Below are 56685 nucleotides of genomic sequence, written 5' to 3' on the forward strand. Positions count from 1 at the left end.
CGACAGCACCGGCACCAAGATCGTCCTGAACGCCCAGGCGGACGTGGAATTCCAGAACTCCGGCAGCCAGACGGCGCTCGGCTTCACCGCCTCGGCCACCACCGCCTCGACCTACGGCACCGCCGCCAGCACCGTGGTGTCCAGCGACCTGTCGATCTCGGGCGTGACGCAGCGCGCCTCGCTGGCCAACCAGTACAACAACCTGCTCAACCAGATCACGCAGCTCGCCAGCGACGCCAGCTACAACGGCGTCAACCTCATTGCCGGCAAGGGCAATGACATGAACATCAAGTTCAACGACACCGGCAGCTCGAACCTGAACGTCGCCTCGGTCGACGCGACCTCCAGCGGCCTGGGCCTGTCGTCGATCACCAACTCGAACAGCTCGACCAGCCAGAACGGCCTCGGCAACTTCCTGCTGAACGCCGACGTCAACAAGACCCTGGCGGTCCTGACCACGGCCGGCGCGGCCCTGAACTCCGCGGCGAGCACGCTGGGCTCGAACCTGTCGGTGGTTCAGAACCGCCAGGATTTCTCCAAGCAGCTGATCAACGTGCTGCAGACGGGCTCGGCCAACCTGACCAACGCCGACCTGAACCAGGAGGCGGCCAACTCCCAGGCGCTGTCGACCCGCCAGTCGATGGGCATCTCGGCCCTGTCGCTGGCCAACTCCGCCCAGCAGGGCGTCCTCCAGCTCCTGCGGTAAGCGATACGCACCGCGTCGACCGAGCGGCCGGAGTCGAACTCCGGCCGTTCGCGTTCGCGGCGTCCCGAGGCCGCATCCGGCCGGAACGCGAGAGACCGGTCCCGGCGGCACGACCGCCCGCAGCCCGCCGCTGTCCCCCGGATTCCCGTGGAGGCAGCGCGCCGGTCATCGCGGGTCAGGAACCGGCGGACCCGCCCCCTTCCGGCATCGCAGGATCCGAACGCCCGGTGGCCAACGCCGGCACTGTCGGGACCAGAGGTCACACCCCCTTCTCGCATCCGCGTGCCGGTTGCGGTTGGACGCGGCGGCGGCTCCGGATAAGACCGGGCCATGAGCATCGAAGATCTTCGGGGGGAGGTCGAGCGGCTGCGTCGGCGCGAGCGCGCGCTGGTTGAGGAGAACGCGCGCCTGCGCGCGTCACAGGCCCCGGTCACCGCCCCGACAACCACTCTGGCCGGAGTCGGCACCGCCCGCTCCGATCTTCTGTTCACCGCCGCCGACAAGACTCGGATGGCGATGATCGTCACCGATCCGAACCTGCCCGACAATCCGATCGTCTTCGCCAACCGCGCCTTCCTGGAACTCTCCGGCTACTCGGCGGGGGAGCTGATCGGGCGCAATTGCCGCTTCCTCCAGGGGCCCGCGACGGATCCGGCCGATGTCGCCCGCATCCGCGATGCCATCGCCGCGCGGCGCGACGTGGTGGTCGAGCTGCTGAACTATCGGCGCGACGGCAGCACCTTCGTCAACGAACTCTACATCAGTCCCGTCTTCGGACCGCTCGGCGAGTTGCTGTTCTTCTTCGGCAGTCAGCTCGACCTCACGCGCTTCCGGCAGCGCGAGGCGCAGGCCGTCGAGCGGACCATCGCGCCGCGGCATGCCCGGGCGGACGACGGGGTGGGCTTCTGCATCGTCGAGCTGCGCTTCGACGGGGATGGCAGGGCCGCGGATTACCGCGTGGTGGAGACCAACGCCGCCTTCGAGGATCAGTCCGGCCTCGGCGCCGCGGCGGGACGCTGGATGAGCGCGCTCGAGCCGGACCACGCCCGACGCTGGTTCGACACCCTCGGTGACGTGGCGCGATCCGGGCACAGCGCCCGGTTCAAGGGAGCCCTGTCGCGAACGGGACCCATCCTCGACGTCCGCGCGATGCGGACCGGTAGCGGGACGCAGAACCGCGTCGCGATCCTTCTCGAGGATCCGGCGGCCCGGCAGGCGGACGAGGAGCGGCGCGAGGCACGGACGCGCGACCGGAAGATCGAGCACGACCTGGTCTGGCGGACGAGCCGCGACCTTCTCGTGGTCTGCGCCCTCGACGGAACCTGCCAGGCGGTCAACCCGGCCTGGACGGAGCTACTCGGGTGGCCGGCCAGCAGCTTGGTCGGCATCCGCATCGATACCCTGATCCATCCGGACGACGGCGAGACCGCGGCCAGCGCGTTCGAGACGCTGCGGACCGGCCACACGCTGTCGGACCTCGACGTCCGGTTCCGGACCGCCGACGGCGCGTATCGCTGGATCGCCTGGAACGCCATCGCGCGCGGGGACCGGTTCCACGCGACAGGGCGCGACGTCACGGAGCGCCGCGCCCTCGAGGAGCAGCTGCGTCAGTCGCAGAAGATGGAGGCGGTCGGGCAGCTCACCGGCGGCGTGGCGCACGACTTCAACAACCTGCTGACCGTCATCAAGTCGTCGACCGATCTGTTGAAGCGACCGGGCCTCAGCGAGGATCGGCGGGGCCGCTACGTCGACGCCATCGCCGACACGGTCGACCGCGCCGCCAGATTGACCAGCCAGTTGCTGGCCTTCGCGCGCCGGCAGGCACTCCGACCGTCTATCTTCGACGTGGTGCAGTCGGTGGCCGCCATCGCCGACATGGTCGGCACGCTGACCGGCGCGCGCATCCACGTCGCGACCGACACGGATGCCGGCACGGACGCGGACGGCCGCAGGCTGCGCTGCCACGTCGATGCCGACCCCAGCCAGTTCGACACGGCCCTCGTCAACCTCGTGGTGAACGCCCGCGATGCCATGCAGGGCGAGGGCCGCCTCGTGATCAAGGTGCGGCGCGCGGACCGGATCCCGGCGCTGCGGGCGCATCCGGCCGTGCCCGGCGATTTCGTGGCCGTGTCGGTCTCGGATACCGGCTCGGGCATCGAAGCGGACCTCCTCGAACGCATCTTCGAACCGTTCTTCACGACGAAGGGCGTCGGCCACGGCACCGGCCTCGGCCTCAGCCAGGTGTTCGGCTTCGCCAAGCAGTCGGGCGGTGACGTCGCGGTCGACAGCGTCGTCGGCGTCGGGACCACCTTCACGCTGTTCCTGCCGCGGTCCCAGCAGGCGGAGGTCCAGGAGGGCGTGCCGGACGAGCCGGAGCCGCTCGCCGAGGGTCACGGCACGCCCGTCCTCGTGGTGGAGGACAACGAGGAGGTCGGCGCCTTCGCCCGGCAAGCCCTCGTGGAACTCGGCTACAGGGCTGTCTGGGTGAAGGACGCGCAGGCGGCCATCGCCACGATCGAGGCGAACGGCCAGGAGATCGAGATCGTCTTCTCCGACGTGGTGATGCCGGGCATGAACGGTGTCGATCTGGCCCGGGAGATCAGGCGCCGTCGTCCCTACCTGCCCGTCGTCCTCACCTCCGGCTACAGCCACGTGCTGGCGTCGGAGGGCACCGACGGCTTCGAGCTCCTGCACAAGCCCTACTCGGTGGCCGACCTCAGCCGGGCCCTGCGCAGGGCGCTCCGGGAACGGTCGGCGCTGACCTTCGGCTGACGAGGCCGCATCCGACCGGACCGACGCGCGTTACGTCCCCGACCGCCCGAAGATTCGGACAGGACACCGCACCATGTCGTCGGATACGCCGCGTCCCGGAGACGACCCGCTGCCTCCCATCGACGATCCGCTGCCGGAGCCCGCACCGCCCGACGGGGACCCGCCGGCCGAGCCGCCGGCGCCGCGTCCTCCCGGTCCCATCGAAGCGGGGTGAGATCGGGCGCCGGACGGCCGCCCGTCCGCAAGCGGACGAGGACTGCATCGGGGCCGGAGGAGCTTCCGGCGGAACCGAAGTGTTCACCGGTTCGCGACGGGCCCCTGGCGATGCCGCGCCGCTTCTCAATGCAGCGGGTAGCGGCTCAGAAGGTCGGCCGTCCTCTGGACGGTCTTGTCGTAGAGGCAGGCGGGCAGCGCCGCGTTCGCGCCGCTCCCGTTGGCCCACTCGCTGTCGGTCAGGTCGCCGCAATCCGCGTCCCGGAAGGCGATCCAGGCACGCTGCGCCCGCTCGAGCCGCGTCTTCCAGAGTGCCCTCGCGTCGGGGTCCGGCGTGCGGTCGTCGTGATCGATCACCGACATCGCCTTCCTGTAGGCCGCGTTGAGCTTCGCGTCGGCCTCCTGCAGGGCGCGGGTCATGCACGCCGTCGTGCCCGGCGTGGAGGTCTCGGTCAGGCAGAGTTTCGCGGACGGCTGGTCGGCTCGGGCGGTCGTCGGCACGGCGAGGCTGGCGAGCAGCCCGGCAAGGACGGGGGCCGAGGCCTGCAGCAGGCGTGGGCGCTTGTGATTCATGGCTCTAAGATCCGGTTCGCGCGTCGCATCGACCCGGCTGCGGGGTCCTGCGCGCGGCGGGTGACGGCGAGTCGGAGCGGAATGCGGCTTGGGCCGCGACCTCAGCGTGCCTCGACGACCACGGCGGTGCCGTAGGCGACGACGCCCATCATCGACTGGTCGGTGTCCGCCGTATCGAAGCGCATCATGACGACGGCGTTGGCGCCGAGTTGCGCCGCGTTCTGCGCCATGCGGTCGATCGCCTGCGACCGCGCCTGCTCGATCAGCTGGCTGTACTCGCTGATCTCGCCGCCCATGATGCTGCGCAGTCCGGCGGTGAAATTGCCCACCGCACCGCGGCTGTGCACCACGGCGCCGAAGCATGGGCCGCGGACCTCGCGCACGTGGTAGTTCGGAATGTTCTCGGTCGTGACGATGATCATGGCAGCTCGCTCAGGCGGGTGGTCGGGAAAGACGGGAGGCAGTCAGGGCGAGCACGACAGGTCGCCGCCCGGACATTTGATCTGGGCTGCCAGGTCCTGGATCCGCTGGCGCGTCAGCGTGATCTTGCACGCGCCCAGAAGCATCGGGGCGATGCTTCCGTTGTTGTCGGGCGTCAGCGTGTTGAAGCCTGTCCGCAGGTTGCACTCGGAATCGCGGAAGGCGATCCAGGCGCGCTCGGCGGCGACCAGATTGCGTCGGCCGTTCTCGTCGAGCTTGCTGCGCAGGGTCGCGTAGCGGCGGTTCAGCTCCGCATCGGCCCGGTCGAATTCCTGGGCCGTGCAGGTGTTGGCGTCCATCTGGTTCGCGGAGGCGCCGCAATCGACCTCCGCCGCGTATCCGGCGGTCGGGACGAGGATCACGGCAGTGAGAAAGGCGTTGCGCAGCATGGCGGACTCGGTGCGGGAGAGGGCGGACGACACGGCGGCCGATGCGCAGATCACGGGTCGTCGGACGCCGACTGTGCGTCGCGGGCCCGGAAGCCGTAATAGCCGCGGTCGGCGTCGTAGAGGACGTCGAAGCCGTTCAGGACATGCAGCCCCGTGTTGACGAAAGGCTGCGGGCGCACCGTGTTGAGGACGATGCGTTCGGGAGCGAGCGGCGCGGCTCGGTCGCCGACATCGATCGCGTAGCCGGCCGCGTCGCCGAACTGGAAGCCGAGGCGCGTTCCCGGGCGGAGCATGGCGTGATCGCCCGCATCGGCCCGGAGGCTGTCGGCGACCTGGGACGGCGGCAGCGTCAGGAACATGCCGGTGACACCGGTATCGAGGAGCCCCCGGCCGCAGGCAGCGGGCTCACGGCCATCGACGGTGATGCAGACGGGAACGCCGAGCCAGTCGCCCGGCACGTGCGGGTGCGGGTCGAGCTTCACGAAGCGGTAGCGGCCGCGCGTGTTGGCGCGCGTCAAGCCGACATGCACGCCGCGTCGGGTCAGCACGTAGCCGCGGTGCACCGAACCGGGTCCCGGCGGCTCCGCGTTGAGGAGCGGATTGGTGTCCGGCGTGCTCTGCGTCTGGCTGTCGTCCTCGCGGCCGAAACCGATCCCCATCATCGCCACGTGGGCCGGCGCCACCTCGGGCGTGCAGCTGCGAGCGCGCGCGGTGCAGTCGATCCGGTCGACGGCGAGGACCCGGATGGGCTGCGTGACCACGCTCGCTCCATCGCGGCCGACGATGGAAACCGGGACGCGCACCCAGCGTCCGACCATGATCCGGCCGGAACTCGAGTAGGTCAGCCGTCCGGGCTCGCTCGGCAGGCTCTCGTTGTCTGGAATCCGAGCGGCTGAGACCACGATGCCGGTCGAACCGGTATCAACGAGCACCGGACGAGGCTCGCCGCCGAACGACAGGCCGAGGCGCGGGGACTTCGTGATGGCGTCGCCGGGTCGCGGCGCGTTGAGGAAGGGCAGGAAGATGCCGCGTCGGTCATCGCCGTAGCTCGGCCCATCGTCGGCCCGCGCCGACATCGCCGGGCCGAGCAAGGCCGCGCTCACGATCCCGACGCCGAGGAGAGCCGAGACCGATCGGGTGTGATGGTCCCCAGGACGGACGGTCAGGCAAGCTGAGCGCGGAGGATGCTGAAACACCTGGCACATGTCGGCCCCGGGAGATGTCGTTTCCGAGTCGACACCGCGCGCGATCCGCATCGGCGTCGAGAACAGCTCTGCAGTCCGCGCACGGTCGCGCAGGCGTGGTGGACCGGATCCGGGCGGTCGGCGGCGAGAGCCAGTCCACCCTCAGGCGGTCGGGAGCACGATCCGGTCTGCCACGCGCGTAGCCGACGCCTCGACGAGAGATTTCATGAATACCTCTCAGATGAAGAGAAGCCATTAACAGTATTCGCCGTCCATCGAGCAGGCTCTCACCGATCAGCGGACGCTGTATTGACCCCTCTCCGATCCCGGGTCAACGAATCGTGAGAAATAGTGTTACCGGTTCAGTAAGCCGGGGTGGCTTGCGGCTGATGATGAGCATTCGACGCCGTCGCGTCGCGTGTTCTGGACAGAACGCAGTGCCCGCGTCGCTCTCGATCGGAGCGCGCTGACGGTCCTGTGGGTCAAGGCTGATCGGGGTGACCCTGCCGTCGATGGCGACGGGCACCGCCGCCGTCGGGCGCTTACCGGACGACCGACGCCATCTCGGCCGCGCCTGTCGGAAGAAATTTTTCGCGTCACACCGCGCCGGCCGCACGAAACCGCGTCTGGCCGACCCATGCCCCTGTCGAGGCGGACGATCCACCGCCCGACCAGGGAGACCCGAGATGACCAAGACCAAGATCCTCGTCCTCGCCGCCAGCCTTCTCTGCGCCGCGGGTCCCGCCCTCGCCCAGGAAGCCGCGCCGCAGCACGGGAACCAGGAGTTCCTCGGCGTCGATCTCGACAACGGCGGCGTCTACTACAACGGCCGCAACTCCGGCCGTTACTGCGTCTACCGCACGGTCGAGGTCTACAATCGCTACACCGGCTACTTCGAGGCGCGGCGCGCCCGCCGCTGCGGCCGCGGTCTCTACCTGCCGTGAGGAGCGAGACCATGCTGACCGCCCTCTCGCCGCTCCACCTCGCCGCCCTCAGCCTGATCGTCGCGTATCTCGGCTGGGGCTGAGATGCCCGCTCCCCGCACCGGCACCTGTGCCCCCGATGTCATCCGCATCGTCGCGGAGCCCGCCTCGACCGGCCGCGCTCACACCGTGAGATTGTTTCCCGATCCTCCAGCGGATAACCCTGTCGCGCGTGCCGACCGGGCGCGCCCCGCTCCGAGGACGATGAAACCGGGCCGCGACCCGGACAGGAGAACGCGCTTGCCGAGAGCCAACCCGGTATCCGCGCTGCGGCGGGCCGCCCGCACCGCGCTCATCCTACTCGGGATGACCTGCCTCGCCCCGCTCGCGCCGGCCAGGGCTGCCCCGGATCCGGCAGCCTTCGCCGACAATGCCGATGCCGTGGCGGTGGTGATCGGGAACCGCAGCTACAAGCAGACCGTGCCTGTCGACTACGCGCACAACGATGCCGAGGCGATCCGCGCCTACCTGATCGAGCGCCTGGGCTACCGCCAGAGCAACGTCTTCCTCCTGAAGGACGCGACCCTCAACGAGTTCAACCAGGTCTTCGGCACCGAGCGGAATCCGCAATCCGGCCGCCTCTGGCGCAGCGTGCGCGAGGGCCGCTCGAACGTCTTCGTGTACTATTCCGGTCACGGCGTCCCGGATCTCGCCACCAAGCAGCCGTTCCTGCTGCCCGAGGACGGCAACCCGAACCAGGGCGAGAGCGGGTACGCGCTGGAGACCCTGTACCGCAACCTCGAGCTCGTGAAGCGCAAGATCGGCGCCGACCACCAGCTCGTCGTGATGGTCGATGCCTGCTTCACAGGCGAGACCGGCCGCAGAGGCGAGAGCCTGCTGGCGGTGTCCGCGCCCGGCTTCGCGCCCGCCCGGCCGAAGACGGAGGGCGGCATCGTCCGGCTGGTGGCGACATCGGGCGCGACACCGGCCAACTGGGACGAGGCGAACAAGCTCGGCCTGCTGACCAGCCGGTTCCTGATGGGCGTGTCGGGCCTCGCCGACGCGCGCGACCATCAGGGCGACGGCGACGGGCTCGTGCAGTGGACGGAGCTGAAGCGCTACCTCCGCCGCGAGGTGGAGGACGCGGCCCGCCGCGCGTCGGGCCGCGAGCAGGTACCCGAGATCGACGAGGCCCCGATCGTCCTCAAGGCCTCCCTGCCGGTGGCGGCCGTCGCGAAGGGGGTCGAGGCCATCCGGGACGAGGCGGCCTGGCGGCGGGCCGAAGCGCTCGGCACCCGGGAGGGCTTCGAGGCCTATATCGGCGCCTGCGGCGAGACCTGCCTGTACCGGCCTCAGGCCATGGACAGGCTCCTGGCCGGGCGGCGCCGGGACGCGGCGGCGATCGACCAGGAGAACTGGGCCAAGTTCGGGACCCAGCGGCAATATCAGGCCTATCTCGATTCCTGCGGCGAGGTCTGCGCCTATCGCAGCCTCGCCGAGGGCTATCTCGGCGGCAAGAACCCGAGCGCCGATCCGCGCGTCAAGCGCTGCGACGAGCTCGCCGCCGGCACGGACGATCCCGACCGTCCGAGCGGGGTCGCGGGCGTGAAGCTCGGCCGGATCGAGCCCGCCGCCGCCATCGAAGCCTGCCGCGGGGCCGCGGCCGCCTATCCGGACCTGCGCCGGCTCTCCTACCAGCTCGGCCGCGCCTACGACCGGGCCGACCGCTACAAGGAGGCCTTCGCCGCTTACGACCGCGCCGCCAAGGCCGGGAGCATCTCGGCGCTGAACAACCTCGCCGCCCTCTACGAGAACGGCCAGGGCGTGAAGCGCCAGCAGGCCGAGGCGTTCCGCCTCTACCGGCAGGCGGGCGAAGGCGGGAACGTCGTGGCGCTGGCCAATGCCGCCCGGATGCTGGAGTACGGCAACGGCATCCCGAAGGACGAGGCGCAGGCGGTCGCCCTGTATCGCCGCGCCGTGGCCGGGGGCGACGTCGCGTCGATCAGCAAGCTGGTGCCGCACTACGCGACGGGCGCCTACGGCTTCCCGAAGGACCTGCGGCAGGGCTTCGATCTCTTCCGGCAGGCGGCGGACCGGGGCGACCCGGTGGCCATGGCCACGATGGCGACGCTGATCGACAACGGCTTCGGGCGGTATTTCCCCGGCGTGCGCTCGGCCGACATGGTCCTGCGCGCGCTGAAGCACGGGGAACTCGGCGCCGCCTCCGTCTCGGCGACCGACACCGCCGCCCAGAAGCTCAAGCCCGAGACGATCCGCTCGGTGCAGCGCGCCATCAAGGACGCGGATTACTACACCGGTGCCCTGGACGGGCGGTTCAATCCGGTCTTCGTCCGCGCCCTCGATCAGTACGCCCGGGCGAACGAGACCGAATGAGGCGCCTCCTCCTCGCCGCGCTGCTGCTCGCCCCGGCGGCGGCGCGCGCCGACCCCGCGACGCAGGCGCTGGCACCGTTTCTCGACGCGGTGGCGGCCTGCGCCGGCCGGCCGGACCTGACGCTCGCGGTCGTCGGCGTCGAGCCCGGCCAGACGGCCCTGTCGCGCGAGCAATCCGAGGAGGTGCGCCTCGCCGTCGAGACGCGGCTCCAGGCGACCGGCCGGGTCAGGCTGGCGGCGGCGGCCGACGTCGTGCGGATCAAGGCCCTGCGCGAGGGCACGACGGGCCTCTCGGGCGCGGAGGCCGAGGCGCAGATCCGGTCCGCCTTCGCGGGGGACGCGGCCGTGTTCCTGGTCGAGCCCCGCCGGGCCGGCGAGACCGCCTCCCTCCGGCTCCAGGCCGTGACGCAGAGCGCCGCCTGCAAGGCGACGAGCGACCCTCTGGTCGTGCCGATCCACGTCGGCGCCGGCGTCGCCGACGTCGACGCGGTCATGGACGGTGCGGTGAAGGCGTTCGCGCAGGCCGCACCGAATGCCGGCGCCGTCGAGGTCTGCCCGTTCGTGGCGGAAGGCGGCCATTCCACCTGCGCCGGCGCCCTCACGGACCGCCTCGTCATCGCCCTCGACGCGGAGGCCCGCTCGGCCAACCGGGTGCTCCGCGGCGCGCGCCTCGACGTGCGCCGCCGGCCGCCCGGCACCGCCTGCGCCGGCACCGTCACCGCACGCGGCCGCTTCCGCACGGACCACGACCGGCAATCCTGGATGGAGGTCGAGTTCCAGCGCGACGGCGCTGTCCTGGCCCCGACGGGGCGACGCCGGATCGCGACGGAGGGGCTCGGCTGCGATCCCGTCCCGCGGCCGTTCCTGGACCACCTCGCCGCCACCGCGCGCACGGATGCCGGCCGCCTCTCGGTGGCGGCCGCCGCCACGCCGTTCGCGGCCGGTCAGCGCCTGGAGATGCGCATCGAGTCCCGCGTCGCGCAGAACCTGTACTGTTGGGTGGTCGCGGCCGACGAGACCGCCTTCGTCGCCCTGCCGGTGCGCGACAACCCGGCCTCGCAGCTGGCCCTCAAGCCGGGAGACTCGCGGCGCTATCCGCGGGGCTACGGCCTCGACGAGATCGTCGCGGGGGAGCCCTTCGAGAACCTGTTCGCCTGCTTCGGCGTGCCGGGCGGCCTGCCGCCGGAGCTCGCCGCGCGGTGGCTGGCGGCGGCGCCGGGCGCCGACGGCGAGGCGCGTCTCCTGCAGCCCCCGGACGTGCTGGACCTCCTCGACCGGATCCGGGCGACGCCCGGGGTCACGGAGGCCGCCGCGCGCGTCGTGGTGCGCTGAGCCGGAGCGCGACGGGATCAGAAGCGCGTCTGGGCCGCCCAGAGCAGACGGGTGGCGCCCGGATGGCCGCCGGAGGTCGACGGATGGCCGGTCGCGAGGTAACCATAAGGCGAATCGAACGATCACAAGGGGTTGCGTGGCAGCCCGCGACCGGGAGGCGCATGACGGGCGGATACGATGAGCGCTGCGCGGCCGACCTCGCCAACGTCGGCGACGGCCGCGATCTCTCCCGCGCCGACCGTGCCTGGCTCGCCCGCGTGGTCACGGGTGCCGTGCGCCCGAACCGCGACAAGCCCCTGTGGGACCTCACCCACGCCCTCGCCGCGCTGGCCGAGGCGGCCGGGGCCCGCGACGGGCGCGATCTCATCACCCTCGCCCTGGACCCGGGCCTCGCGCGACCGGCCGCCCTCGCGGCCCGCTTCGGCGGCGGCCCGGCCGTCGACGACCGCGGCCCCGTGCTCGGCACCGCCTGGTCCACCGGCTGGGCCGGGCTCGCCAAGCTCCTCGCGCTGGCCGAGTTCGTGCTCACCGCCGAGGATCTGGCACAGTTCGCGACCGTCGCGGGCTGGCTCGACGAACTCGCCGCCGCGCCCGACGCGGAAAGCGCGGCGATCCTGGCCAAGCGGCTGGCCCGGCATCTCGCCGCCTACCGGAACGCCCATCTGCCGCTGGCGCCGCTGGAGCGGCGCTTCCGGGCGCTCCTGACCTTCCTGGGCGGCCGCCGGTCCGTCGCGGACGACGACATCCTCGATTTCTGGCGCGCCGAGATGGCGACGGGCGAGCGGCCGGGCTTCCGCATCGTCGCGGAGCATTTCGTGACCTTCGAGGCGGCCGGCCGCCTCCTCGAAGGCCTCGACGCCCTCGCGGCCCCCGCCGCCCTCGACGCCCACGCGGGCTGGGAGGAGCGGCTGGACGCGGCCCTGGGCGATCTCGCGGCCGCCGAACCCGCCGCGGCGCTGGCGACCCTGCTGGCGGACTGGCCGGAGGGCCCGAAGATCCTCACCGGCGCCGAGCGCGAGGACCTGGCCGACTTCCTGCGCCTCGAGCCCTACCACCGGACCCGCCCGCTGACGACGCTCCGCGCCGTGAGCTTCGGCCGGGTCCAGTCGGGCATCGCCAACCGCCTGCGCCGCGGCGGCGGCGGCGCCGCCATCGCCGAGCGGGCGACCTGCCTGGAGGCCGAGAGCTACGCCGAACTCCGGACGCGCGCGGGACTGCTCGCGGCCCATCTCGGCCGGATGCTGCGCATCGCGGCGGCCCTCCGGATCGCCGATCGCGACGCGCTGCCGGAGGCGGTGCGGGCGGCGCTGGAGGCCGCCGAGGCCGACCTGCGCCGCGTCCGCCGCGCCGGCTTCGATGATCGGGCCGGTCTCTCGGCCGGGTTCGCGGCCGCCGAACCGGCGCTGCTGCGCCTCGCCGAGGCGGCGGCCGACCTGGAGCGGTCGCTCGACGGACTCGCCCGGCACCGGCCGCTGGACGCGCTGTTCCCGGCGGATCGGGACATCTTCGCGGTCGCGTTCGCGGCGGCCTATGCCGGGGAGGCCGCGGCGTGAGCGACGCGGCACGGCTCCTCGCCGAGATCCACGCGGCCCGCGCCCTCGTGCGCGATGCGGCGACGACCGCCCGGCCGGACCACGCGGGGCTCTGGGCCCACGCGACCCGTGCGCCCGACGGCCCGGTCGACCTCGCGACGGTGCGGGCGATCCGCGGCGACCCGGCCACGGCCCGGCGCTACCGGACGATGCTCGGCGCCCTGGCGCTCGCCCACGCGCCACTCGCCGCGGCCGCCTCGGACGGCACGATTCTCCGGCGCCGGGTCGGCGCCTACGCGCTGGAGATCCTCGAGGCCGCGGACGGCGCACCGCCGCTCCTCGTCCTGCGCGGCGAGTCGGGGCAGATGCCGCGGGTGATCGAGGCGTGGCTCGGCGACGAGACGGTCCGGCTCGACCTCGGTCCGGCGATCGAGGGCGCGGCGGTGCTCGCCCTCGACCCGGCCGTGCCGGACGCGGCCCTCATGGGCCGGATGCTCCGCGACCCGGCCTGCGCGGTGTTCCTGCTTTGACGAGCCGTCGGACGAGCCGGCAGGCCGGTCTCGGCCCGTCCGGGAGACCGGCCCGCGCATGACGCGTCCGGCCATCCTCGTCGTGGTGCCCACGACCCGCGGACCGCTGGTGCTGCGCGGGCTCAGGCCGCGCCCCGGCCTTCCGGCCCCGGCCGCCTTCGCGGACGGCGATTATCGCCCGCTGCCGTGGTCGGCCGATTACGCCCGGCTCTGCGGGGCCGCCGGTCCGCTCGCCCATTGGACGGGCCGGACGCCGGAGCCCCACGAGCTGCGGCTGTCGGGCTCCTTCGATGCCGGACGCTCCTGGGAGGTTCCGGTCTGCCTGGCGCACGGCCTCGCCGAGGGCGGCCACCCGCTCGCCGCGGCACCGGAAGAAGCCGACCTCATCCTCTGGGCGACCGGCGCGGTCGATCTCGACCTCGCGGTGCTGCCCGGCGACTACGCGCTCCTCGACAAGATCGAGCGCTCCGCCGCGACGATCGCCGAGGCTACGGACGCCGCGCTGGCGGTCCTCCTGCCGGACGGGCCGGAGCGCGCGCAGGCCGAGGCCGTCTTCCGCGGCATGGGCCGGAACGTGCGGATCCTGCCGTCGCACAGCGTGCCGGGAGCCCTAGCCGCATTGACCGCGCCGCGGCCTCCGGAGAGGGCCGAGACGCCGCCGGCGCGTCGATGGTGGCGTCTCGCATTGCCGGCCGGCGCCGTCGCGGCGGCCGGCCTCGCCGGTGTGCTCGCTCTCGGGGCCACGCGGCCCGATCCCGTCAGTGAGCCGCGCCCCGACGCGCCGGCCGGTCCCGCCAGCCCTCCCCCCAGCATCGAAGCCCGGATCGCGTCGCCGATCCACGTCTCCGAGCTGCGCGCCCCGGCGGGCTCCTCCTGCCGTCGCGTCGCCTTCGGAGCCGATCCGCCCGAGCGGCGCCCGGTACCGGCGGAGTCGGGCGATCACCTGGCCGCGAGCCGCCTCACGCCGGACCTGTGCGGGCTCGCCATCGGAGCGGAGCCGGGCCTGCGCGTGCAGGTCGGGCCGGAACTGCGCGACGCCGCCCTCCCGGCCGTCCGGCTGGCGGACGGCGCGCTCGGCTATTTCCTGCGCGAGGGCGCGCGGCAGAACCTCGTCTACACGGTCCAGGCCGTTCCGGAGGCCGGAACCGGCGCGGTTGCCGGCCGCCTGGTCCACACCCTGGCGCGCTGATGAGAATCCGGCGTGTTGCGAATGCTGTCGATCGACCCCGCGAGCGCTGGCCCGATCCGCGGACCGAGAGGAGGGAGAGAATGATCGCGATGCGCCGGAGAGGCCCACTCCTTCTGGGAACGGCCTGCGCGCTGATCGTGCTCGGCCGCGGCGATGCCGCGCGGGCGCAGAGCGTCGGCTTCGATCCCGCCGATTACGGCCGGGCGCAGCTGCCCCTGCGCCAGACGACCGGCGACGCGGCCGCCTATGTCGACCAGAACAAGGGCGCCTTCGAGCCCGTGAGCGAGCTCGACCCGAAGGACGGCCTCGCGGCCCTCGCCCGACCGATCGGCCGCGTCGACATCGTGCTCCAGAACGGCCGCACCGGGCAGCAGGTCGGTGCCTCCTGCACGGGGACGCTCCTGACCGGCGACTACGTGCTGACCAACCACCATTGCCTGCCGCAATCGGGCGACCTGCGCCCGGTCAAGGCATCGATCCTGATGGATTACCTGACCCTCGACGGGAAAGGCTCCCGCCGGTTCGAGATTGACCCGAAACCCGTCGAGTTCGACGCCCGCCTCGACTTCGCCCTCGCCCGCGTGGCGGGCAATCCGACCGCGACCTACGGCGCCGCGCGGCTCTCGGGCGAGCCGGTGACGGCCAACCGATCGATGCTGGTCATCCACCATCCCCTCGGACGACCGAAGGTGATGAGCCGCTTCCGCTGCTTCGCCGTGAAGGACCAGGCCGAAGGCCCGGACCTGCGCCACCGCTGCGACACGCTCGGCGGCTCGTCCGGGTCGCTCATGTTCGACGCCTCCGTGGCCGGCATCGCGCTCCACAAGGAGGGCGGCCTCGATCCGAAGGATCCGACGAGCTTCAACAGCGCGACCCGCCTCTCGGCGATCCTGGGCCGGAGCCCGACCCTGGCGCGGATCGCGGCGGCCCAGGGGCGCCCGGTCGCCGCCGCGGATCCGGGGACCAAGCCGGTCGGGCCCGGCCCGGCACCCCAACCCAGGCCGGCGACCGACGGCCCCCTCGATCCGGCCGGGATGAACGCCATCCTGCGGGGACGCTGAGCGCCGTCGCGAAGATCGCGAGGCCGGGCGACGAAAATCGCTCTGGGCCACCCATGGACGGGGTGAGAGGGGCCGAAGCAAGGCCCGGGACACTGGAAGGGGAAGCGATGCGGACCCACGATCTGCCGCGCGCCGCGCGGGCGCGCCTCGGCCGCTCCGGACTGTTGCTCGCCGTCGGCCTCGCCCTCGCGCTGGCCGCGCCCGCCCGGGCGAACTCGCTCACCGAGGTGCCGGGTGCCCGGGCAGCGCAGCCGGACGAAGCGGCTCCGCCGCGGGACCCGGCCGCGGACCGGGCGGAGGCCGAGGAGGCGCGGGCCGCGAACCCAGGGGCGACCGCGATCATCCGGTCGCTCGCGCCGTTCGCCGACGGCCATCCGGGAGCGCCCGCGCGGCCGCTGGCGGTCAGCCCCGACGACGGCGGCCCGGCGGTCCGCGTCGTTCCCGCCCGGTCGATCGATCTCACCGTGTTCTTCGCCTACGACAGCGCGCGCCTGACCCCCGAAGCGCGTATCCAGCTCGAACCGCTCGGTGAGGCCCTGCGCGCCGAGCCGCTCGCGGGCCACGGCTTCCTGATCGCCGGCCACACCGACGCCGCCGGCGGCCGCGCCTACAACCGCCGCCTCTCCCTGGCCCGGGCCCGGGCCGTGAAGGCGCATCTCGTCGAGACCTACGGCATCGCGCCGGAGCGCCTGCGCGTCCACGGCTGGGGACCCGCGCGGCCGAAGGATCCCGACGCACCCCTGTCACGGGTGAACCGCAGGGTGGAGGTCAGCCTGATCGCGCCGGCCCGCAGCGGTGCCCTGCGCTTCGTCCTGCCGGTCGCGGATCGCACTTGCACCGACTTGGCCGATCCGCGCCTGCGGATGGACCTCGACCTCGACGATTTCCGCGCGGCGCCGACCCCGCGTCCCTGCACCGAATGACGCCAACTCGCCTCACCGACGGTCCGAAGACGGAGAGACCCGCGATGTCCTGGAGGATCCCGATGCCCCTCGTCCGCACCACCGCGTTCCGCGCCGCCTGCCTCGCCGTCCTGGCCCTCGGGTCCGCCTACGCGGCACCGGCACGGGCGCAGACCAAGCCCAACGTCGTCGTGATGGGCGAGGACGCCGACGAGGACGCGGTGCCCCGCGGCAACCGCATCTTCCAGCGCGTGATCCACGAACTGTCCGAGACGATGAACCTGCGCGGCTACAACGTCTACGACGAGACCGCCGTCGCCATGGGCTTCACCCAGGCCAACCGGGTGCGCCGGCGGGATGCCGAGCTGATCGAGGTCGCCCGCGCGGTCCAGAATCCGCCCCTCGACGTGGTGGCGGTGTTCCAGATCTACGCGTCGGCGTCGAAATCCGCCTACTCGGATATCGTCCGGCCGGAGATCCGTATCCCCGGCCGCCTCCTCAACGTCCGCACCGGGCAGTCGCTCGGGTCGTTCGAGGTGGCCGGGCTCCAGTTGCCGCCCCTGCCCCAGGGGTGCGACCGCGAGTGCCTGCTCGAGCGGGTCGGCGCCGAGGCGAAGACAGTGGCCGCAGACCTCGCGGCCGCGCTCACCGCGAAGCTCGACGGCGTCATCGCGCCCCGCCGCGGTGCCGATGCCGGCGCCGCGCCCCCCGACGCCGCTCCGGTCGGCGGCGCCGTGGCGGCGGCGCCCGGCGGCGAGGGCTGCGGGGGTTTGCCCAGCGCCTACGTCGTCCGTCTGAGCGGCTTCTCGGCCCAGGAGGTCCAGGCGGCCGAGGAGTACATGGCGGCCTTCCGCTGCTACGAGCACCACCGTCCGGTGCGCGCGAGCGGGGCCAGCACCGAGTACTGGTACGAGACCCGCTCGGATTCCGCCCGGCTCGGCCGGAACCTCCGCCTGATGCTGGAGCACATGAGCGCGCCGGGTCAGGTCCAGTTCTCAGGCAACACCTTCGTCATCAGCCGCGTGGCGACGCGGTAGCCGAACCTTCGCCTTCCCCGCCTCGTCGTCCCACCGTTCCCTGAAGGTTGACCATGTCGGTTCGCGAGCGCCTGCGCGGCGCCCTCTCCCATCTTGTCCCGCAACGCCCGGCGCGGCGCGTCATCCTGGCCGGACTGGTCTTAGCGCCCCTGGCGATCGCGGCCCGCGAGGCCCGGGCCGACCCGCTCTTTCCGGGCGCCGGCGCCCTCGGCCTGACGCCGCCGGCCGGGATGAGCGTGAGCCGGCGCTTCGCCGGTTTCGAGCATCCGGCCGGCGCGTCGATCATCCTGGTGGAGATGCCGCCGGAGGCCTGGGACCAGATCAATGGTCGGTTCACCCCCGAGGCGCTGGCCGCCACGGGCTTCCGGGTGAAGGGCGGGGCCGAGCCCCTGCCGGTCGCGGGCGGTGAGGGCTTCGTCCTTCGCGGCACCCAGCCGGCCAACGGCCTCACTTACGCGAAATGGGTCGCCGTCGTGCGCGGCGCCCCCGGGACCGGGCTCGTCACCGTGCAGGTCCCCGAGAAGGCGGCCCGGCAGGTGCCCGCCGCTTCCGTCGAGGCGGCCCTCCGCACGATCGCGTTCCGGGCGAAGGCGAGCCTAACCGATCAGGTCGCGGCGCTGCCCTACACGGTCGGCGACATGGCGGGCTACCGGCCGACCGCGGTCTTCGCGGGCAACAGCCTCCTCCTCACCGAGGGACCCAAGGACGTCGATCCCGAGCGCGAGCAGCCGGTGATCGTCGTCGCGCCCTCGCTCGGTCAGGCGCCGGTCCCGGCGGGCGCGGAGGTCGCGGTCGCCCGCCGGCTGTTCGCGGCGCAGAAGGACTTCGCCGACGTGAACGTCACGGACGAGGCGCGGTCCAGTCGCGGCGAGGCGGTCGTCGTGCGGCTGCGCGGCACCGGGACCGACACCAAGAGCGGCCGTGCCCTCGGCGTGACGCAGACGATGGTCTTCGACGGCCAGCGCTACCTGCGGGTGCTGGGCTTCGCCGATGCCGGTCGCCCCGACGCCCTGGACAGGGCCGACCGTGTCGCCGCCTCGGTGGCGATGCGCTGACCGACCTCTGCACCCACAACGAGAGCCTTCCCGATGCGCCCGCCGCTTCTCGCCCCGCTGCTCCTGGTCTCCGCCCTCGCCCTGCTCGCTGGCCCGGCGCGCGCGGAGGAGAACGAATGCCGGCGGTCCCCCTCGCTCGCGTCCGGCGCGCCCCCAACCTTCGGGCGCATCAGCGCGCCGGGGCGCACGGCCTTCGTCAAGGACGGGCTCGCCCGCGCTGGCTGCCCGGACCCGAGCGCCGCCTGCCGCGAGCGCGCCTACCTGGTGAGCGCCGATCCCGTCATCCTCGGCGAGCGACGCGGCGCCTATGTCTGCGCCCATTATCGGGGCGCGGGCGACGATATGGGCCGGACCGGCTGGCTCCCGGGCGAGGCCGTCGCCGTCGAGCCGCCCGGTGCCGTCGCGCCTGCGGACTGGCTCGGCACCTGGACCCGTGCGGAGGCGCGCATCCGCATCACCCAGGCCGACAAGCCGGGGCTGCTGACCTTCGGGGGCGACGCCACCTGGGGCGCCGGGGATCCGGAGCGGGCGCGCCGCGGCGGCGTCCATATCGGCGAATTCGCCGGCACGGTCGCCCCGCAGGGCGCCGCGGCGAGCTTCGCCGTCGGCGAGAACGGGGCGCTGCCGGTCGAGGCCGGTGACGCTTCCGACTGCAAGGTCTGGCTGCGGCGGGTCGGCCCCTGGCTGGTCGTCGACGACAACCTCGCCTGCGGAGGCGTCAACGTCACCTTCCGCGGCCTCTACCGCCGCCAGCCATGAGCGGCGCGGCGCGACGCGGCCGCCCCGGCTCCGCTTAGGGGTTGTGACCGATGGCCATCCCCACGATTGCGCGGCCGAGCCCGTCCCGGCGACGCCTGCGCGTGATCCTCATCCTGCTGCTCATCACGTGGCTGCCGGTCGTACCCTTCGCGCTCGGCCTCGCGCTGACGAACCTGACCGGCTGCACCGTCAACGAGGCGGGGACGCACCCCTGCCCGGTGGCCGGACACGATATCGGCGGCCTGCTCTACACGCTGACGATGACGGGCTGGCTGCTGATCCCGTTCCTGCCCTTCATGGCCCTGACACTGCTGCTCACCGTCGTGCAGGGCCTGCTGATGATCCTTCGAGCGTGGTTGCGGCGATGATGCGGTTCACCTTCCGGCGCGCGGCCGCACTGCTCGGCCTCGGCGTGGCAGCCGTCCCGCTGTCGAGCCTGTCGATCCCGGTGCCGGCGACCCCGGCACGGGCGCAGGCGACCGAGGTGGAGGGACCGGCCCTCCCCTACGCCTCGACGCCCGACCTGCGGGCCGCCACGGTCGCGCGGGCGGTGCGCGACCAGCGCGCCACGAACCCGATCGCCGCGGCCGAGACGGCGCGAGAGCTGGCCCGGCACGATTACGACAGCGTCTTCCGCGGCTTCCTCGACGGGACGCCGCTGCGGCCGGACGATGCGGGCGACGTGCTCACCGCCTTCATCGCCCTGCAATGGATGGTCGCCAACGACGCGACGGTCGAGCCGAGCGCGGCGGCCCTGCGGGCGATCCGGACTAGGTTCGTGGCGCCGATGGCGGAACGGCCGCCCCTGTCCCAGCCGGCCACGCGGGCGGCCTTCGCCGAGCAGGTCAAGCTGCGCGCTGTTCTCCACCATGCCGGCTGGCAGGCGGCCAAGCGGCTCGGCGTGCTGCCGCGTTTCCTGGCGGGCCTGTCCAACGAGTTCATCCCGGTCGCCACGCTGCGGAATCTGGCGCTGACCGAGGACGGGCTGGTGCCGAAGGGCCGGGCCGGACGCGCGGCCCCGAAGCCGCCTCCGGTCGCGGAGAGCCCGCCCGTGCCGGACGCGCGGCCGGCTCCCTCCCCGGCTCCGTCCCCGTCCGCCCTGGACGCGGCCGGTCCCCCGCGCCACGCCGCCAATTGGGATCAGGTCGAGGGCGTGTACTTCCGTTCGACCACCGGATTCGGCGTCGGCGGTCTCATGACGATCGATTTCGAGCCGCTGATCTTCCTGCGCGACGGAACCTACTACGAGATCGCCGACACCGCGCTCGAAGACGTGGACCTCGCCGCCGAGCGGGCCGCACGGCCCAAGCGATTCGGGCGGTGGAGTGCCAAGGGCGCCGGCTTCGTCCTGACGGACGCGCGCGGCCGCGCGAACGATTACGCCCTCGGCGACGGCAGCTTCTTCCGGGCCTTCCCGGCCGCCGCCAATGAGCGGGTGGCGCGGGCGTACCGGCGGCTGTCGGGCGGCGGCAACACCGCCCTGGGCGGCGATGTCGCGATCGCCGTCGAGAGCCGCTACGACTTCCACGCGGACGGGAGTTACGGCCGCGGCGGCTCGGTCGGCGCGACGAATTCGGGGGCGAGCACCGGCGTCGGCACGGCGATCGCCCGTCGGCGCGCGCCGGAGGGCGGGCACTACGCCCTCGATCGCCACACGCTGACGTTGACCGCGGCGGATGGCCGGACCCGGCGCCTGTTCTTCGCCTACGGCTCGCAGAAGGATCCCCCCGAGATCGACCGCGAGATGGTCTTCGTGGGCGACGACGTCTTCAGCCCGGCGGACTGATCGGGATGCCGAGGGCGGCCCCTCGATCGGCGCGGATCTCAGGACGCGGGGCATCGGCGGATTCCGGGCCGAGCAGACCGCCGCCGAACCGCGCCCAGTCCTCCAGCGAGCGTCCGGGGGCGGCCTGCGGGCCCTGCTTGACCGGTCGCGGCGTCTGCGGCGCGCCGAGGCGCCCGTAGCGCCGGTACCAGGATCGCGCCCTCTGCACCGGCCGTCCCAACGCCTTCCGCATGCCGTCCCCCTGTGCAGCGCGCGCGAATGTCCACGGCCAAGCTAATCCAGGCCGGTCGCCCGGGCATGTCGGGCCGACCCTGACACGATTGCCGATCTCTCCGACTGCTGATCGGCGCCGGGCAACACAGATGAGCCTGCGGGACAGCGACCGGCGGTCTCCCGCCGTCCGCGCGTTTCGGGGAATGCGCGGTGGCCCCCGATGGCGGCCGGCATCGCCGTCCCGACAGACCGCGCCGCGCGGTCGGATCCGGCATCAGGTCCGATCCGTGCGGACGTCCTTCACCGTCTCTGGAGCTCAGCCCATGAAACGTCTCGCGATCGCCCTCACGGCGCTGTCGAGCCTCGTCCTGTTCGCCCCGTCGAGCGAGGCGCGACCCCACGGCCGCGGCTTCCATCATGGGCCCCACCATCTGGGCCACGGCGTCTGGAGGGGGCGGCGCCACGGTCTCCACCGGTACCGCCATCACCGTCTCCACCGGCACTACCAGCGGCACCGGGGCTACCGCGGATATCGCGGCGTCCACTTCCGCCCCGCCGGCTACGGCTTCCGGCCCCACGCGTATCGCTCGGGTGGCTGGGGCGCCTATCGCGGGGTCGGCTTCGTGACCGGCGCAGGCCTTGGCCTCGCGGCCGGTGCACGGCCCGGTCTCTACGGCGCGGCCTACGGGCGGCCCTACGGGTACGGCTACGCGCCGGTCGGCTACGGCTGCGCCTACTAGGCGGCGCATCCGGACCGGGAGGCCGGGCCGTCACGGCCTCCCGGTCGACTTTCCACGCCACGCCCACGTCGGCGTGGCACTCGTGATCCTCGCGTCCGACGACGCGAGGATCTCGTGTCCCTCCGCGCATCATTCGGACGGATCGAGGCGATCCCCGAAAGATCCGGTGCCGCTTTCGTGCAATGGTCAATCGATCATCGCACGCACGGCCTGTCGGGATATTCCCGACAGGCGTCGGTGTGAGCGGTATCCCGGCTCGAAACAGCTTGCTTGGCCGTTCGAACTCGGCGCTTCTGACCCGGCGGGACAGGCTCCCGAGCGGCCGGAGAGATCAGCGCCCATGCTCATGGACATCGTCAAACAGGGCGCCCGCGCGCGCGCCGTCGGTCGGCCCCGCGACGCCTGCCCCTATCCCGGCGAGTCGCGCGAGCGCCGGGCCTGGTACGAGGGCTACGACGGCTCCTCGTGGGCGGTCGCGACGCGGATGCCCCACCCCGCCCGGATGCTGCCCGGATCGGCCCTTTCCGACGCCGGTGCCGCGTCCGACCCCGCCTCCCCGGCCTGACGGCGGCCCGACTTTCCCGTAGGAGAGCTGTGAGCTTACGGGCCGATGCGGGGACACGGGAGGCGGGCGACGGTGCGCGCGGGACGGCGAGACAGGGGCGTCGGGCCGTCCGAGCGATGGGCGACGGGTCCGGACCGGCGCGCAGCGCGTCCGCGCACGGCCGCATGAATGCTCGCGCCCGCGACACCGCGATCCGGAAGCCCGAGCTCCAGCTGAGCCGCGGCAGCCGCCGCACCTTCGTCGCCCTCGCCCTCGCGGCCGCGATCCCGGTCCTGCTGCTCAGCGGCTGGGTCGCGACGCTGATGGCGCAGCAGCAGCGCGACCTCGCCCGTAGCGCCGCCGTCGCCAGCGCGACCCGGGTGGCCGAGCGCGTCGCCTCGGACATCGCCGCCCAGATCGCGGTCCTCGAGGCCGAGGCCGCCTCCGCGACCCTCGACAGGCCCGACCTCGCGGCCTTCTACGCCGAGGCCGTGCGCCTCAGGCAGGCGCACCCGCTCTGGGAGACGGTGGAGCTCGCGCGACCGGACGGCGCCCAGATCGTGAATCTTCTCCGGTCCCTCGAGGAAGAACTCGGACCGACCTCGGACCGGACGAGCTTCGACGCGGTGGTGCGCACGCGGCATCCGGTGATCGGCGGCATCGGCCCGGCCGGCTCGATCTCGGGCAAGCGCCTCGTCGCTCTGCGCGTGCCGGTCATACGGGACGGCACGCTGCGCTACGTCCTCTCGATCCGGCTCGCCACGAACGCGGTGAGCTCGATCCTGCGCGACGCCGGCGCCCCCGAGGGCTGGGTCGGCACCATCGTGGACGCGGAGGGCAACACGATCGCCCGGACCCGGGCCGAGGTGGAGGAGCTCGGCCACCCGGCGAACCCGGCGCTCCAGGCGGCGATCCGGAACGCCCCGAACGGCTTCTACACCGGACCGACGCTGGAAGGCGCCGATGTCGAGGTGGTCTACCGGACCCTGCAGCATACCGGCGGCTGGTCGGTGCATTTCGGGATGCCGGTCGCGACGCTCAACGCGCCGGTCTCGCGGTCCTACGCCGTCCTGGGTGGCGGCAGCTTCGTCAGCATCGGGCTCGCCCTGGCGCTGGTCGGTCTCGTCGGCCGCGACATGGCGCAGCGCCGAGCGGGCGAGCAGGCCCGGTTCTCCCTCGCGCTCCGCTCCAGCGAGGAACAGGGCGCCGTCGCCGCCGAGGCCGCGGAACTCGGCACGCTGCGCTGGGACACCGTCGCGCACCGGGTCACCGGCTCGCCCCGCGCGGCCGATCTCCTCGGTTGGACGGCCGCCGCCGAGGGGCGCGACAGCGCCGTGGACGCCGACACGGTCCTGCAGGCGGTCGATCCCGAGGATCGCGGGCGCCTGAGCGAGGCCCTGCGCCGGAGCCTCGCCGAGGGCACGCCGCTCGACGTCGAGTTCCGCGTGACCCAGGAGAGTCGGGAGCCGCGCTGGGTGCGGGTCGCCGGCCGCGTGCCGCAGCTCCACGAGCATACCCCGGCCGGGCTGATCTACGGCGTGGTGTCGGACATCGAGCCGCGCAAGCGCGCGGAGGCCGAGCGCTTCGCGCTGCTGCGCCGCCTCGGCGAGGCCCAGGAGAACGAGCAGCGCCGGATCGCCCGGGAACTCCACGACCAGGTCGGCCAGACGGTGACCGGACTCTCGCTGGGCCTCAAGAGCATGGAGCGGCTCCTGGCACGCGGGGCCACGGCGGAGGCCGGCCGGCAGGTGGAGTGGCTGCAATCGCTCGCCGGGGAGATCGGCCGCGACATCCACCGGGCCGCCGTCGACCTCCGGCCCACCGCCCTCGACGATCTCGGGCTGCGCGAGGCCCTGGCCACCCTGCTGCGCGACTGGAGCCAGCGGCACGGGATCCGCGCCGACCTGGAATTCCTGAGCGAGGCGACCCGGCTGCCGGCCGCGATCGAGACGGCCGTCTACCGGATCGTGCAGGAGGCCCTGACCAACGTCCTCAAGCACGCCCGGGCCGCGAGCGTCAGCGTCTCGGTGGAGAAGCGCGCGGGCGAGATGCGGGTCGTCATCGAGGATGACGGCACCGGCTTCAACGCCGACGAGCAGCGTGAGCGCGCCGGCGGCGAGGCGCCGGCCAAGCTGCGGCTCGGCCTGTCGGGCATCCGCGAGCGGCTGTCGCTCCTGAGCGGGACGCTCACGCTGGAATCGTCCCCGGGCATCGGTACGACGCTGTTCGTCACCATCCCGATTCCGGAACATCCCGAGACCTGAGGAGAAGCGCATGACGGACCGCATCCGCGTCGCCCTGGCCGACGACCATCCCATCGTCCTCGCGGGGATCCGGACGCTCCTGAACGCCGACCCGGAGATCGAGCTGGTCGGCGAGGCCACCAGCGGCAGCGAGGCGCTGCCGATGATCCACGCCGCCGACCCGGACGTCGCCGTCGTCGACGTCTCGATGCCGGGCCTCAACGGCCTGGAGCTGACCGAGCGCGTCGCCGGGTCGTGCCCGCGGACGCGGGTGCTGGTGCTGACGGTTCACGAGGACGCGGCCTACGTTCAGCCGCTGCTCAAGGCGGGCGCCCGGGGCTACCTCCTCAAGCGCTCGGCCGCGGAGGACCTGCTCCGCGCGGTCCGCGCCGTCGCGGCGGGCGGGATCTACCTCGACCCCTCGGTGGCGAGCCACGCCATGGCGCATCCCGGGGCCCCGACGCAGGGCGCGGAGTCCGAGCCGTCGGCCGAAGCGCTGAGCCCGCGCGAGACCGACGTGCTCCGGCTGATCGCGCAGGGCTTCAGCAACAAGGAGATCGCGCGGCGCTTCGATCTCAGCGTGAAGTCCATCGAGACCTACAAGGCGCGGGCCGCCGAGAAGCTGGGCCTGCGCACGCGCGCGGAGATCATCCGCTACGCCGCCGCGCACGGATGGCTCGACGCCCTGGCGCTGCGCTAGGCGCGAGCGAGCGGGGGCAGCCAGTCCCGGGCGACGGCCGGGTCCGCCGATTTTTCGCCGGTCAGGGATCAAATCCTGCCGCGGATCGTCTGTCTGGCGGACCGGTCAGGGACGAGGGGGGACGGGTGAGCGTCGGATTGATCGCCCTGTTGGACGATGTCGCCTTCATGGTGAGGGCCGCGGCGGCCTCGCTCGACGACGTGGCCGGCCAGGCGGCGCGCGCCGGCACCAAGGCCGCCGGCGTCGTCATCGACGACGCGGCCGTGACGCCGCGCTACGTCGTCGGCTTCGCCGCGGAGCGCGAATTGCCGATCGTCGGCAGGATCGCCCTCGGATCGCTGCGCAACAAGATCCTTTTCCTGCTGCCGGGTGCCCTGGCGCTGAGCGCCTTCGCCCCCTGGGCGATCACGCCGCTCCTCATGCTGGGCGGCGCGTACCTGTGCTTCGAGGGCGCCGAGAAGGTCTACGAAGCCGTTCTCGCCCATCATGGCCACGGCGACGAGGCGGACCAGGAGGGTGGAGCCGGCGGCGATCAGGCCCGGGAAGACCGGCGCGTGGCGAGCGCCATCAAGACGGACTTCATCCTGTCGGCCGAGATCATGGCCATCACGCTGGCGGCGCTGCCGGAGGGCAGCTTCTGGATGCGGGCGGCGGTGCTGGCCATCGTCGCGGTCGGCATCACCGCGGGCGTCTACGGCGTGGTCGCGCTGATCGTGAAGGCCGACGATGCCGGTCTGGCCCTCGCCCGCAGCACCGCGGGCCAACCGCTCGGAAGCCTGATCCGCGGGCTCGGCCGCGGCGTCGTGAAGGGCATGCCGATCCTGCTCAAGATCCTGGCCGTCATCGGGACGGCGGCGATGATCTGGGTCGGCGGCGGGATCCTCATGCACGGTCTGGAAACCTACGGGTTCTCGGCCCCGGCGCACGCCGCCCACGCGATGGCGGAGGCCGCGGCGGCGCGCGTGCCGTTCGCCGCGGGCCTCGTCGAGTGGCTCGTCACCGCGACCGTGTCGGGCCTCATCGGGCTGGTCGTCGGCGGGGCGCTGATCCCGCTGACGAACGTCGTGCTGGCGCCGGCGTGGCGCGCCCTGTCAGGCCTGTGGCAGCGGCGCGGCTGACGGGATCCCGTGATCGGCCGGGGCGGAGCCCGGCACAGCTACTGGCGCCGGGACCGGCGCTGCGGCGCCGTGATGCTTCAGGGGCCTGTTGCCGCTCAGGCGACGCAGCAGCACGTAGAAGACCGGGGTCAGGAACAGGCCGAAGGCGGTCACGCCGATCATGCCCGAGAACACCGCGACGCCCATCGCGCGGCGCATCTCCGATCCGGTGCCGGTCGCTGTCACCAGCGGCAGCACGCCCATGATGAAGGCCATCGACGTCATCAGGATCGGCCGCAGCCGGAGGCGGCTCGCCTCGATCGCCGCCTGGAGCGGGGTCCGACCGGCGAATTCGAGCTCACGGGCGAATTCGACGATCAGGATGGCGTTCTTGGCCGAGAGCCCGACGAGCACGATCAGGCCGATCTGCGTGAAGACGTTGTTGTCGCCGGCCGACAGCCACACGCCGAACATCGCGGCGAGCAGCCCCATCGGCACGATCAGCAGGATCGCCAGCGGCAGGGCGAGGCTCTCGTACTGCGCGGCGAGCACGAGGAAGACCAGGAGCAGCGCGAGGGGAAAGACCCAGATCCCGGAATTGCCCGCGATGAATTCCTGGTACGTGAGGTCCGTCCACTCGAAGGCGAAGCCCCGCGGCAGCGTCTCCGCCGCGATCCGCGTGGCCGCCGCCTGGGCCTGCCCCGACGAGTAGCCAGGCGCCGCGCCGGCGTTGATGTCGGCCGACAGGAAGCCGTTGTAGCGCATGGCCCGCTCCGGTCCGGCGGTCTGGCGGACGCGCAGCAGGGCGGAGAGTGGGACCATCTCGCCGGAACCGGCCCGGACCTTCAGCAGACCGACATCGTCCGACCGCGCCCGGAACGGGGCGTCGGCCTGGACGCGCACCGAGTAGGTGCGGCCGAACTTGTTGAAGTCGTTGACGTAGAGCGAGCCGAGATAGATCTGCAGCGTGTCGAAGACGTCCGTCACCGGGATGTTGAGCTGACGGGCCTTCGTCCGGTCGATGTCCGCGAAGAGCTGCGGCACGTTCATCTGGAAGCTCGAGAACAGCCCGACGAGTTCCGGCGCCTGGGCGGCCTTCGCCATGAACGCCTTCGTGGCGTCGTTCAGCGCCTCGTAGCCGAGGCCGGCGCGATCCTCGATCTGCAGCTTGAAGCCGCCGATCGTCCCCAGCCCGTTCACCGGCGGCGGCGGGAACATCGCGATGAAGGCCTCGGGGATCGCGGCGTACTTCTTGTTCAGCGACTGCGCGATCGCCGCCCCGTTGAGGGACGGGTCCCTCCGCTCGTCGAACGGCTTGAGCGTCGAGAACACGATCCCCGAGTTGGAGCTGTTGGTGAAGCCGTTGATCGAGAGGCCCGGGAAGGCGACGGCGCTCTCGACGCCGGGCTCCTTGAGGGCGATCTCGCTCATGCGGCGGATGACCTCTTCCGTCCGGTCGAGGGTCGCGCCGTCGGGCAGCTGCGCGAAGCCCACGAGGTACTGCTTGTCCTGGCCCGGCACGAAGCCGCCCGGGATCTGGCGGAACAGGCCGACCGTCAGCCCGACGAGCAGGACGTAGAGGGTCATCATCGCGGCCTTGCGCGACACCGCGAAGCCGACACCGCGGCCGTAGCCGTTCGAGGCCCGCCCGAAGGCGCGGTTGAAGCGGCGGAAGAACCAGCCGAGCAGCCGGTCGAGGATGCGGGTGAGACGATCCTTCGGCGCGTGGTGATCCTTCAGCAGCAGCGCCGAGAGGGCCGGCGAGAGGGTCAGCGAGTTGATCGCCGAGATCACCGTCGAGATCGCGATGGTGAGGGCGAACTGCTTGTAGAACTGGCCCGTCAGGCCGCTGATGAAGGCCAGGGGCACGAAGACCGCGACCAGCACGAGGGCGATGGCGATGATCGGGCCCGAGACCTCGCGCATGGCCTGGTAGCTGGCGTCCCGCGGGGACAGGCCGCTCTCGATGTTCCGCTCGACGTTCTCGACGACCACGATCGCGTCGTCGACGACGATGCCGATGGCCAGCACGAGGCCGAACAGGCTCAGCGCGTTGATCGAGAATCCGAAGACGTGCATCACCGCGAAGGTGCCGACGATCGAGACCGGCACGGCGAGCAGCGGGATGATCGAGGCCCGCCACGTCTGCAGGAACAGGATCACCACGAGCACGACGAGGGCGATGGCCTCCAGCAGCGTGTGGATCACGGCCTCGATGGAGGCGCGCACGAACTGCGTCGGGTCGTAGACGATCTGGTAGTCGACGCCCTCCGGCATGGTCCGCTTGATCTCCGCCATGGTGCGGCGGACCTCGTCGGAGATCTGGATCGCGTTCGAGCCCGGCGACTGCGAGATCGGGATCGCCACCGCCGACTTGTTGTCGAGGAGCGAGCGCAGGGCGTAGTCGGAAGCGCCGAGCTCGATGCGCGCGACGTCGCGCAGGCGCGTGATCGCGCCGTCGGCGCCGGTCTTGACCACGATGTCGCCGAACTGCTCCTCGCTGCTCAGACGCCCCTCGGCGTTGAGCGAGAGCTGCAGGTCGAGACCCGGAACGGCCGGCGACGCACCGATCACGCCGGCCGCGGCCTCGACGTTCTGGGCCTGGATCTCGCGCACGACGTCGCCCGCGGACAGGCCGTGCTCGGCCACCTTCTGCGGGTCGAGCCAGATCCGCATCGCGTAGTCGCCGGAGCCGAAGAGCTGGACCTGGCCGACGCCGTCGAGCCGCGCCAGGCGGTCCTTGATGTTCAGCACCGCGTAGTTGCGCAGGTAGGTCATGTCGTAGCGCCCGTTGGGCGAGACGAGATGCACGACCATCGTCAGGTCGGGGGAGCTCTTCACCGTGACGATGCCGAGCTGGCGCACCACCGCCGGCAGCCGCGGCTCGGCCTGCGAGACGCGGTTCTGGACGAGCTGCTGCGCCTTGTCGGGGTCGGTGCCCAGCCGGAAGGTGACGGTCAGCGTCATGATGCCGTCGGTCGTGGCCTGGCTCGACATGTAGAGCATGCCCTCGACGCCGTTGATCTGCTCCTCGATCGGCGTCGCCACGGTCTCGACGATGACCTTGGGGTTGGCGCCCGGGAAGGTCGCGCGGACGACGACGGAGGGCGGCACCACGTCCGGATACTCGGAGATCGGCATCGCGAAGAGCGACAGCAGACCGCCGATGAAGATGAGCATCGAGAGCACGCCCGCGAAGATCGGGCGGTCGATGAAGAACTTGGAGAGATTCATGCCGCCCTCCGAGGGCGTGAGGCAGGGGCGTCCGGGCGGCCGCGTGCGGCCGCCGTCTCGAAGGCGTCGGGGATCTGGATCGGGCGGACGGGCGCGGCGCGCCGGCCGTCAGCGCTGCGCCAGCTTGCGCGGCCCGGAGGCGGCGTCCTGCGGGCGCGCGCCCATCGCCACCGGTTCGGGGCGCAGGAGGGTCCCGGGACGGACGCGCTGCAGGCCGTTGACCACGATGCGCTCGCCGCCCGACAGGCCGGAAGTCACGACGCGCAGACCGTCGACCGCCCGGCCGAGGGTGACGGCGCGGAACTCGGCCCGGTTGTCCGACCCCACGAGGAGCACGAACTTCTTGTCCTGATCGGTGCCGACGGCCCGCTCGTCGACGAGGACGAGGCGTTCCGGCGCGGCCTGGCCGAGGCGCATCCGGGCGAACTGGCCCGGGATCAGGCGGCCGTCGCCGTTGGAGAAGGTCGCGCGCACCCGGACCGTGCCGCTGCGCGCGTCGACCTTGTTGTCGATGAACTGGAGATGCCCAGCCGCGCGGGCGCCGTCGGCGGTCGCCATCTCCACGGGGATGCGGTCGAGCTTGCCGCGCCGGCCGCCCGGCTCGGCGACCGAGGCCAGCGCCTTCAGGACCACGCCCTCGTCGGCATCGAAGCTGGCGTAGACCGGATCGACCGAGACGAGCGTGGTCAGTACGGCGGCCCCGGCGCCCGTGGCCACGAGGTTGCCCGGCGTGATCTCGCGGCGGCCGACGCGGCCGCCGACGGCCGCCCGGACCTGCGTGTAGCCGAGGTTCAGGCGCGCCGCCTCCAGGGCCGCCTTCGCCGCGTCGAGGCTCGCCTTGGCCTCCTTGAACGCGTTGGCGCGGACGTCGAGGTCGCGCGCCGTGACGATGCGCTGGTCCGACAGCTTCTGCCCGCGCTCGAGGTCGCTCGCCGTCATGCCGACCCGCGCCTCGGCGCCCGCGACCTGGGCTTCCAACCGCTGGACCTCGGCCGCGTAGGGCGCGGGATCGATGGTCACCAGCAGGTCGCCGGCCTTGACCACCTCGCCTTCCGCGAAGTGCGTGGCCAGGATCGCGCCGCCCACCCGGGCACGGACGTCGATGCGGTCGACGGCCTCCAGACGACCCGAGAACTCGTCCCAGAGGATGACGTCGCGCGGCTCGACGGTCGCGACCGAGGCCGGCATCGCCACCTCGGTCGGCGGCGTCGCGGCGACGGCCACGGTTCCCCGGACCAGGGCGCCGGGTATGAAGGTGTAGGAGACGCCCGCGAGAAGGGCGACCGCGAGGCTTCCGGCCGCGAGGCGCCGGGCACGGAGAGGATTGCGCGAGGGATGACGCTGAGGTTCCACGAGCGACTCCAACATCTGTATAGGTCGCTACACATGTCGGCATGGACGCGGGGCGTCAAGTGACTTATCTACCACTCGATATAAAAGTTGGAGTCCGCAGGCAATGGTGATGGGGCGCCCCCGGTCCTTCGACACGGACAAGGCCCTCGACGAGGCGATGGAGGTGTTCTGGCGCCACGGCTACGACGGCGCGAGCCTCGCGATGCTCACGAAGGCGATGGGCATCAAGCCGCCGAGTCTCTACGCGGCCTTCGGCAGCAAGGAGGGGCTGCTCAAGGCCGCCCTCGACCGGTACGCGCAGCGGCGCTCCGAGCACATGCGCTTCGTCCTGGCGGGCGAGACCGCGCGCGACGTGGCCGAGCGCTTCCTGAGCAGCATCGCCGAGAGCCACACGGATCCGGCGAACCCGCCCGGCTGCCTCCTCGTTCAGGGCGGTCTCGCCTGCGGCGCGGGCTCGGAGAACATCCCGTTCGAGCTGGCGTCCCGGCGGGCGCAGGGCGAGATGGAGCTCCGCGAGCGCTTCATCCGGGCCCGACAGGACGGTGACCTGCCGGCGGATTCCGACCCGGTCGCGCTGGCGCGATTCCTGTCCACCGTCGCCTCCGGCATGGGCGTGCTGGCCTCCTCGGGCGCCGACCGGGAGGCGCTGCGGGAGGTCGCCCGGGTCTCGCTGCGGGCCTTCGCGAGGGAACACGACGCCTGAGCCGGGCTGACCGGGCGCGATCCCGCGCCTCGGTCTACCCGGACGCCGTTCGCCACCCCGCGACCGGCGGTTCGCCGAGGTCCAGAAACGACAAAGGCCGCAGAGCTGCGGCCTTGTAAGTCGATCGTATGGTTGGGAAAACTGGAGCGGGCGAAGGGATTCGAACCCTCGACCCCAACCTTGGCAAGGTTGTGCTCTACCCCTGAGCTACACCCGCTCACTGTGCCGCGCCGCCCGGACTTTCGTGCCGGCGGCCCCCGGCGCGGCTCTCTAAACACCATTCCGCCGGGCGACGCAAGCGCCCTTTTCGCGAACCGTCACGATTTACCAGTTCGGCTCCGGCGGGAGGCCGTCGCGGATCTCCCGGAGCCGGGCGCGGGTCCCGCGCGTGGTCCCCTCGGGGAGCGCGTCCATCGGGAAGAACGCGCACTCGGCGACCTCCCGGTCCGGCGCCTTCGGGCGCAGGACCGTGAAGGCCGGCAGAATGAACAGGGCCACGTGGTCGCGGGGCGCGGCGACCACGTTCCGATAGAGGCCGTGGAGGCGCGGCTCTCCCTCGGCGACGATCTCCGCCTCCTCGCGGAACTCCCGCACGATCGCGTCGCGCGCGGTCTCGCCGCGCTCGACGCCGCCGCCGGGGAGGTGCCAGCCACTCACGTAGGTGTGGCGCACCAGGGCGACGCGCCCGGCCCCGTCGAGGGCGACGCCGCGCACGCCGAGGGTCATGCCCCGGGACGCGAGCGCCCCGAGGTGGAACAGGCGCCGCAGCAGCGGCCGATCGAGGAGCATGCGGCCGCGCGGCTCAGGCGACGTCGAGGGTGATGGCGCCGAGACCGTCGATCGCCGCGACCATGCGCTGGCCGCGCTGGACCGGGCCGACGCCGGAGGGCGTGCCGGTGAAGATCAGGTCGCCGGGCTGCAGGGCGAAGTAGCCCGACAGGTAGGCGATCTGCTCGGCGACGGACCAGATCATGTCGCCGAGGTCGCCCTTCTGGCGGACCTCGCCGTCGACCGACAGGGTGATGGCGCCCTTGGCCGGGTGGCCGATGGCGGAGACCGGGTGGAGCGCGCCGATCGGCCCCGACCCGTCGGCCGCCTTGGCGGTGTCCCAGGGCCGCGACATCTTCTTGGCCTCGTCCTGGACGTCGCGCCGGGTCATGTCGAGGCCGATGGCGTAGCCGTAGACGTGCTCCAGGGCGGTCTCGGCCGGGATGTCGCTGCCGCCGCTCGCGAGGGCCGCGACCATCTCCACCTCGAAATGGTAGTTGGCGGTCTTCGGCGGGTAGGCGTGGGCCGTCGGCTCCGGCCCGACGATCTGCAGGGCGTCGGCAGGCTTCATGAAGAAGAACGGCGGCTCGCGGTCCGGGTCCGCGCCCATCTCGCGGGCGTGAGCGGCGTAGTTGCGCCCGACGCAGTAGACGCGGCGGACGGGATAGAAGTCGCTGCTGCCGACGATGGGGAGCGCGATGCGGGGCGGGTTCTGGATGACGGAGAGCATCTCTGCCTCTGCGGTGGATCGTCCGGGTGGCCCGGCGCGACGACGCCCGGGCCCTACATCATCGTTGTAAGGTCCGCATCGGCGCGCGCCATACCGGCGCTTGCCTCCGGCCTGCTCCGGCCTACAGAATCCGCGCGATGACGCCGACAGCCGCCCTCGACACCCTGCTGACCGCGCTCCGGGACGGGCTCGGCGCGCGGCACGTGCTGACGGATCCCGACGCCCTCGCGCCCTACCTGACGGAGAGCCGCCGCCTGTTCACCGGGTCGGCCCTGGCCGTGCTGCGGCCGGGGAGCACCGAGGAGGTCGCCTTCGCGGTCCGCGCCTGCACGCAGGCCGGGATCGCCGTCGTGCCGCTCGGGGGCAATACCGGCCTCACCGGCGCCGGCGTGCCGCAGGGCGGCGTCGTCCTGTCCCTGGAACGCATGAACCGCCTGCGCGCGGTCGACCCGGTGGACGCCACCATCACGGTCGAGGCCGGGATGATCCTGCAGGAGGTGCAGGAGGCGGCCGAGGCCGCCGGCATGCTGTTCCCGCTCTCCTACGCGTCGCGCGGCTCCGCCCGGATCGGCGGCGGCGTCAGCACCAATGCCGGCGGGATCGCGGTCCTCGCCTACGGCAACGCCCGCGACCTCGTCCTCGGGCTGGAGGTCGTGCTCGCCGACGGGCGCGTCTGGAACGGGCTGAGGGCCCTGCGCAAGGACAATGCCGGCTACGACCTGAAGCAGCTCTTCATCGGCTCGGAGGGCACGCTTGGCATCGTCACGGCGGCGGTGCTGAAGCTGTTCCCGCGGCCGCGCTCGACGAGCGTCGCCTTCGTCGGCCTCGACTCGGCGAAGGCGGCTCTGGACCTGTTCGTCTTCCTGCGGACGCGCATGGACCGCGACCTCACGGCGTTCGAGTACCTGCCGCCCTTCGCCCTGGAGATCGTGCTGCGCCACGTCCCGGGGACGGTGCGGCCGCTGGACGGCGCGCACGGCGCCTACGCGCTGATCGAGGTCGCGTCCGCGCGACCGGACGCCGACACGGGGGCCGAACTGGAATCGGCCCTCGGGCAGGCCCTGGAAGACGAGCTGATCGCCGACGCCACCATCGCGACCAGCGGGGCCCAGAACGCCGCGCTCTGGCGCCTGCGCGAGGGCGTTCCCGAAGCGCAGACCCGCGAGGGCGCCTCGATCAAGCACGACGTGTCGGTGCCGCTCTCCCGCCTGCCCGAGTTCCTGGAGCGGGCGGGGGCGGCCTGCCTCGCCGAGATGCCGGGCCTGAGGCCCTGCGGCTTCGGCCATTTCGGCGACGGCAACATCCATTTCAACCTGTCACAGCCGCCCGGCATGGAGCCCGCGGCGTTTCTGTCCGCCTGGGGCCGGTTCAACCGGATCGTTCACGACCTCGTGCACGACCTGGGCGGCTCCATCGCGGCCGAGCACGGCGTCGGCCTCATCAAGCGCGAGGAACTCGCGCGCTACGGCGACCCGGTCGGGCTCGACCTCATGCGGCGCCTGAAGGCCGCGCTCGATCCGGACGACCTGCTCAATCCCGGCAAGGTGCTCGTCCCGACCGATCGCGGCCCGCCGCCGGCCTGAGCAAATTTGTGCATCGCGCCATAATTCGGCGCGGAGACGGGTGCAGGACAGCCACGCCGCGCCGCGAACCGCCGGGGCGGCCCGTCGCGTTAAGCCGCTGCTAACGCTTCGGACACACGCTCAATACAGACGGCGGAGACGGATCCGTCGGCGCCAGGCATGGCAATTGCTCTGAGGCCTCCCTATCTCGCACGTGCGAGATCGAACGACGAACCGTCACCGACAGGCTGTTTTCACATCCATCTGGAGACCGACGGAATGCCCACCTCCCAGGCCCGCGTTCAGACCACCGAGGCGAGCCGCTACCTGCAGCAGCTCTGCCGGCACTGGAGCCACAAGTTCAAGGTCGAGGCGACCCCCGTTCACGGCACCGTGCCCTTCGGCGAGGACCGCGTCTGCACCTTCGATGCCGAGCCCGACGCGCTGGTGATGCGCATCGACAGCTCCGACCCGGTCAACCTCACCCGGCTGGAGAACGTCGTGTCCGACCATCTCGCCCGCTTCGCCTTCCGCGAGAGCCTCGGCGACATCCGCTGGTCGCGCGCCGCCTGAGGGCGCGCGCAGCGCGATCACGGGCGACCCGTCCGGCTCCCGGCCCGGGCGGGTTCTGAGATCCCGATCGAAGCGCGGCAGTGGCGCACCACTTGCACGCGAACCCAGCTTGCGGCCAGATCGGACGCCGCCGTGACCGGGATCGATTCATGAAGCGACGCACCCTGCTGACCGGCGCAGGAGCCCTGATGGCCGGGGCTCTTGCCCGGCCGGCCCTGGTCCGGGCGGCCTCCGCGACGACCCTGCGGTTCGTCCCCTACGCGGACCTCGCGCTCCTCGACCCGATCATCACCACCAATTACGTCACGCGCACCCACGCGCTGATGGTGTTCGACACGCTCTACAGCCTCGACACCGCCTACCGCGCTCAGCCGCAGATGGTGGCGGGCCACGAGGTCGCGTCCGACGGCCTCACGTGGCGCCTGACCCTGCGGGACGGCCTGCGCTTCCACGACGGGACGCCCGTCCTCGGCCGCGACGTGGTGGCGAGCCTGAAGCGCTGGGCGCAGCGCGATGCCTACGGCGGGGCCCTGTTCGCGACGGTGGACGAACTCTCGGCGCCCTCCGACACGGTGGTGCAGTTCCGCCTGAAGCGGCCCTTCCCGCTCCTGCCGGACGCGCTGGCCAAGCCGACCTCCTACGTCCCGGTGATCATGCCGGAGCGCCTGAGCGCGACGCCCGCGACGCAGCCGGTGCCGGAGATCGTCGGCAGCGGCCCGTTCCGCTTCGTCCCCGAGGAGCGGGTCCCGGGCTCGCTTAACGTCTACCGCCGGTTCGAGGCGTATCGACCGCGCCCCGACGGCACGCCGAGCTTCACGGCGGGTCCGCGGATCGCGCATTTCGACCGCGTCGAGTGGCGCACGATCCCCGACGGCGCGACCGCGGCCGGCGCCCTTCGCTCGGGCGAGATCGACTGGTGGGAGCAGCCCCTCGTCGATCTCGTGCCGGACCTGAACCGCCAGCCCGCCGTGCGGGTGGATCTGGTGGAGACCGCCGGGCTGATCGGCCAGATCCGCCTCAACCACACCCTGCCGCCCTTCGACAATCCCGCGATCAGCCGGGCGCTGCTCTCGGCCGTCGACCAGACCGAGATGATGGACGCCGTCGCCGGCAGCGACCCGGCGATCCGGCGCGGGCCCGTCGGCATCTTCACGGCCGGCGGGCCGATGGCGTCCTCGGCCGGCATGGAAGCGCTGACCGCCCCCCGCGACCTCGCCGCCGCGAAGCGGGCGCTGGCGGCGGCGGGCTACAAGGGCGAGCGCGTCGTGCTGCTCTCCGGGACCGACGTGCCGCGGATCAACGCGATCTGCGAGGTGATGGCCGATGCCTGCCGCAAGATCGGGATGAACCTCGACGTCGTCGCCACCGACTGGGGGACGGTCAACCAGCGGATCCTGAACGCCAAGCCCCTGGACCAGGGTGGCTGGTCGATGTTCGGCATCTTCTCCGGCGGGCTCGACCACCTCTCGCCGGCCTACCATCTGGCCGCCCGCGGGAACGGCCGGGCCGGCGTGCCGAGCTGGCTGACCGACGCGCCCCTGGAGGAGCTGCGCGGCGCGTGGTTCGACGCGCCGGACCTCGGCGCCCAGAAGGCGCTGGCGGCGCGGATCCAGGCGCGGGCGCTGGAGGTCGGCGCCTACCTGCCCTGCGGCCAGTATTTCCAGCCGACCGGCTACCGGCGGGACCTCGAAGGCATGCTGACCGGGCTGCCGCTGTTCTGGAACCTGCGCCGGTCGGCCTGACCGGGCAGTTCCGGGCTCACCCGACGCTCATCAGGCTGGCATTGCCGCCGGCCGCCGCGGTGTTGATCGTGGTGGTGACCTCCTCCACCAGGCCGGCCGGATCGTAGAGGTCGCCGGCCGCCAGCGCCTCCGGGCAGCGGGCCTGGATCGGCAGGATCGCGCCCTCGCGGGCCGCGACGGCCCTGTTCAGGGCCAGCAGGTCGTCGGCGTCGCCCGCGAACAGGATTCCGGCGATCGCGCCCGCGCGCCCGAGATCCGGCGCCCAGGCAACCCGCGCCGCGCACGCTTCCGGCAGACCGTCCAGGACCGGATCGCGCCCGTCCGGCCCGATGACGACGGCCGCGTTGCCCGTGCCGAGGATCGCGCCGATCTGAAGCAGCAGCGCCGTCTCGGTGGCCGCGACGGCCGCGACACGCCCACGGGGACGCAGCGCGTACAGGTTGTGCTCACCGACGGGACCGGCCAGCGCGATCGCGGCGCGGCCGGGATAGCGGACGGCTTCGAGCCTGTCCGCGAGGTCGTGCCGGTGCCGCGAGCGCAGCCACGCCGTGTAGGGACGCAGCGCCGAATCGTCGGTGGGCAGCCCGTCGCGGGCGGCGGCGGGCGATCGCCGCAGCAGGCGGCCGAGGGCCAACGGGCCGCCGGCCTTCGGGCCCGTCCCCGACAGCCCGGTGCCGCCGAAGGGCTGCACGCCGACCACCGCGCCGATGATGTTGCGGTTCACGTAGCGGTTGCCGGCCCGCACGCGGTCGAGGACGCGGTCGATGGTCTCGTCGATGCGGCTGTGCAGCCCGAAGGTGAGCCCGTAGCCGGTCGCGTCGATCGCCGCCAGGAGCGCGTCGAGGCCGTCGCGGCGGTAGCGCAGCACGTGGAGCACGGGACCGAACACCTCCTGCTCGACATCGGCGACGGCCCCGATCTCGATCAGGGTCGGCGGCACGAAGGTTCCGGCGCCGGCATCGGACGGAAGGGGGAGCTGCTCCACCGGGAAGCCCCGCGCGCGCATCCGCGCCACGTGTCCGACGATCCGGTCGGCGGCCTCGGCGGTGATGACCGGCCCGACATCGACGGGCAGGCGCCGCGGGTCGCCCACCCGCAGCTCGCTCAGGGCGACCTTCAGCATGTGCAGCGTCCGGTCGGCGATCTCCTCCTGCAGGCACAGGATGCGGAGCGCCGAGCAGCGCTGCCCGGCGGAATCGAAGGCCGAGGCGATGACATCGGCCACCACCTGCTCGGCGAGCGCGGAGGAATCGACCACGAGGGCGTTCTGGCCGCCGGTCTCGGCCACGAACGGCACCGGCTCGCCGAAACGGTTCAGCCGCTCCGCCAGAGCCCGCTGGATGCCCTTGGCCACCGCCGTCGATCCGGTGAACATCACGCCCTGCACGCGCGGATCCTCGACCAGGGCGGCGCCGACCCGGCCGTCGCCCGGCAGGAGGTGCAGCGCCTCGACGGGAATCCCGGCCGCGTGCAGCGCGCGGACGGCAGCGGCCGCGATCAGCGGGGTCTCCTCGGCGGGTTTCGCCAGGACCGTGTTGCCCGCCGCCAGGGCGGCCGCGACCTGACCGACGAAGATCGCCAGCGGGAAATTCCACGGCGCGATGCAGGCGACCGGACCGAGCGGCGCGTGCGTCTCCCCGAGGGTCCGCTCGGCCTCGGCGGCAGCGTAGCGGAGGAAGTCGACAGCCTCGCGGATCTCCGCGACGGCGCTCGCGCAGGTCTTGCCCGCCTCCCGCACGACGAGCCCGATCAGCGGCGGCATCTGCGCCTCGAGGGCGTCGGCGGCCCGCCGCAGGCAGGCACCGCGCGCCGTCGCCGGCGTCGCCGCCCAGCCGGCCGCGCCCGCCTGCGCGCGCGCCACGGCAACCGCCACGGTCTCCACCGTCGCCGCCTGGTAGAATCCGACGACGTCGCGGCGGTCGGCGGGATTGCGGACGGGTTCGTCGGCCGCCGAATCGTCCGCGCCCGAGGGTGCCGCCCGCCACGCGGTGCGGCCGCTCTCCGCCAACCCGTCCGAAAGCCGGGCGAGCTCCGCCTCGTCGGCGAGGTCGAGCCCGGCCGCGTTGGCGCGGGCCGGGCCGTAGAGCGCCCGGGGGGCCGCGATCCGCGGGTGCGGCGCGCCGGGATCCGGCGCGGCCTCGACGGCGGCGACGGGGTCGGCGATCAGGTCCGCGACCGGCACGGCCGCGTCGGCGACGCGGTTGACGAAGGACGTGTTGGCCCCGTTCTCCAGGAGGCGCCGCACCAGGTAGGCGAGCAGGGTCTCGTGCGTGCCCACGGGCGCGTAGATGCGGCAGGGCCGCTGCAGGACGGCGTCGGCCATCACGGCCTCGTAGAGCGGCTCGCCCATGCCGTGCAGGCACTGGAACTCGTACTGACCGAGCCGGAAATCCGGTCCCGCCATCGCGACGATGCTCGCCAGTGTCTGGGCGTTGTGGGTGGCGAATTGCGGAAAGACCGCGTCGGGCGCCGCGAGCAGCCGGCGCGCGCAGGCGAGGTACGAGACGTCGGTGTGGACCTTCCGGGTGAAGACCGGGAAGTCCGCCAGACCGTCGACCTGCGCCCGCTTGATCTCGCTGTCCCAGTAGGCGCCCTTCACGAGCCGCACCATCAGCCGCCGGCGGCACCGCCGCGCGAGGTCGATCAGCACGTCGATGACGAACGGACAGCGCTTGCCGTAGGCCTGGACCACGAAGCCGAGCCCGTCCCAGCCGGCGAGATCCGGGTCGGCGGCGAGCCGCTCCAGGATGTCGAGCGACAGGTCGAGGCGGTCTGCCTCCTCGGCGTCGACGTTGAGGCCGATGCCGTGCCCCCGCGCGAGGCGGGCGAGGTCCCGCACGCGGGGATAGAGTTCGGCCAGGACCCGGTCGCGCTGCGCGCGGGCGTAGCGGGGATGGAGCGCCGACAGCTTGATCGAGATTCCGGGGCCGCGGAACACGCCGCGCCCGGCAGAGGCCGCGCCGATCGCCGCGATCGCGTCCGCGTAGGCGCGCCGGTAGCGCTCGGCGTCCTCGGCGGTCACGGCGGCCTCGCCGAGCATGTCGTACGAGTAGGTGAAGCCCTTCGCCTCGAGCCGCGCCGCGTGCCGCAGGGCCTCGGCGATGGTCCGCCCCGCCACGAACTGCTCGCCCATCATCCGCATGGCGAGATCGACGCCGGTCCGGATCACGGGCTCGCCGCCGCGGGCGATCAGCCGGGTGAGCGCGGCCGACAGGCCGGTTTCGTCCCGGGTCGCCGCCAGCTTGCCGGTCACGAGCAGGCCCCAGGTCGCCGCGTTGACGAAGGGCGACGGGCTGTGCCCGAGATGGGCGGCCCAGTCGCCGCCGGCGATCTTGTCGCGGATCAGCGCGTCCCGCGTCGCCGCGTCGGGGATGCGCAGCAGCGCCTCGGCGAGGCACATCAGCGCCACGCCCTCCTGGCTGGACAGCGCGTACTCGTGGATCAGCCCCTCGACGCCGCCGCGGATGCCCTGGCGCCGCAGGGACTCGACGAGGCGCCGCGCGTCCTCGGCGACGCGCCGAGCCGCCTCGGGCGGCAGGCGCGCTTCTTCGAGGAGCGGGAGCACGCAGTCCCGCTCGGGCCGCCGGCAGGCCGCGACCACCGCCCGCCGCAGGGGCGACAGGTCCGCCAGGCCGGCCGCGAACGCGCCGAAAGGCTCGCTCGCCGCCGTGGCCGCCTCGTCGACAACGCCGGATCCGGACATGGGCCGCCCCTCGGACACGGCGCGCTGGCATCGCGCCGTCGCGGACTCACGCTACACCGTCGGGGGCCCGCGTCGAGGCCGAAGAAGCTGTGGCCGATCGCGTCACTTCGCGGCCAGCGCGTGGGCGGATTCCAGCGCGACGGCCAGGAGCGGCTGCGCGCCCTCCCGGCGCAGCGTCGCCACGGGAATCACCACCGGGTCGGCACAGGCCTGGACGACGTGGGCGAGGTCGAACTGCACCGCGAGGCCACCGGCCTTGGCGTCGAGCCACGCCATCATGGCCGGCGGCTGCCCGTCATAGGTCTCGGCGACGGCCTCGCGGCACTCCTTGTCGGCGTCGTCCGCCTTCGGATCGCCCGTCTTCGGGCGATAGCCCGCGAGGTAGAGGGCGTGCAGCCTCTTCGACGCGAGCGTCACCATCTTGGTCCCGCCCGGGCCTTCCGCCAAGGCGAGCTTGCCGGTCAGGGAGTTGGGCAGCAGGGTCGTCCAATCGACCGGGGCGCCGGTGGTGAGATCGTAGACGATCGACATCGTGCCGCTGTTCGGGTGCGCGCCGCCGCAGAACCCGCTGTCGAAGATGACGAAGCTCAGGAAGCGCGGGCCGCGCATCGGGGCCTGGACGGTGCGCTCCCAGGAGCTGTTCTTCCCGCCCTGATCCTTGCACGCCTGCTCGGCCTTCAGGGCCCGCGCGTCGAGGCGCTTCAGCGCCGCGTTGATCCGACGCTCGGCCTCGTCGGCCGGCGCGGCGATCTGCGGCATGGCGGCGATGCCGGGGCTCGCGTCGGACGGCGCCTTCAGGACCACCGGCCCGTCGGCGGCCCGGGCGGGCGCGGCCAGGCCCAGGAGGACGGCGCCAAGGCAGCCGATCCTGCGGCTGGCGCGGCGCGCGCGCGGCGGGAGGTTACGCTCGTACATCGTGCCTCGGCTCCTGTTCGGGCGGGGACGGAGGGTGTCAGATCCCCGCCGCGGGACGATCGGATCGGCGCAGCCCTAGCATCCGGGGCGGCGACGCGGCGCGCGCTTTGACACCGGCGGAAGCGGTGTCAGAACGCCGAGATGACCGCGATCCTGATCTACGGCGCCACCGGATATACCGGGCAGCTCCTGGCCGCGCACGCCGTCGGGCAGGGGTTGCGCCCGATCCTGGCCGGGCGCGATCCCGAGAAGCTGCGGCCGCTGGCGGCCCGGCTGAACCTCGAGATGCGGGCCGCGCGGCTCGACGATGCCGCGGGCCTGCGGTCCGCCCTCGTTGGCGTGGCGGCGGTGATCCACGCGGCTGGCCCGTTCTCGCGGACGGCGCTGCCGATGGCCGAGGCCTGCCTCGCCGCCGGCCCGCACTACGTCGACATCACCGGCGAGATCGCCGTGCTGGAGGCCCTCGCGGCCAAGGATGCCGAGGCGAAGGCGGCCGGCATCGTCCTCCTGCCGGCGGCGGGCTTCGACGTGGTGCCGAGCGACTGCCTCGCCGCCCACGTGGCCGGCCGCGTTCCCGGCGCGACGCATCTGCGCATCTCCATCGGCGGATTCGGGGGCTTCAGCCGGGGCACGGCCCGCACCATGGTGGAGGGCATCGCCTGGGGCACGCGGGTGCGCCGGAACGGGCGCATCGTCGAATTGCCGAGCCCGCCGCGCGCCACCGCGGATTTCGGAACGGGACCGCGCCGGACCGTGGGGCTCGGCTGGGGCGACGTGTCGAGCGCGTGGTACTCGACCGGCGTCCCGAACATCGACGTCTACTTCGAGGCCTTCCCCGCTATGGCTGCGGCGGCCGGCCTGCCCGCCGGCATCCGGCGGATCATCGCGGGCGGCACCGCCCAGCGCCTGATCAATCGCGGCATCGACCGGCTGCCGGAGGGCCCTTCGGCCGCCGCGCGCGAGAAGGCCCGCAGCACCTTCCTGGCGGAGGCCTGGGACGGCGCCGGCCGCCGCGCGGCGAGCCGGATGGAGACGCCCGAGGGCTACACGCTCACCGTCTGGACCGCCTTGGAGGCGGCCCGCCGCGTCGCTGCCGGCACCGTCGCGCCCGGCTTCCACACGCCGGTCACGGCCTTCGGCCCCGACTTCATCCTGAGCTTCCCGCACGTGGTCCGGACCGACCTCTGAGACCAGGCCTGCACGGCGGTCGGAATGGCCGTCTCTGCGTGCGCAGCGAAGCAATCCAGGGCTGCGCCACACTCACCGAAGTTTCGCCTCCCCGGATCGCCGCGCTGCGCTCGCGATGACGGCGGAGCGCGCGCCCCGCTCCCTCACACGGTCGCGCCGATCTGCCAGGGGGCGAATTCCGACGCGCCGAAATCGAACTGCTCGCTCTTCGTCCGCTCGCCGCCGGCGACGCGCAGGATGAGGTCGAAGATCCGGTGGCCGGCCTGCTCCACGCTCTCCGCGCCGTCGAGGATCGTGCCGCAATTGACGTCCATATCCTCCTCGAGTCGACGGTACATGGCCGAGTTGGTGGCGATCTTGATCGAGGGCGACGGCTTGCAGCCGAACACGCTACCGCGGCCGGTGGTGAAGCAGACGAGGTTCGCGCCGCCCGCGACCTGCCCGGTCGCCGAGACCGGGTCGTAGCCGGGCGTGTCCATGAAGACGAAGCCCTTGGCGGTGACGGGGTCGGCGTAGCGCAGCACGTCGACCAAGTTGGTGCTGCCGGCCTTCGCCATGGCGCCGAGGGACTTCTCCAGGATCGTGGTCAGGCCGCCGGCCTTGTTGCCCGGCGACGGGTTGGCGTCGATCTCCGAGCCCTCCTTGCGGGTGTACTCCTCCCACCAGTGCATCAGGTCGACGAGCTTCTGGCCGACCTCCGGGCTGATAGCGCGGCGGGTGAACAGGTGCTCGGCGCCGTAGGTCTCGGTGGTCTCCGACAGGATCACCGTGCCGCCGTTCCGCACCACGAGGTCGCTGGCGATCCCCAGCGCCGGGTTGGCCGACACGCCGGAATACCCGTCCGAGCCGCCGCACTGCAGGGCGACGATCAGCTCGCTCGCCGGCACCGGCTCGCGGTGGACCACGTTCGCCTCGGCCAGGATGCCGGTCACGAACTCGATTCCGGCCTCGACGGTCTTCCGGGTGCCGCCGAGGCTCTGGATGTTCATGCTGCGGATCCGGTCGCCGAGCCCCTGCTCCTCCAAGAAGGCGCCGATCTGGTTCACCTCGCAGCCGAGCCCGATCATGACGATATGAGAGAAGTTGACGTGCCGCGCGTAGCCCGCGAGCGTCCGCCGCAGGAGCCGGAGCGGCTCGCCCATCGCCATGCCGCAGCCGGTCTTGTGGGTCAGCGCCACGACACCGTCGACGTTGGGATAGGGGGCGAGCGGGTCGAGGCCGAGGATCGGGTGCCGCCGGAACGCGTCGGCGATCAGGTCGGCGACGTGCGCGCTGCAATTCACCGAGGTGAGGATGCCGACGTAGTTGCGCGTCGCCACGCGACCGTCGGGGCGGCGGATGCCCTGGAAGGTCGCGGGCGGCGTCACCAGCTGGGTTGGCCTCGCATCGACCCCGAACGCGTAGTCCCGGGCGAACTCGCCCATCCCGAGATTGTGGACGTGGACGTGGCGGCCGGCCGCGATGTCCGCCTTGGCGAAGCCGATGATCTGCCCGTACTTGGTCACCGGCTCGCCGCTCCGGTGGGCCCGGACCGTGACCTTGTGGCCGGCCGGGATCCGCTCCGCCGCCGCGACGCCGTCGGCGACCGGCGTTCCCGGCTCGATGGCGCCGCGGGCCACGGCCACGCCGTCGGCGGGGCGGAGGGTGATCACGGGATACGTGGACATCGGTCTCTCCTCGGATGCCGTCGCGCCGGTCGCCGTCACCGCGCCGTCACCGCGCCGCTTCGGGGGGCCGGGGCGCGAGCGTCGCGGACCGGCAGCGGCGCAATCTCGCCGACCACGAACAGGTAGATGAAGGCGCCCAACAGGCAGAACCCGCCGGCCACGATCAGGGGGATCACGAACGAGCCCTGGGTGACCGTCAGCATGACGCCGGTGAAGGTCGTCGTCACGATCCCGGCGACGTTCGACGCGAAGTTCTGGATGCCGCCAATCGAGGCCACGTGGGCCGGGGTCGGCGCCACGTCGCCGGGCAGCGCCCAGATCGAGGCCGCCGTGAAGGCGAGGCTGCCGTAGGCGACCGCGAAGCACAGCAGCGCCACGTAGATGTTCGGGGCGATGATCGACAGGGTGATCACCGACGACATCAGCATGCCACCGACGAGGCAGGTCTTGCGGGCCGCGGTGAGGCTCCAGCCGCGGCGGTAGAGCGCGTCCGACGCGAAGCCGCCGAGCCAGCCCGCGGGGATCGACGCCAGGGCCGGCAGGCTGCCGAGCGTGCCGAGCTCCGCCAGCGAGAAGCCCCGCGCCTTGACCAGGTAGGTCGGGAACCACGTGATGAAGAAGTAGATCACGAAGTTCAGGCAGAAGAACCCGGCCATCATGCCCCAGACCGTGCGGTAGCGGAACAGCGACAGCCACGGCACCTGGTTCTGGGCGTCCGCCGCGTCGACGGTCTTCGGCCGCTCCTGCGCGGCCCGCAGTCGGGCAAGCTCCTCCGGCGACACCTTCGGGTGGTTCTCGGGCTCGCGGTAGAGCCACATCCAGAACACCGCCCAGACGAAGCCCAGCACGCCGGTGACGACGAAGGATTCCCGCCAGCCCAGCGTCGCGATGACCCAGGAGACCAGCGGGATCGCCAGGGCCGAGCCCACCCGGGAGCCGCTGTCGAAGATGCTGCTGGCGAAGCTGCGCTCGCTGCGCGGGAACCACGAGGCCGCGACCTTGGCGAAGGACGGGTAGGCCCCGGCCTCGCCGATGCCGAGCAGCATGCGCAGGCCGAGCAGGGACAGGAACCCCCGTCCCACCGCGGTCAGCGCCGTGCAGGCCGACCACCAGACCACCGCGACCACGAGGGAGAGCCGCGCGCCGACCCGGTCGGCCACGTAGCCGAAGGGCAGCTGCATGATCGCGTAGGTCCAGAAGAAGCCGGACAGGATCAGGCCCATGTCGGTGGCGTCGAGCCCGAGTTCCTTGGTCATGGAGGGCGCGGCGACCGCGAGGTTGGCGCGGTCGATGTAGTTGATGGCGTTGGCGGCCATGCAGAGGCCGATCATGAGCCAGCGCAAGCGAGGCATCGTGGGCTCCTCCCGTCTTCCGGGTATGGCGTCCCCGGTCCGTGCGGCGCCCCCGTTGAGGCCGGGGGTCGCCGCCGAGCGTGGTGTCGTGCCGGATCGTTCCCGGCTCAGGTGCGATAGGCGTTGCCGTCGAGGCCGTGCGGCCGGCCGGCGGCGAGCAGGGTCTCCCAGACGGGCTCGGGCAGCGGCACGCCCTCAGCGAGGCGCTCGGCGCGCATCCGCCGCTCCGGCTCGCCGGGCAGCAGGACCTCGGCGCCCGGCATCGGCTTGGCGCTCTTGAAGAAGTCGAGATAGGCCCGCGTCTCGGCCGCGAGGGCGTCCTCGGTGCCGAGGGCCGAGGGCGTGACGTAGATCGACAGCATGCCGTTGCAGATCCGCCGCTGCCCGGGCCCGGCCGTGCCGGAGCCGGTGAGCGCGCCGGCCAATAGCTCGCACATCAGCGCGAGGCCGGAGCCCTTGTGCTCGCCGAAGGCCCGGATCGCACCCGCCCCGCGCTGGTTGTCGCGCTCGACGCCCTCCAGCGGGCCGAACAGGGTCGCCGGGTCGGCGCTGAGGCGGCCGTCGGGCTCGATCAGCGCGCCCTCGGGCAGCGGCTTGCCGCCCCTCGAGGCGACGAGCACCTTGCCCTCGGCGACCAGCGACGTGGCGAAGTCGAGGATGATCGGGTCGCCTCCTGGAACCGGGAAGCCGGCCGCGAAGGGCGCCGTCGAGAAGCGGCGCTCCACGGAGCCGAACGGCGCCACGAGGAGGCTGCCTGCCACGTTGACGAAATGGACCGAGACGAGCCCCGCCGCCGCCGCCCGCTCGGCCCACTCGCCGATCCGGCCGATATGCCCGGCATGCCGCAGGGCGATGATCGCGACGCCGTACGCCCGCGCCTTGGCGATCCCGAGATCGACGGCGACGGGGCCGGCCGTCTGCCCGAACCCGTAATGGGCGTCGACGAGGGCGAAGTTCGGCGCGTCGGTCACGATCTCGGGCGTGCGGCCGGCCTCGACCTCGCCGGCGCGCAGCCACTCGACGTAGCGGGTGACGCGGACGACGCCGTGGCTGTCGTGGCCGGTGAGGTTCGCCGCCACGAGGAAGCGGCCGATGCGCTCGGCCTCCGGCTCGGCGCAGCCCTCGCGCACGAAGATGTCCCGCACGTAGGCGGTCAGCCTGTCGGCCGGAATCCGCATCCCGTCTCTCCCTCGCCGCGCCTCACCGAGCGCGTGCGGGATGAACCTAGCGCCCTCGCACGTGCAGGGCGAGCACCGGCGGGTGACGGCGGCCGCCACCTGTCGTCCCCGCCGGACCGGTCACGGGTCGGACGGGACGGGCCCGGGCGGGTCGCCGTAGGGGAAGAAGTCGGCGGCCCGCATCTGCGCGTAGGCGAGGTGATCGAGGCGCACCGTGCCGAGGAACGGCTCCGGCGGCTCCACCAGCAGGATCGTGCGGGCGTAGCCGCTGTCGTCGAAGCCGCGCCGGAAATGCACCCGCGACTTGATCGCCACGACGTCGAAATCCGCCGGGCCCAGGCCGAGCCGCCACAGCTCGTCGGGCTCGACGATCTGCGCGAGCTGCGGGCTCAGCACGAGGACGTTGCCGGCCCCGAACGCGACGCAGATCCAGGTGCCTCCGCCGCCGCTGCCGGCGACGCCGGGCTCCGGCGCGGCGACGACGCGCAGCACCGTCCCGGTGATGCGCACCGGGTCGCCCGCGGACGGGTCGCCGCCACCGCCGACCGGCGCGTCGAACGGGTCGCCGGCCGCGAGGGACCCCGCCGCGATGCCGGGCGACGCCACGGTGGCGACGAGAGTGCGGGCGAGGCCCTGCCGGAGGATCTCGCGCAGCAGCCAGGTCGCCCGGCCCGACCGGTCGCTGTGGTCGGCGAGGACGACCGGGGCGGCCCCCTTCGCCACCGCCGCCCGGGCGAGGCGCACGCCGTCGGCGATCGTGTGGATCCGCGTCGTCTCGAGCAGCGCGCGCCGCTGCCGCCACGCGAAATACGCGACGTCCCGCGCCACCCGCTCGGCGAGGGCCGGGTCGTCGTCGGTGATCGCCTGCACGGTCATCCCGCCGTCCGGGGCGTCGCCCCACGGGAAGCCGAAGAAGATGTTGACGTACACGTCCGGCTCGCGCGCCTCCCAGACGAGGGCCCGCTGTACGAGGTCGGACCACGGTGCGGCGCCGGTCCACTGGACGACGGTCGGCGAGAGGATCGGCACCTTGAGGGTCCGGTGCACCGGCCGGAAGTCGCCGCGCACGGCGCGCACCAGCATCCGGGCGGCCCGCTGCCCCTGCAGGTGGCCGTCGTAATGCGGGAAGTACTTCACCGCGAAAGCCATGTTGGCGTGGTCGAGGAAGGCGGCGTCCTCGTTGCCGTGCAGGTCGAAGGTCCCGACCAGGATCGCCCCCTCGCCCACCGCGGCGCGCACCTGCCGGGCGATGTCGGCCTCCGGCCTGGGGACGCCGCGCACCGCCATCGCGCCGTGCAGGGCGAGATAGACCCCGTCGAACGGGCCCTGCGCCCGCAGCTCCGCCACCATCTGCTCGAGGAAATGCGCGTAGGCGTCGGCGGTGATCCAGCCCGAGGCGGTGCCGGTGCGCGGCCAGAGCGGCGAGGTGATCCCCACGAGCTCGACGCCGTCGTACTCCCGCGCCACCTGCACGAAGCCGCCCATGTAGCCTTTGGGATCGGTGGCGAGCAGCGCGGCCCCGGCGGCCGGTGAGCCGGGATAGATGAAGTCGTCCCGGGTCGTGTCGTTCGGCAGGAACGTGACGGTCTCGTGCGTGAACTGGAGGACGGCAAGGCGCATCGATGGTCGGTCCTCTGGGATCCGGGTGACGGTCAGGAGATCTCGCGCACGAGCTTCGCGATGAGCGAGCGGCCGAAGGCCGCGAAGCTCTCGGCGGTCATCACGAAGGCGCCTTCCCCGCCGATCACGACGCTCCGGTAATACGCGGCCAGGCCGCCCGCCGGATTGGTATGCTCTCTCAGGAAGGCCGGCATCCCCTCGGGTTCGGTGAGGATGACGATGCCGTTGACCGTGATGCCGGCCGCGACGGCGGCGTCCCGGGCCTCGGCGATGGGCCGCCCGGCATTGCCGGTGCCGTCGCCGGAGATGTCGATCACCCGGCGCTCGGCGCGGAACGGCGCGCGGGCCAGAAGGTCGGCGGCGAAACCGATCGCCGAGCCGATGGCGGTGCGGCCGTAGAACGGCCGCGGCACGGCGCCCAGACGCGCCGCGAAGGCGGCCGCGTCCTGCGCCGAGGCGATCACCATCCAGTCGACCGCGACCTGCTGCTCGCCGGGTCCGGCCCAGTCGAACAGGGCGACGCCGATGCGCCCGGTCGGGCCGTCGCCGATGGCGCGCAGCACCCGCGGGTCGCCGAAGGCCTCGGCGTAGCCGCGGCGCTCGAGGTCGAACCGGGCCTCGCTGATGCTGAGCGACACGTCCACCGCGAGGACGAGGAGGAGGTCGACGCCCGTATCCGCCGCGCGGGCGGGGCGTCCGGCCAGCGACAGGGCGGCGAACATCCCGGACAGGAACGGACGTCGCCGCATGGCCGACCCTCGATCTGGGGCGCCCGCGCGGGACGGCGGGCGGCTCACCCATGCAACGAGCCTGCCGACCGCCGGTTCGCGCGCTCCGGCCGCGCCGCGCGAAGGTTCCGCCCCCGCGGCGCGGACCCGCGCCGCTTTCGGCCGCATCACGGGCCGGGGCGGCCGCCCTACCTGCCGCGGATCGGGGCGCCGCCGGCGCCGCCCACCCAGAGACAGTCGTCATGCAGCGTGTTCGCCGAATCGGTCGTGCCATCGAGAACGGGATCGTCGGAGCCGTGACCGGGACGGTCGCAGGCGTCAGCCGGATGATCGACGGGCTGATCGGGCTGGTGGGTCGCCTGTCCGAGCGCCTCGACGCCAAGTTGGCGTCGCTCGCCGACGCGTCCCGGGCGCGCCACCGGCGCGAGGGCCGACGGCAGATCGACCCGATCTCGCTGGAGTAGCAGCGCGCGACCCCGCGCCTAGAGCCCCGGTCCCTTGGCGGCCCCGAAGATGCGGCCCGGCTTTCCGTCGGCCGCGCCCTGGAGCAGGACGACCCAGCTGTCCGCGTCGGCGACGCGGGCCTGGGTGTCGGGCACCTCGAAGCGGGTCGGCTGGCCCGTCCAGGGACCGAGCCGCTGCATGCCGCGGACGACGTTGACGTAGGTCGCCGTCCGGCCGCCGTTCTCCCCGGACTGGATCGCGATGGCGCGGCTGCGGAGCACGGGCACCAGCCAGACGTCGCCGCGGATCTCGGTCTTGGCCTCCGGGGCCGCCCCGACCTCCACCAGGATCCGGTCGCCGTTGGTCTCCCCGCGCACCGGCACCGGCAGCCCGCCGTGCTGGCAGGCATCGCGGATCAGGCGCTCCAGGGCCGGCCGGTCGGACCCGACGGCGAAGCCGTTGCCGTCGACCACGACCTGGGGCGTGAACACCTGTCGGGCCCCGCGGCCCCGCGCGTAGGCGCGCTGGCGCTCGGTCAGCGGCCGCAGCGCGAGCGTGTCCTTCCAGCCGAGATAGTCCCAGTAGGTCACCGGCAGGGTCAGGGCGATGACGCCGGGCTTGTGGGCGAGGTCGCGCAGCACAGGGTCGGCGGAGCGGCAGGCACCGCAGCCCTGGCTGGTGAAGAGCTCGACCACGGCGCGGACGGGCTCGGCCCGCGCCGGCATCGCGGCCAGCGTCGCGCAGGCAAGCAGCGCGGCGCGCAGCGCGCGGCGGTCGCGGGTCGGGGCGCGGTGCCGGGGCGTCATCGATCCATCAGACCGTCTGCGAGGCCGAAGGTGAAATCACGTTGGCTTGAGAGATCTCTACTGTCGGTTGAAGTGGCGCCGGCGCCACTCTCGGCTTGGGCAGCATGTCGGGCCGCCAGCGGCGATGCATCCACAGCCACTGGCCGGGATTCTCCCGCACCCAGCCCTCGACCACGGCCGTCATCGCCTGCATGGCGCCGGCGACGTCGATGGTCCCGTCGGCCGCCCTGGGCAGGTCCAGGGGCGGCGTCAGCTCGAGGCGGAAGCGGCCCTCCGGCAGGCGCACGACGCGCACGCCGTGCACCGGGCAGTCGTAGTGGCGGGCGAGCTTGGCCAAGAGGGGGTTGGCGAGGCACGGCCGGCCGAGGAACTCCACCACGACGCCGCGGGTGAAGTGCTGGTCGATCAGCTGACCCAGGTGGCCGCCGGTCTCGACCACGTCGCGCATGGCGAAGACGGCGCCCGGCGTGGAGGCGGCGAGCCCGCCCATCGTCCGGCGGCGGACCTCCTGGACGAGGCGCGCGGCGGCGGGGTTGTTCGGCGGCCGGAACACCGCGGTGGCCTCGAGGCCGAACTTGGCCGCGCAGATCGCCGGCAATTCCCAGTTCGCCAAGTGCGCCGAGAAGATCAGACCGGGCCGGCCGTCGTCGCGCAGGGCGTAGAAGTGCTCGATCCCGGCGACCTCCGTCCGCAAGTCGCCGGTGGCGGCGGGATCGTAATCGAACAGGCTGTCGAGATGGGCGTATTCGGCCCCCGTCCGGCCGAGATTGTCCCAGGCCTCCAGGGCGATCCGCTTCCGCTCGGCCTCCGACATGTCGGGGAAGGCCGCCCGGAGGTTCGCCATCGCTGTGCGGTGCGCCGGCAGGAGCGGTCCGAGGGTTCGCAGGAGCGCGGCGCCGAGCGCCGTGGACCTGACCGGCCCGAGGATCCGGGCCAGCAGCACCAGGGCGCGGATCACCGGGATCATCGCGAAGCCCGCGAGGCGCGGGTACGACCGTTTGAGCAGGAGGGCGAGACGCAGCACAGTCGATTCCAGAGAACGGTACGGGCGGCCCCCCAGCGCACCCGTACAGCGACGTTTACGACAAGTCTCCCGCAGCGCGAAATGCGGATCGCCGCACCCGGTAACGGTGCGGCGCCGGGCGGGTGCGCCGCTGCCGGCGCTACAGGCTGACGAGGATCTTGCCGAAGACCCGGCGCGATTCGAGGCGCTCCAGACCCTGCGCGAAATCCACCAGCGGGTACACGGTATCCACCACCGGTCGAATGCCCGCTTCCATCTTGGCGAGGGCCTGACCGATATTCGCGAGCGAGCAGCCGAACGAGCCGGTGATGCGGTACTGCTGCTGGAACAGCTGCATCAGGTTCATGGTCGCCGAGACGCCCGAGGTCGATCCGCAGGTCACGAGCCGGCCGCCGCGCTTCAGGCAGAGCAGGGAGCCGTTCCAGGTATCGGCGCCGACATGCTCGAACACCACGTCGACGCCCTTGCGCTTCGTGAGCCGGCGGACCTCGCCCTCGAAACGCTCGGTGCGGTAGTTGATGACGTGGTCGGCGCCGAGCTCGGCGGCCTTGCGGCCCTTCTCGTCGTCGCCGACCGTCGTGTAGACGGTGCAGCCGATCGCCTTGGCCATGCGGATCGCCGCGGTCCCGATCCCGGAGCCGCCGGCATGGACCAGCACGCTCTCGCCGGGCTCCAGGCGCGCATTGTCGAACAGCATGTGCTGGACCGTGCCGAAGGCGATGCCCGCGCAGGCGGCGTCGGTGTCGCTGACGCCGTCCGGCACCTTCACGGCGAGGCGGGCCGGCATGGTCACCAGCTCCCGGGCGAAGCCGTCGAGATGGAAGCCCATCACACCGGACACGTCCTCGCAGAGGTTGTCGCGCCCCTCGCGGCAGGCCTTGCACTTGCCGCAGGTCATGGCGCCGTACGGCACGACCCGGTCGCCCGCGACGAGGCCGGTGACGCCCGCCCCGACCGACTCGACGGTCCCGGCCGCCTCCGCGCCGACGATCAGCGGCATCTTCCGCTTGGCGAAGGCCATGCCGCGGAAGCCCCAGACGTCGATGAAGTTGAGGCCGACCGCGCGGATGCGGATCCGGACCTCGCCGGCGCCGGGCGCGGGCGGCGGCTCGATCTCGGTGAGGCGGAGGTCGCGGTCGCCGAACAGCTGGAGGGCTCGCATCGTGTCTCTCGTCACTCCGGCGCCAGGTAGCGCCGCCGCGCCCATCCGAGGGCGCGTCCGGCCTTCACCCGGCACCACGTGGTGCGGCTCGGCGTGTCGTTGGTGCAGCCGAAGACCAGGGCGCGGCTGCGGATCTCGCCGATCTGCTCGGCGGACGGGTCCGGCTCGGCGCGGATGCTGAGCGGCTCGCCCGGCGGCAGGCCGGAGATCCGGTAGACCTGCGGCTCCGCCCGAGCATGGCCCGGGGCCAGGAGAGCCGCGCCGCAGACGGCGGCGGTGAGGGCGAGGCTGGCGCGCATCGGCAGAATCGTCCGGTTCGGCGGCGCCACCGTCAGGTCCGGTGGACACCCATCATGGCGGTCAGGCCGCCATCGACGGGCAGCACGGTCCCGGTGATGTAGGATGCCCCCTCGCCCATCAGGAAGGCCGCCAGCGCCGCGACATCCTCGGGCCGCCCGAAGCGGCCGGCGGGAATCTGGCGCTCCATCCCGTCGCGGTAGGCGGCGTAGCGCTCCATCATGGCGGTGTCGACGAAGCCCGGGGCGATCACGTTGACGGTCACGCCGCGCTTGGCCGTCTCGATCGCCAGGGTGCGGCAATAGGCGATGAGCGCGCCCTTGGTCGCCGCGTAGGCGGCGTTGCCGGCATTGGCCCGCAGGGCGGCCACGGAGCCGACCGCCACGATGCGGCCCGCGCGCGCCCGGGTCATCTCCCGCACCAGCGCCTTGGCGAGGCGCGTCAGCGAGAAGAAGTTGACCTGCATGGCGGCCTCGGCCCGCTCCTGATCGAGCATCGCCGCGAGGGCGTCGCAGGACTGGCCGGCATTGTGGACGAGGCCGTAATAGCCCGCGGCCTCGGCGGTCTCGCAGAAGGTGTCCAGCGCGGCCCGGTCGGCGAGGTCGAGGGGATGGGCCGCGAAGGGCCGGTCCGGGTAGGTGGCCCGCAATTCGACCAGCAGCGCCTGGGCGGCCTCGGCCGAGGCGCGGTAGGTGAAGTCGACGCCGAGGCCGGATCCCGCCAGCGCGCGGACGATCGCGGCGCCGATGCCGGACGCGCCGCCGGTCACGAGGACCCGGCGCGGGGTGTCGGCGGCGCTCACGCGGGCTCCGCGCCGAGGACCAGGCAGGTGTTCTGGCCGCCGAAGCCGAACGAGTTCGACAGCACGGTCCGCACCGGCAGGTCGCGGGCGGTCTCCACGATGTCGAGGGCGATGGTCGGGTCCGGCACGCGGTGGTTGATGGTCGGCGGGATGCGGCCGTGGCGGATGGTCAACAGCGAGACCGCCGCCTCGATGGCGCCGGCCGCCGTGAGGGTGTGGCCGATCATCGACTTGTTGGAGGTGACCGGCAGGGCGGTCGCGCGGTCGCCGAACACGGCCGCGAGGCCCAGGGCCTCCATCTTGTCGTTCTCCGGCGTCGAGGTGCCGTGCGCGTTCACCGTGTCGATCGCCTCGGCCGCCACACCGGCATCGTCCAGGCTCGCCCGGATCGCCGCGATGATCGGCGCGCCGTCGGGGCTGGACCGGGTGCGGTGGAAGCCGTCGCCCTTCTCGCCGCAGCCGAGGACGTAGCCGAGGATCGCGGCGCCGCGCGCGACCGCGGCCTCGGCGTCCTCCAGCACCAGGGCGGCCGCGCCCTCGCCCATGACGAACCCGTCCCGGTCCTTCGAGAACGGCTTCGAGGCGGTCGCGGGCTCGTCGTTGCGGGTCGAGAGCGCCGAGAGCAGCGAGAAGCGGATCAGCGATTCCGGGTTCACCGAGCCGTCCGTGCCGATGCAGAGCGCCGCGGCGGTCTCGCCGCGCCGGATCGCCTCGACGCCGAGCTGGATCGCCGTGGCCCCCGACGAGCAGGCGGTCGAGAGCGAGATCGGCGAGCCCTTCGTGCCGAAGCGGTCGGCGATGCGGTCGGCGACCGTGCCGAAGATGAACAGGTCGTGCCAGGGATCGAAGCGGCGCGTCGCCGCCGCCCGCAGGAGGCCGGCGTAGTCGACCGGACCGTCGCCGCCCGCGACCTCGGCCAGGGCCTGCCGCTGCGGCCACTCCATCTCGACCGGCGGGACCGCGATGAACAGGGCGCCCGGGAAATCGCCCCTGGCGCCGATCCCGGCCTGCGCCACCGCCTCCTCGGCGGCGACGGCGGCGAACCGCTCGGACAGGAGCGGCGCGACGAGCGGATCGGTGTCGAGGAAGTCCACCGTCCCGGCGATGCGGGTGCGCAGCGTGTCGGTCGGGAACCGCGCGATCGCGTGGATGCCCGACCGGCCCTCAGTCATGGCCGCCCACGTGTCGGCCTGTCCCTGACCGAGGGAGGAGACGACGCCGATGCCGGTGACCGCGACGAGCGGCCGGCCCCTGGCGTCGCGGTAGGATCGCGCGCTCATGGAGCGGTCCTTACGGGATTTTCCGCCGCGGTACACCTCCGCGCGGGCGGTGCGGCGCGCCCGGCGCCGGGACGACGGGCGCCGTCCCGGCGGGAAGCCTCAGGCGCGCGGCGCGTTGGCGAGGCGGAGCACCGTCTGCAGCAGGACGTCGGCGCCGGCGGCACAGTCGGCCTGCGTGGCGGATTCCGACTCGTTGTGGCTGACGCCATCCTTGCACGGCACGAAGATCATCGCCGCCGGGACCTTCGCGGCGAGGTTGCAGGCGTCGTGGCCGGCGCCCGAGATGATCCGGCGGCGCGGATGCCCCAGGCTCTCGGCGGACGCGTCGATCGCCGCCACGATCGCGGGGTCGAACGGCACCGGCTCCTTCCGCCAGATCCGGGTCAGCGCGATCTCCAGATGGCGCCGCGCCGCGATCTCGGCGGCCGCCTCGCCGAGCGCCGCCTCCATCGCGTCGAGGGTCTCGGAGCGCGGATCGCGCACGTCCACCGTGAAGGCGACCCGGCCCGGCACGACGTTGCGGGAGGGCGCCAGGATCGCGGCCTCGCCGATCGTCGCCACCGCGGTGGGCGCGTGGCCCAGCGCGATCCGCTCGGCGGCCAGGGCGAATTCCGAGAGCGCGAGCAGCGCGTCGCGGCGGCGCGGCATCGGCGTCGTCCCGGCGTGGCTCTCGAAGCCGGTGATGACGCCGTCGAACCACATGATGCCCTGGCCGCCCTCGACCACGCCGATGGTCTTGCCCTCGGCCTCCAGGATCGGCCCCTGCTCGATGTGCAGCTCGACGAAGGCGCCGATCTCCCGCGTGCCGACGGCCTCCACCCCGCGGTAGCCGATGGCGTCGAGGGCCTCCGCCACCGTAGTGCCGGCGGCGTCGCGCTTCCCCAGGATCTCGTCCGTGGTGAAGTCGCCCGCGTAGGCCGCCGAGGCCATCATGGCGGGGGCGAAACGCGAGCCCTCCTCGTTGGTCCAGTTGACCACGAGGAGCGGCGCCTCGGTCTCGATGCCGGCATCGTTCAGGCTGCGCATCACCTCGAGCCCCGCCAGCACGCCGAGGACCCCGTCGAACTTGCCGCCGGTCGGCTGAGTGTCGAGGTGCGAGCCGAAGGCGATCGGCTTGCGGCCCATGTCGCGGCCCGGCCGCAGGGCGTACTGCGTGCCGAGCGCGTCGACCGACACGGTGAGTCCGGCCGCCTCACAGGCCTCCCGGAACCAGTCGCGGACCTGGCCGTCCTCGGCCGAGAGCGTCAGGCGGTTGATGCCGCCGGCCGGCGTGCCGCCGAATTCCGCGGTCTCCAGGATCGTCGCCCAGAGGCGCGCACTGTTGGCGCGCAGGTTGTGGGTCTTGCTGAGGCTCATCTCGGCCATGCCGGTTCCTTTCACGGCGAGTCGCCGTGCGACGCTAACGTTATAAGCGGGCGCGGCCGACTTGGCAGCGCTCCCACCACGCGCACCCGATAGCAACCGCGGTGCCAACCGGGCCGGTCAGGCCAGCGGGCGCCGC

50 protein-coding genes and 1 tRNA gene (1 of these 51 only partly in view) are annotated in these 56685 nt (G+C 72.8%); 26 read left to right on the forward strand and 25 right to left on the reverse strand.

The annotated features are described in order from the left end of the window. A partial coding sequence (locus tag BMY19_RS26130; protein WP_280141646.1) for a flagellin occupies window positions 1–706 on the forward strand: 706 nt, incomplete at its 5' end. Window positions 707–1036: 330 nt separating this feature from the next. Continuing rightward, window positions 1037–3478, forward strand: a complete 2442-nt coding sequence (locus BMY19_RS26135) for a PAS domain S-box protein (RefSeq protein WP_100253410.1) — start codon at window positions 1037–1039, stop codon at window positions 3476–3478. Window positions 3479–3817: 339 nt separating this feature from the next. Here BMY19_RS26135 and BMY19_RS26140 read toward each other — a convergent pair whose 3' ends face one another. The 4 genes from BMY19_RS26140 to BMY19_RS26155 all read right to left on the reverse strand — a co-directional run bounded on the left by BMY19_RS26140 (window position 3818) and on the right by BMY19_RS26155 (window position 6236). After that, entirely contained in the window at window positions 3818–4264 is a 447-nt protein-coding gene (locus BMY19_RS26140; RefSeq protein ID WP_100253411.1) for a lysozyme inhibitor LprI family protein, read from the reverse strand. 101 nt (window positions 4265–4365) lie between these two features. After that, complete coding sequence (locus tag BMY19_RS26145) at window positions 4366–4686, reverse strand: YbjQ family protein (RefSeq protein WP_020094546.1); 321 nt, start codon at window positions 4684–4686, stop codon at window positions 4366–4368. A gap of 42 nt (window positions 4687–4728) precedes the next feature. Beyond that, complete coding sequence (locus BMY19_RS26150) at window positions 4729–5133, reverse strand: lysozyme inhibitor LprI family protein (protein ID WP_244526956.1); 405 nt, start codon at window positions 5131–5133, stop codon at window positions 4729–4731. A gap of 50 nt (window positions 5134–5183) precedes the next feature. Next, window positions 5184–6236, reverse strand: coding sequence for a hypothetical protein (locus tag BMY19_RS26155; protein WP_100253412.1), 1053 nt, complete (start codon window positions 6234–6236; stop codon window positions 5184–5186). 767 nt (window positions 6237–7003) lie between these two features. Here BMY19_RS26155 and BMY19_RS26160 point away from each other — a divergent pair. From BMY19_RS26160 to BMY19_RS26220, 13 genes are all read left to right on the forward strand, one after another. Continuing rightward, a complete protein-coding gene (locus BMY19_RS26160; RefSeq protein WP_020094549.1) occupies window positions 7004–7261 on the forward strand; it encodes a hypothetical protein in 258 nt (85 codons plus the stop codon). A gap of 279 nt (window positions 7262–7540) precedes the next feature. Further along, window positions 7541–9634 carry a caspase family protein gene (locus tag BMY19_RS26165; RefSeq protein WP_100253413.1) on the forward strand — a complete coding sequence of 698 codons (2094 nt, stop codon included), beginning with the start codon at window positions 7541–7543 and terminating at the stop codon, window positions 9632–9634. Next, on the forward strand, window positions 9631–10965 hold the full coding sequence (locus BMY19_RS26170) for a hypothetical protein (RefSeq protein WP_100253414.1): 1335 nt from the start codon (window positions 9631–9633) through the stop codon (window positions 10963–10965). The genes BMY19_RS26165 and BMY19_RS26170 overlap by 4 nt, the downstream gene beginning before the upstream one ends. 161 nt (window positions 10966–11126) lie before the next feature. Continuing rightward, a complete protein-coding gene (locus BMY19_RS26175) occupies window positions 11127–12518 on the forward strand; it encodes a hypothetical protein (RefSeq protein ID WP_100253415.1) in 1392 nt (463 codons plus the stop codon). Then, window positions 12515–13027: a hypothetical protein gene (locus BMY19_RS26180; protein WP_100253416.1), complete on the forward strand. Its 513-nt coding sequence runs from the start codon at window positions 12515–12517 to the stop codon at window positions 13025–13027. Before BMY19_RS26175 ends, BMY19_RS26180 begins: the two co-directional genes overlap by 4 nt. Before the next feature lie 58 nt (window positions 13028–13085). Beyond that, on the forward strand, window positions 13086–14216 hold the full coding sequence (locus tag BMY19_RS26185) for a hypothetical protein (protein WP_100253417.1): 1131 nt from the start codon (window positions 13086–13088) through the stop codon (window positions 14214–14216). 80 nt (window positions 14217–14296) lie between these two features. Further along, window positions 14297–15277 (forward strand): trypsin-like serine peptidase, encoded by a 981-nt coding sequence (locus BMY19_RS26190; protein WP_100253418.1) that lies wholly within the window; start codon window positions 14297–14299, stop codon window positions 15275–15277. A 107-nt stretch (window positions 15278–15384) separates the two neighbouring features. Beyond that, window positions 15385–16200, forward strand: a complete 816-nt coding sequence (locus BMY19_RS26195) for an OmpA family protein (RefSeq protein WP_100253419.1) — start codon at window positions 15385–15387, stop codon at window positions 16198–16200. 44 nt (window positions 16201–16244) lie between these two features. Then, window positions 16245–17216, forward strand: a complete 972-nt coding sequence (locus BMY19_RS26200; RefSeq protein WP_244535018.1) for a hypothetical protein — start codon at window positions 16245–16247, stop codon at window positions 17214–17216. 53 nt (window positions 17217–17269) lie between these two features. Then, window positions 17270–18271 (forward strand): hypothetical protein, encoded by a 1002-nt coding sequence (locus tag BMY19_RS26205; RefSeq protein ID WP_100253421.1) that lies wholly within the window; start codon window positions 17270–17272, stop codon window positions 18269–18271. Window positions 18272–18304: 33 nt separating this feature from the next. Next, window positions 18305–19030, forward strand: coding sequence for a hypothetical protein (locus tag BMY19_RS26210; RefSeq protein WP_091926906.1), 726 nt, complete (start codon window positions 18305–18307; stop codon window positions 19028–19030). Between the two features lie 50 nt (window positions 19031–19080). Continuing rightward, entirely contained in the window at window positions 19081–19398 is a 318-nt protein-coding gene (locus tag BMY19_RS26215) for a hypothetical protein (RefSeq protein WP_100253422.1), read from the forward strand. Next, window positions 19395–20816 (forward strand): hypothetical protein, encoded by a 1422-nt coding sequence (locus BMY19_RS26220; RefSeq protein WP_100253423.1) that lies wholly within the window; start codon window positions 19395–19397, stop codon window positions 20814–20816. Before BMY19_RS26215 ends, BMY19_RS26220 begins: the two co-directional genes overlap by 4 nt. On the opposite strand, the gene BMY19_RS26225 is transcribed toward BMY19_RS26220, so the two are convergent. Further along, window positions 20800–21048, reverse strand: coding sequence for a hypothetical protein (locus BMY19_RS26225; protein WP_139215705.1), 249 nt, complete (start codon window positions 21046–21048; stop codon window positions 20800–20802). The two genes, BMY19_RS26220 and BMY19_RS26225, sit on opposite strands and share 17 nt — an antisense overlap. Before the next feature lie 304 nt (window positions 21049–21352). Between BMY19_RS26225 and BMY19_RS26230 the strand changes: the two genes are divergently transcribed. The 5 genes from BMY19_RS26230 to BMY19_RS26250 all read left to right on the forward strand — a co-directional run bounded on the left by BMY19_RS26230 (window position 21353) and on the right by BMY19_RS26250 (window position 26374). Next, entirely contained in the window at window positions 21353–21769 is a 417-nt protein-coding gene (locus tag BMY19_RS26230) for a hypothetical protein (RefSeq protein ID WP_100253424.1), read from the forward strand. A gap of 340 nt (window positions 21770–22109) precedes the next feature. Next, entirely contained in the window at window positions 22110–22334 is a 225-nt protein-coding gene (locus BMY19_RS26235; RefSeq protein ID WP_020094563.1) for a ribosome modulation factor, read from the forward strand. Window positions 22335–22498: 164 nt separating this feature from the next. Continuing rightward, window positions 22499–24577, forward strand: a complete 2079-nt coding sequence (locus BMY19_RS26240; protein WP_100253451.1) for an ATP-binding protein — start codon at window positions 22499–22501, stop codon at window positions 24575–24577. Between the two features lie 10 nt (window positions 24578–24587). Next, window positions 24588–25256, forward strand: coding sequence for a response regulator transcription factor (locus BMY19_RS26245; RefSeq protein ID WP_091926902.1), 669 nt, complete (start codon window positions 24588–24590; stop codon window positions 25254–25256). A gap of 125 nt (window positions 25257–25381) precedes the next feature. Beyond that, entirely contained in the window at window positions 25382–26374 is a 993-nt protein-coding gene (locus BMY19_RS26250) for a DUF808 domain-containing protein (RefSeq protein WP_100253425.1), read from the forward strand. On the opposite strand, the gene BMY19_RS26255 is transcribed toward BMY19_RS26250, so the two are convergent. Then, on the reverse strand, window positions 26348–29587 hold the full coding sequence (locus BMY19_RS26255) for an efflux RND transporter permease subunit (RefSeq protein WP_100253426.1): 3240 nt from the start codon (window positions 29585–29587) through the stop codon (window positions 26348–26350). The genes BMY19_RS26250 and BMY19_RS26255 overlap by 27 nt on opposite strands. 108 nt (window positions 29588–29695) lie before the next feature. Beyond that, window positions 29696–30940: an efflux RND transporter periplasmic adaptor subunit gene (locus tag BMY19_RS26260; RefSeq protein WP_091926926.1), complete on the reverse strand. Its 1245-nt coding sequence runs from the start codon at window positions 30938–30940 to the stop codon at window positions 29696–29698. Between the two features lie 103 nt (window positions 30941–31043). Between BMY19_RS26260 and BMY19_RS26265 the strand changes: the two genes are divergently transcribed. Beyond that, the gene (locus BMY19_RS26265) at window positions 31044–31643 is read left to right on the forward strand and encodes a TetR/AcrR family transcriptional regulator (RefSeq protein ID WP_100253427.1); all 600 of its coding nucleotides are present in this window, start codon (window positions 31044–31046) and stop codon (window positions 31641–31643) included. A gap of 142 nt (window positions 31644–31785) precedes the next feature. Here the strand turns inward: BMY19_RS26265 and BMY19_RS26270 are convergent. The 3 genes from BMY19_RS26270 to BMY19_RS26280 all read right to left on the reverse strand — a co-directional run bounded on the left by BMY19_RS26270 (window position 31786) and on the right by BMY19_RS26280 (window position 33141). Beyond that, window positions 31786–31860 (reverse strand) — tRNA-Gly (locus BMY19_RS26270). Window positions 31861–31967: 107 nt separating this feature from the next. After that, window positions 31968–32432 (reverse strand): NUDIX domain-containing protein, encoded by a 465-nt coding sequence (locus BMY19_RS26275; protein ID WP_100253428.1) that lies wholly within the window; start codon window positions 32430–32432, stop codon window positions 31968–31970. A gap of 13 nt (window positions 32433–32445) precedes the next feature. Further along, the gene (locus BMY19_RS26280) at window positions 32446–33141 is read right to left on the reverse strand and encodes a fumarylacetoacetate hydrolase family protein (RefSeq protein ID WP_100253429.1); all 696 of its coding nucleotides are present in this window, start codon (window positions 33139–33141) and stop codon (window positions 32446–32448) included. A gap of 137 nt (window positions 33142–33278) precedes the next feature. Here BMY19_RS26280 and BMY19_RS26285 point away from each other — a divergent pair, with 137 nt between their 5' ends. The 3 genes from BMY19_RS26285 (at window position 33279) to BMY19_RS26295 (ending at window position 37018) form a co-directional block, all read left to right on the forward strand. Then, window positions 33279–34724: an FAD-binding oxidoreductase gene (locus BMY19_RS26285; protein WP_100253430.1), complete on the forward strand. Its 1446-nt coding sequence runs from the start codon at window positions 33279–33281 to the stop codon at window positions 34722–34724. Between the two features lie 258 nt (window positions 34725–34982). After that, window positions 34983–35276: a DUF2218 domain-containing protein gene (locus BMY19_RS26290; RefSeq protein ID WP_100253431.1), complete on the forward strand. Its 294-nt coding sequence runs from the start codon at window positions 34983–34985 to the stop codon at window positions 35274–35276. A gap of 149 nt (window positions 35277–35425) precedes the next feature. Beyond that, window positions 35426–37018, forward strand: a complete 1593-nt coding sequence (locus tag BMY19_RS26295) for an ABC transporter substrate-binding protein (RefSeq protein WP_100253432.1) — start codon at window positions 35426–35428, stop codon at window positions 37016–37018. A gap of 16 nt (window positions 37019–37034) precedes the next feature. Here BMY19_RS26295 and putA read toward each other — a convergent pair whose 3' ends face one another. Continuing rightward, window positions 37035–40721, reverse strand: coding sequence for a trifunctional transcriptional regulator/proline dehydrogenase/L-glutamate gamma-semialdehyde dehydrogenase (gene putA, locus BMY19_RS26300; protein ID WP_100253433.1), 3687 nt, complete (start codon window positions 40719–40721; stop codon window positions 37035–37037). Between the two features lie 102 nt (window positions 40722–40823). Next, window positions 40824–41636, reverse strand: coding sequence for a polysaccharide deacetylase family protein (locus BMY19_RS26305; RefSeq protein ID WP_100253434.1), 813 nt, complete (start codon window positions 41634–41636; stop codon window positions 40824–40826). 141 nt (window positions 41637–41777) lie between these two features. Here BMY19_RS26305 and BMY19_RS26310 point away from each other — a divergent pair, with 141 nt between their 5' ends. Then, window positions 41778–42824: a saccharopine dehydrogenase family protein gene (locus BMY19_RS26310; protein ID WP_100253435.1), complete on the forward strand. Its 1047-nt coding sequence runs from the start codon at window positions 41778–41780 to the stop codon at window positions 42822–42824. Between the two features lie 143 nt (window positions 42825–42967). Here the strand turns inward: BMY19_RS26310 and BMY19_RS26315 are convergent, their stop codons facing one another. The 5 genes from BMY19_RS26315 to BMY19_RS26335 form a co-directional block, all read right to left on the reverse strand. Beyond that, window positions 42968–44491, reverse strand: coding sequence for a UxaA family hydrolase (locus tag BMY19_RS26315; protein WP_100253436.1), 1524 nt, complete (start codon window positions 44489–44491; stop codon window positions 42968–42970). Between the two features lie 35 nt (window positions 44492–44526). Beyond that, window positions 44527–45843, reverse strand: a complete 1317-nt coding sequence (locus BMY19_RS26320) for an MFS transporter (RefSeq protein ID WP_100253437.1) — start codon at window positions 45841–45843, stop codon at window positions 44527–44529. Window positions 45844–45950: 107 nt separating this feature from the next. After that, complete coding sequence (locus tag BMY19_RS26325) at window positions 45951–47021, reverse strand: malate/lactate/ureidoglycolate dehydrogenase (RefSeq protein WP_100253438.1); 1071 nt, start codon at window positions 47019–47021, stop codon at window positions 45951–45953. 120 nt (window positions 47022–47141) lie between these two features. Beyond that, the gene (locus BMY19_RS26330) at window positions 47142–48641 is read right to left on the reverse strand and encodes a M81 family metallopeptidase (protein WP_100253439.1); all 1500 of its coding nucleotides are present in this window, start codon (window positions 48639–48641) and stop codon (window positions 47142–47144) included. A 32-nt stretch (window positions 48642–48673) separates the two neighbouring features. Beyond that, a complete protein-coding gene (locus BMY19_RS26335; protein WP_100253440.1) occupies window positions 48674–49390 on the reverse strand; it encodes a DUF1194 domain-containing protein in 717 nt (238 codons plus the stop codon). Between the two features lie 221 nt (window positions 49391–49611). Here BMY19_RS26335 and BMY19_RS26340 point away from each other — a divergent pair, with 221 nt between their 5' ends. Beyond that, complete coding sequence (locus tag BMY19_RS26340) at window positions 49612–49833, forward strand: hypothetical protein (protein WP_100253441.1); 222 nt, start codon at window positions 49612–49614, stop codon at window positions 49831–49833. Window positions 49834–49851: 18 nt separating this feature from the next. Here BMY19_RS26340 and BMY19_RS26345 read toward each other — a convergent pair whose 3' ends face one another. The 8 genes from BMY19_RS26345 to BMY19_RS26380 all read right to left on the reverse strand — a co-directional run. After that, window positions 49852–50619: a DUF1223 domain-containing protein gene (locus BMY19_RS26345; protein ID WP_020094583.1), complete on the reverse strand. Its 768-nt coding sequence runs from the start codon at window positions 50617–50619 to the stop codon at window positions 49852–49854. Between the two features lie 7 nt (window positions 50620–50626). Beyond that, window positions 50627–51643: a lipid A biosynthesis lauroyl acyltransferase gene (locus BMY19_RS26350; protein ID WP_100253442.1), complete on the reverse strand. Its 1017-nt coding sequence runs from the start codon at window positions 51641–51643 to the stop codon at window positions 50627–50629. Window positions 51644–51782: 139 nt separating this feature from the next. Then, complete coding sequence (locus BMY19_RS26355) at window positions 51783–52805, reverse strand: zinc-binding dehydrogenase (RefSeq protein ID WP_100253443.1); 1023 nt, start codon at window positions 52803–52805, stop codon at window positions 51783–51785. An 11-nt stretch (window positions 52806–52816) separates the two neighbouring features. Beyond that, a complete protein-coding gene (locus BMY19_RS26360) occupies window positions 52817–53104 on the reverse strand; it encodes an SH3 domain-containing protein (RefSeq protein ID WP_165923072.1) in 288 nt (95 codons plus the stop codon). A gap of 32 nt (window positions 53105–53136) precedes the next feature. After that, the gene (locus BMY19_RS26365) at window positions 53137–53904 is read right to left on the reverse strand and encodes an SDR family oxidoreductase (RefSeq protein ID WP_100253445.1); all 768 of its coding nucleotides are present in this window, start codon (window positions 53902–53904) and stop codon (window positions 53137–53139) included. Beyond that, complete coding sequence (locus BMY19_RS26370) at window positions 53901–55184, reverse strand: beta-ketoacyl-ACP synthase (protein ID WP_100253446.1); 1284 nt, start codon at window positions 55182–55184, stop codon at window positions 53901–53903. The genes BMY19_RS26365 and BMY19_RS26370 overlap by 4 nt, the downstream gene beginning before the upstream one ends. A 99-nt stretch (window positions 55185–55283) precedes the next feature. Continuing rightward, entirely contained in the window at window positions 55284–56540 is a 1257-nt protein-coding gene (locus BMY19_RS26375) for a Zn-dependent hydrolase (protein WP_170863048.1), read from the reverse strand. Between the two features lie 126 nt (window positions 56541–56666). Continuing rightward, window positions 56667–56685 carry the final stretch of a tellurite resistance TerB family protein gene (locus BMY19_RS26380; protein WP_020094590.1) on the reverse strand. It continues 443 nt past the right edge of the window, so only the last 19 of its 462 coding nucleotides appear in the window; its start codon lies beyond the right edge, outside the window — the gene reads right to left on this strand; it ends in the stop codon at window positions 56667–56669.

It is taken from the genome of Methylobacterium sp. UNC300MFChir4.1, assembly GCF_900110155.1.
Classification (GTDB): domain Bacteria; phylum Pseudomonadota; class Alphaproteobacteria; order Rhizobiales; family Beijerinckiaceae; genus Methylobacterium.

Coding starts and splice junctions, on each gene's coding strand:
- BMY19_RS26200 (WP_244535018.1), top strand. CDS start 16,245: ATGTCCTGGAGGATCCCGATGCCCCTCGTCCGCACCACCGCGTTCCGC.
- BMY19_RS26315 (WP_100253436.1), bottom strand. CDS start 44,491: ATGTCCACGTATCCCGTGATCACCCTCCGCCCCGCCGACGGCGTGGCC.
- BMY19_RS26335 (WP_100253440.1), bottom strand. CDS start 49,390: ATGCGGCGACGTCCGTTCCTGTCCGGGATGTTCGCCGCCCTGTCGCTG.
- BMY19_RS26345 (WP_020094583.1), bottom strand. CDS start 50,619: ATGACGCCCCGGCACCGCGCCCCGACCCGCGACCGCCGCGCGCTGCGC.
- BMY19_RS26305 (WP_100253434.1), bottom strand. CDS start 41,636: ATGTACGAGCGTAACCTCCCGCCGCGCGCGCGCCGCGCCAGCCGCAGG.
- BMY19_RS26240 (WP_100253451.1), top strand. CDS start 22,499: ATGAATGCTCGCGCCCGCGACACCGCGATCCGGAAGCCCGAGCTCCAG.
- BMY19_RS26210 (WP_091926906.1), top strand. CDS start 18,305: ATGCGCCCGCCGCTTCTCGCCCCGCTGCTCCTGGTCTCCGCCCTCGCC.
- BMY19_RS26295 (WP_100253432.1), top strand. CDS start 35,426: ATGAAGCGACGCACCCTGCTGACCGGCGCAGGAGCCCTGATGGCCGGG.
- BMY19_RS26135 (WP_100253410.1), top strand. CDS start 1,037: ATGAGCATCGAAGATCTTCGGGGGGAGGTCGAGCGGCTGCGTCGGCGC.
- BMY19_RS26185 (WP_100253417.1), top strand. CDS start 13,086: ATGACGCGTCCGGCCATCCTCGTCGTGGTGCCCACGACCCGCGGACCG.
- BMY19_RS26175 (WP_100253415.1), top strand. CDS start 11,127: ATGACGGGCGGATACGATGAGCGCTGCGCGGCCGACCTCGCCAACGTC.
- putA (WP_100253433.1), bottom strand. CDS start 40,721: ATGTCCGGATCCGGCGTTGTCGACGAGGCGGCCACGGCGGCGAGCGAG.
- BMY19_RS26230 (WP_100253424.1), top strand. CDS start 21,353: ATGAAACGTCTCGCGATCGCCCTCACGGCGCTGTCGAGCCTCGTCCTG.
- BMY19_RS26280 (WP_100253429.1), bottom strand. CDS start 33,141: ATGCTCTCCGTCATCCAGAACCCGCCCCGCATCGCGCTCCCCATCGTC.
- BMY19_RS26325 (WP_100253438.1), bottom strand. CDS start 47,021: ATGCGGATTCCGGCCGACAGGCTGACCGCCTACGTGCGGGACATCTTC.
- BMY19_RS26140 (WP_100253411.1), bottom strand. CDS start 4,264: ATGAATCACAAGCGCCCACGCCTGCTGCAGGCCTCGGCCCCCGTCCTT.
- BMY19_RS26330 (WP_100253439.1), bottom strand. CDS start 48,641: ATGCGCCTTGCCGTCCTCCAGTTCACGCACGAGACCGTCACGTTCCTG.
- BMY19_RS26375 (WP_170863048.1), bottom strand. CDS start 56,540: ATGAGCCTCAGCAAGACCCACAACCTGCGCGCCAACAGTGCGCGCCTC.
- BMY19_RS26235 (WP_020094563.1), top strand. CDS start 22,110: ATGCTCATGGACATCGTCAAACAGGGCGCCCGCGCGCGCGCCGTCGGT.
- BMY19_RS26320 (WP_100253437.1), bottom strand. CDS start 45,843: ATGCCTCGCTTGCGCTGGCTCATGATCGGCCTCTGCATGGCCGCCAAC.
- BMY19_RS26310 (WP_100253435.1), top strand. CDS start 41,778: ATGACCGCGATCCTGATCTACGGCGCCACCGGATATACCGGGCAGCTC.
- BMY19_RS26285 (WP_100253430.1), top strand. CDS start 33,279: ATGACGCCGACAGCCGCCCTCGACACCCTGCTGACCGCGCTCCGGGAC.
- BMY19_RS26225 (WP_139215705.1), bottom strand. CDS start 21,048: ATGCGGAAGGCGTTGGGACGGCCGGTGCAGAGGGCGCGATCCTGGTAC.
- BMY19_RS26370 (WP_100253446.1), bottom strand. CDS start 55,184: ATGAGCGCGCGATCCTACCGCGACGCCAGGGGCCGGCCGCTCGTCGCG.
- BMY19_RS26160 (WP_020094549.1), top strand. CDS start 7,004: ATGACCAAGACCAAGATCCTCGTCCTCGCCGCCAGCCTTCTCTGCGCC.
- BMY19_RS26290 (WP_100253431.1), top strand. CDS start 34,983: ATGCCCACCTCCCAGGCCCGCGTTCAGACCACCGAGGCGAGCCGCTAC.
- BMY19_RS26355 (WP_100253443.1), bottom strand. CDS start 52,805: ATGCGAGCCCTCCAGCTGTTCGGCGACCGCGACCTCCGCCTCACCGAG.
- BMY19_RS26145 (WP_020094546.1), bottom strand. CDS start 4,686: ATGATCATCGTCACGACCGAGAACATTCCGAACTACCACGTGCGCGAG.
- BMY19_RS26245 (WP_091926902.1), top strand. CDS start 24,588: ATGACGGACCGCATCCGCGTCGCCCTGGCCGACGACCATCCCATCGTC.
- BMY19_RS26150 (WP_244526956.1), bottom strand. CDS start 5,133: ATGCTGCGCAACGCCTTTCTCACTGCCGTGATCCTCGTCCCGACCGCC.
- BMY19_RS26190 (WP_100253418.1), top strand. CDS start 14,297: ATGATCGCGATGCGCCGGAGAGGCCCACTCCTTCTGGGAACGGCCTGC.
- BMY19_RS26205 (WP_100253421.1), top strand. CDS start 17,270: ATGTCGGTTCGCGAGCGCCTGCGCGGCGCCCTCTCCCATCTTGTCCCG.
- BMY19_RS26275 (WP_100253428.1), bottom strand. CDS start 32,432: ATGCTCCTCGATCGGCCGCTGCTGCGGCGCCTGTTCCACCTCGGGGCG.
- BMY19_RS26360 (WP_165923072.1), bottom strand. CDS start 53,104: ATGCGCGCCAGCCTCGCCCTCACCGCCGCCGTCTGCGGCGCGGCTCTC.
- BMY19_RS26265 (WP_100253427.1), top strand. CDS start 31,044: ATGGTGATGGGGCGCCCCCGGTCCTTCGACACGGACAAGGCCCTCGAC.
- BMY19_RS26170 (WP_100253414.1), top strand. CDS start 9,631: ATGAGGCGCCTCCTCCTCGCCGCGCTGCTGCTCGCCCCGGCGGCGGCG.
- BMY19_RS26215 (WP_100253422.1), top strand. CDS start 19,081: ATGGCCATCCCCACGATTGCGCGGCCGAGCCCGTCCCGGCGACGCCTG.
- BMY19_RS26340 (WP_100253441.1), top strand. CDS start 49,612: ATGCAGCGTGTTCGCCGAATCGGTCGTGCCATCGAGAACGGGATCGTC.
- BMY19_RS26220 (WP_100253423.1), top strand. CDS start 19,395: ATGATGCGGTTCACCTTCCGGCGCGCGGCCGCACTGCTCGGCCTCGGC.
- BMY19_RS26195 (WP_100253419.1), top strand. CDS start 15,385: ATGCGGACCCACGATCTGCCGCGCGCCGCGCGGGCGCGCCTCGGCCGC.
- BMY19_RS26255 (WP_100253426.1), bottom strand. CDS start 29,587: ATGAATCTCTCCAAGTTCTTCATCGACCGCCCGATCTTCGCGGGCGTG.